Here is a 57,671-nt window from a genome sequence, read left to right on the forward strand (position 1 = left end):
CAACCAATGAACCAGTCAACCAAGTAACCAGCAACAAAGACCGGTTACCGTTGGCTCAATCGGTATAGCAAAGGGTTGACATTGGCGGGAGGAATCAGGAAATTCAGGTAAACCAATCGGGAATCTTTCCTTACCGCTATGAAAAAGGGCATCCTCTTTTTGCTATTGGCAGGCCTGCTTCCTTTGTCTGGCCTGCGTCTGGTTGGGGCACCGGATATCACCGGTTCCTGGCGAATGTCGTCTCATCGGGTTGACCCGGCTCGAAACGCAATAGCGGATATTTACGAACATTTCAAGAGTACGTACGGTGGCTGCCGCGAAGATATGGGAATGACCTTCAACGCCGATGGCAGCGTGAAAGTCATTCCGATCAAAGGCTGTCAGAATCCCCTGGGCGCGTTGATGATGAAAGCCGTAATGGGTTCGGCGGCCGCTACCACCTGGCAGGCCACTGACCAGAAGATCACCCTGAAAGACCGGAAAGGCAACCAGCAGGAATATGATCTGCAGGTAAACGGCAGCACCATGACGTGGGGTTTCGACACTAAAGACAAAGAGGGCGTTGTCCGCCACACAGTCGAGTTCCGGAAAGAATAACCAACTGAACCAATTAACCGATTAACCGATCAGCCAGTTTACCAATTACTCATACGCCAGCGCTTCCCGGGTGGTAATCTTATTGGCCCGGCGGGCGGGAAATACCGTGGCCAGATACGTACCAATCCCAATAATACCGATCCAGACACCCATAGCCAGTGGTGAAACCGTAAGCCCCAGCGGTGTGCGGAACGACATATTGCCGATAAAACGGCCCAGCCACACCGATAGGGCCAGCGAAAAAACCACGGCGAGTGCGATGCTCAGGGCCCCGATGACCAGCCCTTCCCACACAATCAGGTTGCGGATGGTGGTTGGTGTGGCACCGATGGCCCGCATCACGCCGATTTCGCGGGTCCGTTCCAAAATGCTCATGCTCATGGTGGATAGTAGTCCAAGCGTACCCACCAGCGCCATCAGTATGGCCATGGCCAGCAGGGAGTTGATCAGGATGCCCATGTGACCGGCAATGGCATTGCGCAGGAGCCAGACGGGTACACTCGCCCGCACCGAGATGCTTTGCTGCTCCAGGATCGTTTCTACCTCGCGGGTTTTGCCGGCAACATACGTTCGTGAGCGGTCGGTGAAGCCAATGCGCAGCAGATTAGCCTGTCCGGCTGATCCCACATACCGGGCGTACGCTTCTGCGGAAACATAAGCAGTGGCGGGTGAGCCCACATCTTCCGTAAAGCCGACGATGGTCCAGGCTGTTGCTTTTCCGTCTACCGAAAGGGTAATCGTATCCCCAAGCTCGAGATCTTTACTGCGGGCTAATTGGTTTAATACCACCTCTGCTGCTTCCGGCTTACTGAGCCAGCGTCCTTCGGTCAGATTAGCCTTCAACAGTTTGGTGTCAATGGATAGTGCCTGCATGGTAAAGCTGCCGTGCCCTTTATCGGGGTAGGTGTGGGTAATGTCGTAAGGACCGGCTTTCCGGACTGAAGCCGAAGCTGAGTTGCCGGATTCCACAACGTTTATCCCGGCGATTATTTTTAGTTTTGGTATAAGGACGTTTGGCTGAATAGGCTCGTTTAGCCGAATCTCCAGATCATACAACCGCTGGGTGTAGATCCGGCGCAGGTTGTTGTTCCAGGCTTCCGATACATTCAGGGCGGTCATAAACAGGGCACCGCCGGCTGCCAGCAAGCCGAGCGTCAGCGTTAGGCGGGCGGGCTGGCGAAAGACATTACGGAGCGACAGCCTGACCGTATCGCCCAGCCACTGACCCCGGCTTAGGGAGACAAGCCAGGCCGAACGGATGGGTTTGGTTTGCGATACGCCGTAATTATCCAGCGCCTGCCGCACCGACCGGCGACTCCCCCGGATGACCGGAACCGACACCGCCAGCAGGGGAACGAGAATACCGGCTCCGGCCTGCACCAGCATTACCCAGAACGGAATGGCGCTATCCGTCAGTTCGAGGTTGAGCATCACTGCAATGCGGTTATAAAGCACCGAGGCCGCCAGCCGACTGAGCGGAATGCCGATGACCAGCGCCGTTACACACAGCAGGAGCAGCATAAACAGGTACAGTCTGGCAATCTGCCGGGAGTTGGCCCCGATAGCTTTCATCACCCCAATCTGGCGGACCTGCTTCACCATCAACGTGGCCATCGATGTAGCCACTAGCAGCGAACCCAGAAGCAGAATCAGGAAGCTGAAGACAATGAAAATTGACATCACGGCGTTCATCTGCCCCTGGTGCGGGTGCTTGTTTGGCGGTGGCACCTGGATCTCATGAATGGTATACCCCCGCTTTTCCAGCCAGGCCGACACCATACCGGCCTGCCGGGTTATGTGCGGAGCGGAATTTGAGTTGGTACTTACCTGCATTTTGAGTTGATCGAAGCCCTGGGTTTCGCCCAGCCAGCGGAGGGTTTCCAGAGTAATGTACCCATAGCCGGCCTGTTCCTGCCAGGCGGGTGCCAGCCCAGGATCGTGGACGATACCGCTAATGCGCATTGTCCTGGGCGCACCATGCCGCGTTTTAACAGTAATGTTGGCACCTTCGGCGGCCTCCATCATGTCCAGCGCCGTGCGTTCAACCAGTATGGTTCCTGCAGGCGGTTCCGTAGCGCCGGACACCCAGTGGAATGTACTGATGCGGAGGTTGCTGAAATCATCCATCACAAACAGCAACAGCGGGTACCACTTATCGCCGACCTTCATGCGGGCTACCAGCGTAGCGCGTCGGGCAGCTTCCCGGATGCCGGGCATCGTTTTTACACGATCGACTAACTCCTGCGAAATAGCCTGTTCCAGTTCAATGGTGGCCGAAGCCGGCCGGGTACCCAGGTAATTCGTAGTCATCTCCCGTTTGACAACGGCGTAACCACCTAAGATGCAGCCGATGCCGAACACACCGATGGCAATCGCCAGCACCAGCATAAAATTCATGGTATAGTCGGACGTAACGTCCCGCAAAACTTTAAGGTATCTGATCTTCATGGCATTGTCTGGTTCAGGCAGTTACGGCCGGTGCGTTGACAATTTCTCCGTCGGCCAGGGCAATGGTATGCTCAAACCAGGCAGAGAACTCTTTCTCGTGGGTGACCACAATGACCGTTTTACCGGCCTGCGCCAGCGACGCAAACAGCTGGAAAATAGACGAGGCCGTTTGTGAATCCAGGTTGCCGGTGGGTTCGTCGGCCACGATGACCGGTGGGTCGTTGGCCAGAGCGCGGGCGATGGCGGCCCGCTGCTGCTGACCACCCGACAGCGCCGACGGAAACTTATCGGCCTGGTCGCCGATGCCCACCTGATGCAGCAGCTGGAGCGCCCGCTCGTTGCGTTCTTTTTTCGGGTAGGTGTCGCAGAAATCCATTGGCAGCATCACGTTCTCCAGAATGGTCAGCGTGGGCAGCAACTGAAAGAATTGGAACACCACGCCGATGTTGCGGCCGCGCCAGGAGGCCAGCGCACTTTCCGGTAGTTTGTCGATGCGTATACCGTTGATCGTGATACTTCCTTCGGAGGGTTTGTCGATGCCGGTAATCAGGTTAAGCAGGGTTGATTTGCCGCTGCCCGATTTGCCGGTTACGGCCACTAATTGCCCGGCCTCAATGCGGAGGTTCACTTGTTTCAGTGCCTGAAAGGCACCAGCGGCTAACGTAAACGATTTGCTGACGTTGACCAGTTCGATGACATGTTTGGGTTGCACCTTGTTCGTTGTTTTTGAGGCAATATTGGCGAACAAAGGCCGGTGAGTCGTCTGGCGGAATCCACCTGGACGTCTTATATGCCGTTGGGCGTGTTACTTCGACAGGGTTTGCAGGTATTCGCTTGGCGTGAGGCCGGTAAAGCGTTTGAAGATGAGGTTGAAGGTGGATTTGGATTTGAAGCCGGCTTCCAGCGCCAGTCCCAGCAGATTGTAGTGTTTCATGGCCGGGTTGTTCATGAACGCCTTCACCTGCTCGACTCGGTACTTGTTGACAAAATTGTAGAAGTTATTGCCCACACCTTCGTTGATGAGCTGCGACAACTCACTCCGGCTGAGGTTAAGCCGCTTGGCCAGGCTGCTGAGCGTCAGTTCGGGATCGAGGTAGGGCTTTTCGTCGGCCATAAACCGGAGCAGGCGGTCGATCAGTTGCTGATCCGGCTTTCGGATTTCCGGCTCCGGGGTAGGAACGGATACGGATGGAGGTACTACATCGGTCTGGGTTTGGTCAAGATGGAAAATTTCTTTCTGCAGGATGCCCTTGTAGCCGAGCGCAAAGACCGATAGCGAGAAAACCACCGCAATTGTGCGACCGACCCACACCGAGTTGCCATGGTGAATCAGATTAAGCAGCACGAGCAGGAAAAAGAGCAGGATACCCAGGAACACCCCCATGAAAAACTGCACCCAGGCCAGGCTTACGTTTTCTGTATTGGAGACCTCCTGCTCCACCAACTGCCGGTACGCCTGCCACCGCTTGTTGATAAGGTACAAATACCCCGAAAACTGGATGACCATGAATACCCAGAACGAAATGGCCAACCAGCCGCGATGCCCGTTCAGAAAGGCCACAGCCGTGCTGTCGGAGAAATATCGGTTCAGCGTCGTCGACAGAAGAATAACCGTCAGGAACGGAATGAAATGCAGCATCAGGCGAAATGACCAACGGGTACGGTGGCCAGTCAGTTCCTGCATGTACAGCCATAGCAGTGGCCCAATCAGCAGAAACGTAGGGTCGCCCAGCGAAAACACGTTGGCCGAGAAATGATTGATAACCCGGCCGGCATACTGGATGTGCAGGATGCTGAACGACATCGCTAGCAGCAGAATAGACAGAAACAGGTTGGCCCGGCTCTCCCGCACCGACTTGCTGGTAAGCAGTAAGGTCACAAACACGCCGAGGACAACACCCGCGTTGGTGATAATGAGTGAAAGCTGTTCGAAAAATGCCGCCAAAGGAATCTGGGTACGCAGAGTGAAACACGAATTATCCCTGTAAAAATAGGCATTGTGGCTATAACTCGCGTCCAACGGGATGCTGGTGGACTAGTTGAGTAGCTACCATCTAGCTAATCAACCCAAGCAACGCGTCCTTCCGGCTGAGGGACACGTTAACCGACGAGTTGTCACTCATGATGAGGTAGCCTCCTTCGCCCCGGACATAGCGCTCAATCTCGTTCAGGTTGACCAGGTAGGAGTGGTGAACCCGCATGAAGGAGTGGCCTTCCAGCAGTTCCTCTACATCTTTAGATTACGGGAGACCAGGATTTTCCGGCCGTTCTTCAGGAAGAAATACGTGTAATTACCGTCCGACTCGCAGCGGATAATAGCCTCTAGCGGTACCATCTCGAAACCCTAAAAGCACTATCCAACTTAAAGCTATCGCTGCCGGGATGCTATTCAGATTGTGTACCTGCACGGGAAGGTCGTATAACTGACGAAATACCTGTATACTGTACAAAGCTGATGTATCAATCTATTGTGTAAATAAGGCGTTGTCCGGCATACGAATGCGTTCCGACGTGAATGACAAACGGGTTGTTCCAGTTACCTGCTCAGTACTGGGACAACCCGTTTGCTGGTTATTAGCCTTTATTTGGTCCTTTTGATGCGGAAAAATCCTTCAATTCGGACTGTGCTCTCTGACATTTCTTTGCCGGGGTACAGAACGCCGGCCTTCTCCAGTTCAAACTTACCAATCACATAATCCCCAACCGGGCCGAAGCGGTAGAAGGATAGGGCACCGGGACTGGCGTAGAGAACCCGGCCTACCCGGTATTGGTGCAGGTACATCAACTCGCCGGCCTTATCGGACAGGTTAAAGGAGGGAAAGCCTTCTAACCGCCAGGGTTGTACGAATGTCTTATAGGTGAGCAGGTTGTCTGTCCCCACTTCAGATTCCACTAGTGGTGGGTATGCCTGAATATTAACCCCCGATAGATTACCGCTGTCGGTTCCGCCTGTGTTGATCGACACAAAGGCTCCGCCGGCGGTTGACAGCAGTTGCGCACCGGCTCCGGACAGGGTGTGTACCCATTTGCCGCCGTTGATCCGGTAGGTCAGCCCTTCGGCTCCGATGTATACATTCGACACCAGCCACAGCTCTTTGTAGGGTTTGCCGTCAATGACCGTGGGGCCATTCAGTTTAATGCTGATGGCTACCGGGTTGCGGGCCGGTGGAACGGAAGGCGCCGTGTACGAAGCCTTAAAGGCGGCCGGAACCAGTTTGCCTTCACCCGCCAGTTTCCAGGTGCTGTAATCAACTACCGTACTGGGCGATTCAAACGGCTCCGGCACGTCGGTATCCTGAACAATAGGCACCAGTAAATCCTCCGTCAGCAGATTCACTGACAATACCAGGTTACCTCCTGGTTTTACAAACCCTACCTCCGGCATCAGCACAGCCCGTTGCAGGACACTCCAGTCGCTGAAATGGGTCGTTTCGACGCTGAGGGTGTGGGCGTCTGTATTGACCTTGCTGGTGGCGGCCAGTACCCACACGCCCTTGCTGTTCTGGTACGCCAGACTAAGCGCTTCGGCTACGGTGCCCAGCAGCAACGCCGGATCGTAGCGAACGGTGATGGTAACCGGTTTTTTGAAGGTTGTGCCGTGGGGAGCCAGCCGGAAGCCCGCTCCCAGCGACTGCGGACCCGTGCTGCTGATCGGCTGAATACTGAACGTCTGGGCCGTTTCAACCGCTCCGGCCGGTACGGTAATGGTCAGCCGCTCGTCGGCCGAAGTTAGTTTGCCGCCTTGCGGACCAATGGTGGTTGTAGTAGCGTTGCCCAGGGGTTTACCTACGGTATATACTTTACCCGGTCGGGCGGTAGGCTTGTCGGTGGATGGCTTGCCTGATCCGCCGGGGTTAACCACCTCAGTGGGCTCTTTGCAGGATAGCGTCACGAGGGTGAGCGTTACGCCCAGCAGTAAGGAGAATAGCTTGTTCATTGGTGTGGTTGTTTACTTTATGCCCCAAAGTTGCCACCCTAACCCAGCCTGACCAGTGGACAAATTGCCGAAACGGAAAAAGCCGCTCATGAAGCGACTTTTCGGTGAGGTAATAAGCCCCGGTTCCATCGGGCGGGGCATTGATTTTCAAGGATTAATAAGGATATGGTTTGATCTGCCCCCGGCCGGCTGCCAGCTGCAATACCTGCGTAACACAACGGGGAATATCATCGGCGTAGTGGGAGACGTAAAGCAAGGTCCGGTCGGATGTCTGGCAAAGCTCATCGACCAGATCTCGGAACTGGAGGGTGTGCTCCGGGTCAAGGCCCTGGCAGGGTTCGTCCAGGATCAGCAGGGGCGGGTTCTTGACCAGCGCTCTTGCCAGCAGGACCCACCGCTGCTGACCGGTCGACAACTGGGCAAAGCGTTTGTCGCGCAGGTCTTCTATATTCAGGAGGTTCAGCACAAAGCTGACATGTTCGGTCTGCGCATCGGTCAGCTTCCGGAACAACCCCGCCGTGTCGAACAGGCCAGACGCCACAGCTTTCCAGACGGTGAGGTCACGGGGGAAGTAAAGGTGGACCTCCGGTGAGACGAAGCCGATTTTCTGTTTAATATCCCAGATGCTTTCGCCGGTGCCGCGCCGGCGGTCGAATAGGCTAAAGGAATTGCGGTAGCCCTGCGGGTTATCGGCGGTAATCAGGCTCAGCAAAGTAGACTTGCCGGAGCCGTTTGGGCCCAGCACCGCCCATTTCTCTCCTCGCCGAACCGTCCAGTCGATGTTGTCCAGTACTTTCTGTCCGTTATACTGCACCGATACGCCCTGCATCTTCACGGCATTTATGAAGGTGGCCTTATTGGCCGTATGCCACTGCCTTAGCCGGTCGGCATTGGTGAGCGCGTGAACGGGTGCCTGCGGTTGTTGCAGCGCCTGAGCGGTTCTGGGACCGGATTCGATGATGGCACCCTCTGCCAGTGAGAGAATATGCGTCATACACGCTGGGATTTCCTGTAACGATGTCGCCAATACCAGTGAGATCCCTTCGGCCGCAACGGTATTGAGTACCTGGTGCAGCCGCTGGCGGCTCTCTGCATCCAAGCCGGCAAACGGATTGTCGAGGAGTAAGATACGCGGGCGACGCAGCAGCGACCGGGCCAGCAGCGTCCGCCGGGTTTCGCCGTTCGATAAGGAGGTCAGTTTCCGCTGCAATAAATGGGCAATGTTGACCTGATTCGCTACTTCGCTCAGCCAGTCTTCCGGATAAGCCGGCGGGGGCAGCGGCACCGATTTAGGGTCATGCGTACCCACGGGCCACACCTGGTTCTGGAGCACTTCCCAAACGGTGGGCGATTCCTCAGAAGTATCAGCGTTAAAGCGCTGCTGGTAAAACTGAGCCGCCGACGCCACCCGCCGGTCGAACCGGTAGTCGTTGGCTACCCGCTCAACGGTATCGCGCAGCGGACCTACAGGGTGATGAAAGTGACCGGATAGTACGGGTAACTGGCCAGCCACGGTATCCAGCAGCGACGATTTGCCGGAGCCAGTAGGACCCACAATGGCCCATTGTTCGCCTACGTTCAGCGTCCAGTGGATGTTTTTGAGTACAATCCCTTCCGGTCGCCGTACGGTGGCGTTGTCAAGGTGAAGGAGTAGTTCAGATGGCATTACGAAATAATTGTGGCCCCATGCTTTAAAGGATGCTGAAGCAGTTGGTTTACTTGCTGCATCAACGGTTGCAGGTACTGATGCTGGTTCTTTGGGGCTATCAGCACAAAAACGATAATTGGGTACTTTTCAAAATTTTGTTGATGCTGAAGGTTTTTGTCAAATGTTAGCAAAACATCAAAGCCATCCGCCAGCATAGCCTGTAACAATTCCCCATTCTTCTTGCTGTTCCAATGCTTATCGCTGACGTGGTACACTTCGTGATTAGGCAAATCGTTTTTTAGCTGCTTCGGCAGGTTCTCATCAAGCAGCAGTTTCATTCAGCAAATGCAGCAATGTTGGGGATGATACGGCTTTTTGGGCTAATTCTAGCAAAGCAACCGCCTGTTCACGCTGTACAGACGGGAAATCATTCAGGAAGTCATCCAACGACACACCTTCTTCCAGGTGCCAGAAAAGGCTCTCAATAGGTACTCTGGTTCCGGTAAAGACCGGAGTACCAAATTGAATATCAGGATCAATGGTGATGATATTGTTAATATCCATCAGGTTCAAATTGGTTTACTGACAAAGAAACTAAAAAAGCTGCTAACTGTCTGTTAAAACGCGTACTCCACTACAATTAACATAAATAGCCACCGAAGCTTGGCAATAAAAAACCGTCCCGATTGCAATCGGGACGGCAGGAAGTGGAGTAGACAGAAGGCGGAAAGTTTAGAAAATGCGTTGGGTAAATTCTTTATCGGCTTTCGACCAGCCTTTTATGGCCAGTTCGCGTTGCTGACTGGCGGTTTTCTGGTCACCGTTGAGCTTAGCCAGTTTCGCCTGCAGGTAATGCGTACCCGGATACGCGGGATCATGTTCCGCCAGCACCCCTACGGCTTCTTTGGCAAAATTGGTATCTGGTCCTTTTAACGCTGCGTCGGCAATCATTTCCAGTTGGTAGAGGGCTTCAACCCAGCCGTCGGGTCCGAACTGGCCACGCGCCATCTTCTGAAATTCGCGGATTTCTTGTAAACCGGCTTCGTTCGTGGACTTATCCTGTAGGCGAATCAGGACTGCCAGGAATTTAGGGTAATGTTTTACAAAACCATGTAAACGGGTAGTGGGGTAGGCCGGCCGGATCATGGCCAGTTGCGCTTCAGCTGCTTTCAGACTTTTGCGGGTACCTGCCAGATTTCCCTCGTGCAACTGAAGAAGCCCCAGAAAGTAGTGGCCCAACAGTCGTTCGGCGGGGGTGCTGGCTTTTACCAAACTCTGGGCAATGGGTAAAACCTCCGGATAGCGTTCTTGGTCAAACAGCAGTTCGGGCAGACTTTTTTTGCGGTAGTAACGGAAGTTAGTATCCGTTGGGAAACCCATGGCGTAACTCTCTCTGGAAAGCTCTTCGGCTTCTTTCATCCGGCCCTGGTATTGGTAGCATAGCGCAAGCAAGGCGATATTATGCCCGTGGTGCCAATCGTATTCGGCTTTATACTGGTCGGCAGCATACAGGTCCCGCTCAATGGCATCGGCTTCTTTCATCTGCGCAATGGCTTCATCTACGTTGCCGGTTTTCATCAGGTCGTGGGCGTACATATGCAGCGCATGAGGCAAACGGGGAGAGAGCCGGGCGTATGCCGCACCATGGTAAATGGCTTTCTCGTAGTCAGTCATTCCCTCATAGGCGTGAATCAGGTAATGATGAGCCGCCGGGTGATTGGGTGCGAGCTGAAGTACTTTTTCGTAAATGGCAATACTGGCCGGCGAACTGCCCTGACCCCGGCCGAGCGCTGACTCTTCGTAAGAATTACCGGATAGCAGCCACAGTTCGGCATCATTGGGAAAGCGCTTGATGGCTGTTTTCAGGCGCAGGCGGTACTCGTCCAGGGCTTTTAGGTCGCTGACAGACACCAGGGCTTTTAGCTGGGCAAAGCGCAGCTCAATGTGTTCCCTCTCCCGGTCAGAAACCCGGTTAGCAAGGGCTTTAGCCTGTTCGGCAGCTTTGCGGGCGGCTGCGTACGGCTGAAATTCCATCTGCACATACGCCCGGCTTATCCCTGCATAAGCCATAGCCATGGTGGAATCATGCCGGAGGGCTTCTACCAACTGGTAGCCGTGCAGGTGGACCATGCCCTGCTCGAAAAACGCCTGCGCCTTTGGTGATTTGGTTGAGGTTGGAAAGGGGAAAGTGCCTATTTTGGCGCGAAGCGTTACTGGCTGGTTCAGCAGGTTTTGGGGGATACCACCGGTTTGGGTAGAACCACAAATGGGTATGGTGGAGGCAATGGAGAACGTTGCCTTGGCGGATACGACCGGCTCAACGGGACGAATACCGAATTTGAACAGAAATGCCGTCAGCAGGGGCAGCAGCATCGTGTAAAAATAGAGCCGTATCATAGCAAGGCCTTTTGATTATCAGTTAAATTACGGCTTACGCAGGTTACTTCCAAGAAGTTTATTCAGCACTGGGTGTTCGGTAAAACGAAAAAGCCGGATACATGACCCGGCTTTTTCAAAATTTGTTAAGCTAGCAAATCCCGTCCCTTTGCCAGCGCCCGGTCCAGGCCGCTCGCGTCGGAGCCACCGGCAGTGGCGAAAAATGGCTGACCACCGCCACCACCCCGGATTTCTTTGGCCAGTTCTTTGACCATATTCCCGGCGTGAAGGTTCTTTTCCTTGATAATCTCGTCGGCCAGCATCACCGCCAGCTGGGGTTTGCCATTGATGTCGGCCCCTAGCACCAGGGCCAGGTTATTCACTTTTGCTTTCAGGTCGTAGGCGAGTTGTTTCAAAGCATCGGCGGAGGGGACGTCGACCCGCTGAATCAGAACGGTGTAGCCGTTGACCGCTTCAGCTTTCTGGAGTAGTTGCTCTTTTACCTGCTGCAGTTTCTCGTTCTCCAGCGCTTCAATTTTCTTCTGCAGCTGGTTTCGCTCTTCCATCAGGCTTTGCACCGCTTTAACGATGTCCTTCGGCGCTTTCAGCAGTTCTTTTAATTCGTCGAGCGTAGCCTGCTGTTCGCGCATCAGAGCCAGCGCTTTGTCGGCTGTGATGGCTTCAACCCGGCGAACACCAGTAGAAACGGAGCCTTCCGACAAGAATTTGAACAGGCCGATCTGGCCGGTAGCCGATACGTGCGTACCTCCGCATAATTCTACGGAGTAGCCGGGATCAAAGGTAATTACCCGCACAAAATCGCCGTACTTCTCGCCGAACAGAGCCGTGGCACCCATCTGTTTCGCCTGATCGATGGGGACGTTGCGCTTCTCATCCAGCGGAATATTCTCGCGGATTTTCTGATTCACGATATGCTCTACCTGCTCCAGTTCTTCGTCGGTCACTTTGGCGAAGTGCGAGAAGTCGAAACGAAGGGTATCCGGACCTACGTACGAACCTTTCTGGGCTACGTGCGGCCCCAGCACCTCCCGCAGGGCGGCATGGAGCAGGTGGGTAGCCGTGTGGTTGTTCATGATCAGATCCCGCCGGTCGGAGCTGACCACCGCCTTTACGGCAATGGCCGCGTTCAGGGCTTCGTCAACATCTTTATCGTCAGAGACATGGATGATCAAATCATTTTCTTTCCGGGTGTCAATGATTTTGACCAGTACCGAATCCGCTCTGTCCATGTCCAGAATCAGGTGGCCGGTATCGCCGATCTGTCCGCCCGATTCGGCGTAGAACGGTGTGCGGTCCAGCACAATATGGTACTGCGTGCCCTGTTTGTTCTGTACTTTGCGGTATTTCACCAGGTGGGAATCGGCTTCGACAAAATCATAACCGACAAACTCGACCCGGTCAGCGTCCATCAGGTCAACCCAATCACTGGCCGAAGAGGCTGCATCTTTGCGGGAGCGCGTTTTCTGCTGCGCTAGCGCGTTCTGAAAGCCTTCTTCGTCAATTTTGAGTCGCTGTTCGCGGGCGATGAGAGCCGTCAGATCGGCGGGGAAACCGAACGTATCGTTAAGTTCAAAAACGGTTTCTCCGTCAATGGTGTCTTTGCCGGTATCCGTTAGCTGACCAATAATCTGGTCGAGACGGCGCAGCCCCTGGCCGAGGGTACGCAGGAACGAGATCTCTTCTTCCCGAATCACGGTTGCCACAAAATCGCGCTGGGCGTTAAGTTCGGGGAAAACAGCCGCAAACTGGAGGGCCAGCGTGGGCACCAGTTTGGTCATAAACGGCTCGGTAAAGCCCAAATACGAATAACCGTAGCGAATGGCCCGGCGCAGAATCCGGCGGATCACGTAACCGGCCCGGACATTGGACGGCACCAGCCCATCGGCAATGGCGAAGGATACCGCCCGGATGTGGTCGGCAATCACGCGCATGGCCACGTCTGACTTTTCCATGGTGCCCTGATAGGTCTGCCCCGATAGCTCTTCGATAACCCGGATGGTACCAGTGAACACGTCGGTATCATAATTTGATTTCTTACCCTGAATGGCCATGCACAACCGCTCAAACCCCATACCAGTGTCCACATGGCGGGCGGGCAGCGGCTCCAGCGAACTATCGGCTTTCCGGTTGAATTGCATGAATACTAGATTCCAGATCTCCACGACCTGCGGGTGATCGGCGTTGACCAGTTCCTTGCCGGGCTTCTGGTCTACCTCTTCCTGCGGGCGCAGGTCGACGTGAATCTCTGAACAAGGACCACATGGACCCGTATCGCCCATCTCCCAGAAGTTGTCTTTCTTGTTGCCGAGAATGATCCGGTCTTCGCCGACGATCGGTTTCCAGAGATCCCAGGCCTCCTGATCGAAGGGTACATTATCTTTTTCGTCGCCCTGAAATACCGACACATACAGCCGGTCTTTCGGCAGCTTATAAACTCCGGTCAGCAACTCCCACGCCCACTCGATGGCTTCTTTCTTGAAATAATCACCAAACGACCAGTTGCCCAGCATCTCGAACATGGTATGGTGGTAGGTGTCGAAGCCGACATCTTCGAGGTCGTTGTGCTTCCCCGACACCCGCAGGCATTTCTGCGTATCGGCGACGCGTTTGGCCGGTGGTGTTCCGTTGCCCAGGAAGAAGTCCTTGAACTGTGCCATGCCCGAGTTGTTGAACATCAGCGTCGGGTCATTTTTAGCCACCAGCGGGGCCGAAGACACAATCAGGTGCTGCTTGCTCCGGAAAAAGTCTAAGTAATGTTGTCGGATCTCAGAAGAAGTCATCATCGTAGTCAATAGTCGGGAAACGACTTTCCCGCAAATTTACGCCAAATCTTGTGTTTTACCGTGACAGAACGGAAGTTTGTCGTATGGAGGAGTTGAACAAGCGATACTACGGCATCCGGGAGGTGGCCGATCTGTTTGGCGTTAATATTTCGCGGCTGCGGTTCTACGAAAAGGAGTTTCCGTCGCTGAAACCGCGCAAAAACCGTGCGGGTGATCGGATCTATACGAAAGAGGACATCGAGCACCTGAAAGAAATCTTGAGTTTGGTTGAGGAGAAAGGATATACCCTGCAGGGTGCACGCGAGTACCTCAAAAATCGATCGGCCACACAGAGCGAAAATGCCAAAATGATTGCCAAATTGCAGGAAATAAAAGGGTTTCTGGAGAACCTGCGGGACGGTATTGGTGCCAGTCAGGATTAAATTGCTTACGGTTAGTGGGAGAGACAGCGATGCCGACAGTTCCTTCATTTATAACGTATCTGTACCTGGCCGGAGCCGTTCAAGGCTTTTTTCTGGCTTTACTGATTGGCTTGAAGAAGAGCGAAAATCAGTTGGCTAACCGACTGCTGGCTATACTGGTATTTGTCTTCAGCTACAACACCCTGTATTATTACCTGACCTATAACCACCTGCTGGATCAGTTTCCGCACCTGCTAAAAACCTCCAGCGGAGCATTTCTCCTGTTCGGGCCGCTCATCTACCTGTACGTCTATTACTTCTCCAATCCCCAGCCGGCATTCCAGCGCCGGCATCTCGTGCATTTCATTCCCTGGGCGCTGCTGATCCTTTACGCGCTGCCGGTGCTGTTGCGCTCAGCCGAAGGCAAGCGGGTATTTATTCGCCACGAAGAACAGATAAACGGTGTGTATCCGTTCGATCCGGTTATGTTGGGAACGGATGTGCTCATGACGGCGCTCCTGATCTATTACGGACTTGCTATTTACCGGTTGAGCCAGCAGGCTCCCTCAGAGGCTGCTGGTTATCTGCGCCGGATCTGGGTATTTTACCTGCTGTTTGCTATCGGAGCCTGGGTATACCGGGTAGGGGTTTCGCTGGGGTTAGGGTATTTTACGCTGGCCGGTCATGGCGTTCGCCTGTTTATTGCGGTGGCTATCTATGCACTGGCCTATACGGCCTTCAATCATCCGGATACCCTTTACCGCAAGTCCCGAAAACCCAAGTACCAGAAATCGCCCCTGACGTCCAATGACCTCGACCTGTTGGTGAATCGCCTGACCGGCTATATTCAGCAGGAAAAACCATACCTGTCTCCCGAGTTTAATCTCGATCAACTCGCTTCGGCTTTGAACGTGCCCCCACAATATGCTTCGCAGGTAATCAACAACCGTATGGGACAGACGTTTTCGGACTACGTGAACGGCCTCCGGGTGGAAGAAGCAAAGCGGCTGCTGGCCGGTGATGATAAAGTGCTGGCTGTGGCGTTCGATTCAGGTTTCAATAATAAAGTGTCTTTCAACAATGCGTTTAAGAAAGCAACCGGCCTGACGCCCTCCGAATATCGCCAGCAACTTAAAAAAATGTCGGAAAAAGAGGTAAAACCTGACCAGAATTGACGATTTACGTTTTTACAGGTGCTTGATTTGGGGCAGTATTTACCTTTTAACTATCTGCACCATGACCTGTTTATTCAGAATCACATTGCCCAGCCTGTTGATGGCCCTGCTCTTTTTCGCCCCTTTTCACCTGCACGCCCAGCCGCTGCCGGGCATTCCGCTGACGGTAACCAACAGCGGTCACCTGGAAATTGAAGCCACCGTTGGGGGCGTAAAAGGAAAATTCCTGCTCGATACCGGAGCGGGCATGCACGTCTTCTCTAAATCGTTCTTCGATAAAATTGCGTCTGGTACCTCGTTCGCCGGCCGCTACACAGGCTTCCGGGCGTCGGGTGAGCCGCTCTGGGGGCAACACTACCATATTCCGGAAGTGGTAATCGGGCCCGTAAAAGAAACTGGAGCCGTGGGCGGATACACTACCGCATTGGACGGTATGGGAATCGACGGTATCATTTCGCTGACGGCTTTTCGCAACCAGCCGTTTACCCTGGATTATGCCAGCAAACAAGTGGTGTTTGAAACGGCTGCATCACTTTCCCAGCGGGCCAAAACCGGTAAAACCTGGCCCGTTACCATCCGCAGCGACCGGGACAAGATCCTCGAGATATTTGCCAACGTGCAGGTGAACGACACAACTGTCCTGGAGACACTGCTGGATACCGGGGGTGGTCATTACGTCCGCGTCGACGCTCGTCTGATGCCGAACCTGGGGGTGAGCAAAAGCGACGAAACGGTGCGGAAGAATCAGCGGGAAAGTCCGTTCACCAAAGGCTTTACCGAAACGGCTTACATCACTCCGGTTAATGTGTCCTTTAGGCCAGCGGGTATAACCGATGTGGCGTTAGTTAGTCCAAGGGTCATCTTCGGTGAGCCTCTGATTTACGATGCCGTCATGGGCCTAAACTGGCTGGGTAAGCAGGTAACCATTGATGTGCCCGGAAAGCGGATAGTCATTCAACGATGAGGTATTTATAGGCTCACCTATCTATACGTGTGCCCTGGTCAGGTAGCTTTAACCTGCCAGGGCACTACCTCATAACTTGCTTTTATTGCGGCTAACCAGAAAATTTAAGTAAAATTTAACGGCTTCATATGACGAATTCTGGGGAATTTAGCCGCTGTGAACAATTCCATCGAAACTCTCCATCAAATTGCGCTGACGCTGGTGCCGGGCGTGGGCGACATTCTGATCCGGCAGCTGGTTAGTTATTGCGGCTCGGCTACCGGTGTTTTTCAGGCGTCGTTACCTGCCTTGCGGAAGGTACCAGGTATCGGCGAGGTTACCGCCCGTGCCATTCGTCACCCCGATGTGCTGAACGAAGCCGGCAAGGTGCTGGACCGGCTGGAGAAGCTCGGGGCCAGCGCACTGTTTTATACCAGCAAGGAGTATCCAGTCCGGCTGAAAGGGCTGTATGATGCGCCGGCCCTACTGTATGTAAAAGGTACTATCGACCTCAATGTGGCCCGCACCGTCGGGCTGGTAGGAACACGGCAGGCAACCGAGTACGGTCGCCGGATCACGGAGGAACTGGTTCAGGCGTTGCAGCCCTACGGAGCCATCGTCATCAGCGGACTGGCCTACGGCATCGATATTGCCGCACACCGGGCTAGTCTGGCGCACCAACTGCCAACCATTGGCGTAATGGCCAGCGGACTGGACATCATTTACCCGACTGTGCACCAGAAAACTGCTCACGAAATGCTTGCCAACGGCGGGCTGGTGACTGAAAACCGGCCGGGCGTAAAGCCGGATGCCCACCTGTTTCCGGCCCGTAACCGGATTATTGCCGGGCTGAGCGATGCGGTGGTAGTGGTCGAAGCGGCTGCCAAAGGCGGAGCCATCATCACGGCGACCTACGCCAATAATTACCACCGGGAAGTATTTGCCGTGCCCGGCCACCTGAACCAGACCTTTTCGCAGGGCTGCAACAAACTGATCCGGGAGAATCGGGCGCAGATCTATACCCGGCCCGCTGACATTATTGAAGCCCTGAACTGGGATCAATCCCAGACAGCCAGGACACCAGCAACAGAAGCAATGGTCCTGCCGGTTGACTTTACCGAAGAAGAAAGCCAGGTAATAGCCTTGCTGCGACAGCAGACGGATATGCACATCGACGACCTGAGCTGGCGTACCCAGATTCCCATGGGACGACTGGCCTCCCTCTTACTGAACCTCGAATTCCGCAACTTCATCCGCACCCTCCCCGGTAAAAAATACCAGGTGGTGTACGTATGAGGAGTTTGCTGACGGTCCTGTTAACCCTTAATTCCCTGCCATTCCGCTGGGTTTTGCCGCCAGGCCGCCAGGGAGGCCAGACTGTTGGGGGCGATGTAGTTAAGCTGTTGCGCTTCCTGAAGCAGTGCTTCGTAATCGCTCAGGCAGAGGAGGGGTACACCGGCCTTCTGGAAGTTTTCGGCGGCAACGGAAAAGCCATAAGTGAAAATAGCCGCCATACCGATTACCTCAGCGCCTGCCTGCCGGAGCACGTCGACCACCTTTAGCGAACTGCCGCCGGTCGAGATCAGGTCTTCAACGACAACAACGTTCCGGCCGGCTTCAAGGCGACCTTCAATCTGGTTACCCATGCCATGCTTTTTGGGCTCCGGGCGCACGTAACAGTAAGGAAGGTTCAGCACCTCGGCGACCAGGGCTCCCTGGGCAATGCCTGCCGTAGCCACACCGGCGATTACCTCGGCAGAGGCATAGTGCTCCCGAATGGTGTCGGCGAGTGCATTTTTAATAAAAGTGCGCACCTCCGGGTAGGAGAGTGTAACCCGATTATCACAATAAATCGGCGATTTCCACCCTGAACTCCAGGTGAACGGCTCATCCGGCCGCAACTGTACCGCTTTGACATCGAGTAACCGACGGGCAATTTCTTGTTTCATTGTTTCAGTGTTTCAACCGGGCGACCGGTGCCATTTCAGGTTTTACGCTTCCTCGAACCCTTCTGGAACATGAAACGTGAAACCTTAAACAAATTTCTACTCTTCTATCACCTTCCTTACCAGAATTTTGTCGATTCTGCTTTTATCCATATCGATAATCTCGAACTGGTAGGACTGCCACATAAAGGTTTCGCCAGCCTTAGGAATATCTTTCAGGATATGCAAAGCGAAGCCGCCAAGGGTGTCAAATCCGGTCAGGTCGCGTCGGTTCTGGGCGGAAATGGTGATATCAAAGTAGTTTATGAACTCATCGAAGGGCAACTGGGCGTCAATGAGGTAACTGCCGTCTTCCCGCTCCACGATCTCATAATCCGTGTCATCGTCTTCGGAGATATCGCCGACCAGCGCATCCACAATGTCATTCAGGGTAACCATGCCAAGTACCCCACCGTATTCATCCACGATTATTCCGACGTACTGCCGCCGTTCGCGGAAACGCTCCAGCACCTGATAGGCGCGGTTGTTTTCAGGAATGTAGAGTACATCGCGTTTAAAATCGTTTAGTTGATGCAATTCTTCATCGAGGTCTTTGCCCAGCAGGTCTTTGCTGTAGATCAGGCCAACGACCTCATCGACGCCATCGTTGCACAGCGGGTACACCGAGTGTTTGTACTCCAGAATCTTCTGTTTATTCTCGTCCGGGTCAGCGTCCAGGTCCAGGTAAATAATTTCCTGGCGGTTGGTCATCAGAGACGTAATTTTGCGGTCGCCGAGGTGAAAAACATTCTGGACAATCTCCTGTTCAATTTCCTCAATGACACCCCCGGTGGTGCCTTCCTGAATCAGGCTTTTGATTTCTTCTTCCGTAACCGCATTTTCGTTGGGCTTGATCCGCAGAATTTTGATCAGTAAATCGCTGGATGTGCCCAGCAGGCTGATAAACGGGGACGTGAGCCGCGATAGCAGATTCATCGGAGCCGCCATGGTTTTGGCAATGCCTTCCGGGTTCGATAGGCCTATACGTTTCGGCACCAGCTCGCCCAGCACAAGCGATGTATACGTCAGGATAATCAGGACCAGTACGACGGCAATAGACCTGGAGTATGGGGCCAGCGGCTCAATCTGGGCCACATACGCCTGCATATCGCTGGTAATTTTGTCACCGCTGAAAATACCCAGCAAAATACCGATCAGGGTAATGCCAATCTGAACCGTTGAGAGAAAGCGATTGGGCGCATTGGCCAGATCCAGCGCAGACTGGGCTTTTTTATCGCCATTTTTGGCTGCGGTTTCGAGTCGTGATTTGCGCGAGGAAACCAGCGCGATCTCCGACATTGAAAAAATTCCGTTTAATATGGTAAGCAGCAAAATTATGGCAATTTCCACAAAGGAGTAAGGTTGGCGTACCGCAAAAATATCAAAACTTTTATCGTGTCAAAAAATCCGGCTTTTGCTAATTTTGTTCCTCTAACTGTTCTCGCTCTGCATGATTGTTTTCATTGACGACCGGCCTGTTCGCCTGACCGGTCCGAAAGTTGCCTCGCGTCACCGTGATACCCGTCATGGTGGTAACCACCTGGAACCGTTTTCCGACTTTGACCAAATTGTGGATGCCCGGCTGGAAGTCCTGAAAGCTGATGCGCTGCAAGGTCATCTGCTTGTTTTGAATGCTGCACCCCCGACGGTTGAGAAACTGGTGAGTCTGCTTCAGAGTTCAGACATCAGCCATCTGTCGTCGGTTACCTTGTTTTGCATCGATAAGAAAGCCGCTGAAGAGCGGATGAAGAGCCTTTTTAAAGTGGTAAAAGCGGCTGGGGGCGTGGTATTTAAAGGAGATCAGATGCTGCTGATGTTCCGCCGGGGTGTCTGGGATTTGCCGAAAGGCAAGCTCGACGACGGTGAATCATCCAAAGCCGGCGCCATTCGTGAAGTGGAAGAAGAAACCGGGGCGGTAGTCGATTTAGATGATAAAATTTGTACCACCTGGCATACCTATACGTTTAACGACAACCGAATTCTGAAACGTACCAAATGGTACCGCATGACGTGCCTGGACGAAAGCCATATGGCACCGCAGGAAGAGGAGGATATTGAGCAGCTGGCGTGGATGGACCGCAAACAGGCGCAACTGGCCCTGACCAACTCGTACAGTTCTATCCGGTACGTGATCGAATCGGTGTTTGAGAAGGAGCCGAAGGAGGACGATTAATGACAACTTGTTTCTGAACTCAACGAAAATAGTTGCCCGTACCGAAAAAGGACGGGCCTATTTGTTTAAATGGCCTAAGACTCAGTATCAGAGAAATTTACCCGAAAATCGGTAGTGAAGCTCTGAATTAATTAGTACATTGCTTCTTGGTATCTGGCGCAGTTCACTTTCTGGATTAGATAAACGCTTGTTGGACATTTAGAAAATACTAGTAACTCCTCTTGATTAACGACTCAATTTCGATGAAGTGTCATTCAACGAGAATAAGCTCAATCCACATCTGGAGCATTCTTTGCCTGTTGCTGGCAAGTAGTTTGAGTTGTCTTGGACAGAGCAACAAGGCAGCTATTGACAGTATACAGGCGCTGCTGAAAAATAATCCGCAGGCCGATACTAATCGTGTTAAATTACTCTTCGAATTGGGGAATCTCTACCGGACTCAGCCTAAACAACGACGTGCTGTAGCAGAAGATGCGCTGAAATTATCCCGAAAGCTTCGGTACCGGGCAGGGGAGGGTAAGGCTTTATCAATTATTGCCCATACCTATAGAGATGAAAGCAATTTTAAACAGGCCCTGGCGGCCGGGAAGCAGGCGCTTCAGATGGCTACTTTGCTGAACGATCAAACCCAACTGGCAACGGTTTATGAATTAATCGGCGGTATTTATTACCTACAGGGAAACTATGCTCAGGGAATGGAGTTTTTGCTTCAGGCGCTCAAACCCGCCGAAAAAAGTAATGACGAGAAACTATTAGGTAATATCCTTGGAGATATTGGGCTGGTTTATCTATCACTTGGGGATCATGATCAGGCACTTTTTTATTTTTTACGTTCACTAAAGCTGACAGAACGTTCTGGGTCGAGAAACAGCCTAATTAAAGCGATAAATAATACTGCAGAAGCGTATCGGTTGCTCGGCAATAATGCGAAAGCCATCGACATGTACAGCAGAGCCCTGGCGGTTGCCCGAGAAATCAATAACGACTTCTTTCTCAGTTTAATGGAAAGCAATCTGGCCAACCTGTACGAAAAACAGGGAAAGTATGCAGAGGTTTTTCCGTTTGCCTTCCGGGCTTTGGCGATTGCCCGAAATATCGATGACCAGGAAGGGGTAGCCTTTTGCTCAGACATTCTGGCCAGGGCGTACCTGCACACCAACCGCCTTGATAGTGCCCGCTGGTATGGTCTGCGTGCTTTGAAAGTGGCTCAGCAAACGGGGTTGAAAGAATACAGCCGGGATGCCAGTCAGGTTTTGGCCGAAGTCTACGCCCGGTCAAAGGATTTTGGCAATGCCTTCCAGTATCAGCAACTATACATGATTTATAAGGATAGTCTGATCAATGAAAATACCACCAAAAAGGTTGCATTGCAGCAGTATAATTACGATCTGGCCAAGAAAGAATCCCGAATCGCCCTGTTGATAAAAGATAAAAACCTACAGGCCCAGGAAGCAAAACGGCAGCGTCAGCTCCTCTATACAATTATTGTCGGACTGATTATTGTTATTGGTTTTGCCGTTATGGTGTGGCGGAACAGCCGTATCATTCAACGGGCCAATGCACTCCTGAAGCGGCAAAAGCAGGAAATTGACAGCCAGGCCCAGCGCTTACAGGTGTTGAATCTGGAGCTTAGCGAACAGAAAGAGGAGGTTGAGGCCCAGCGGGATGAACTGGAAGATACCCTGACTAAGCTGAAAGCTACCCAGGCGCAACTGATTCAGGCAGAGAAAATGGCTTCGTTAGGCGAACTGACCGCCGGTATTGCGCACGAAATTCAGAATCCACTGAACTTTGTGAATAACTTCTCGTCCTTATCAGTTCAACTGCTTAAAGAACTGGAAGATCCGCTTAAGGCTTTGCCCGAATCGGAAAGAGAATATGCCGATGAAATTCTGCATGATCTAACCCAGAACCTGCAGCGGATTAATCACCACGGAGGCCGGGCCGACGCTATCGTCAAAGGAATGCTTCAACACAGCCGGACCAGTGCCGGAAAGAAAGAACTGACCGACATCAACGCGCTGGCCAATGAGTACCTACACCTGTCGTACCACGGCCTACAAGCGAAGAATGATCAGTTCAGTGCCGATCTCCGGCTGCATCTTGATCCAAATCTGAACAAAGTTGAAGTAATTCCTCAGGACATCGGGCGGGTGCTGCTCAATCTGTACAACAATGCATTTTATGCTGTCCAGCATAAACAGGAACAGCAGTTGAATGGGTATCACCCAAAAGTTGAGGTCTACACCCAGGCTGAAAAAGGTAGAATTGAGATAAAAGTGAAGGATAACGGGACAGGTATTCCAAAAGAGATAATCAACAAGATTTATCAACCATTCTTTACGACCAAACCCACTGGAGAAGGAACCGGCCTCGGTTTATCGCTCAGTTATGACATTATCACCAAAGGGCACGGGGGCGAAATGCTGGTGGAGTCGGAAGCAGGTGAGTATACGGAGATGATTATTCGACTGCCGATGGAAGTCTGATCATTGAATTTGTAGGCAAGAAAAAAGCAACGCAGGTACGGCGTTGCTTTTTTCTTAGATTATTAAAAGGCACTAAGTCGATCAGAAATAGGCACAGTCAGGGCCACCACTGAATCCATCTTCGTAACATTTATCATCTTTTCCACTAGTACCCTGGCGTCCGGTTTTAATCCATATCAGGTTATCATAGTCTGCATAATAGCGTTTATCCAGGACGTATGTAAAACCGACGATATTAGCCGGCAAATTCTCGAATTTTATGAAATGGCCTGTTGCATCGCAGCGGGTTCCCTTCCCATCAGAACCTGAGGCACCACCAGTGCCACTACTAGAGCCATTGCTAAACGTCGCGATATAGTAAGGCCCTTCGGTAATAGAGCCATAGATCCTTTGTTTATATAGAGACCCTTGATCCTCTACAATAATGTAGGCTCGTAATACATTCGAAAACGTCGGGCATTCGCTATTAGCCATTACTTCAGCCGTGGTAGATAACTGGACGATCACATTGCCTATACCGGTAGTAATGGTCTTACTGGCTGGTTTTGACGCCTTACTGTTCTGGGTGGTTTGGTAGTAGGGGTCAGTCGACGTATTACTGGTAATTGAATAATACCATTCACTGGGACCGCCATCCGGTTCGAAGCCATATATGTATGTATAGGGAGACGTTACCATGGCCTGTGCCTGAAGGGATTCATTACCCCCACAACTGCCATCGTAACAGGGAACGCCTTCTAAATTAACATCGTAGGGTTCGGACCTGACAACAACCCGGCTGTTGGCATTGGTTTTCTCGCTGTCCGGCAGCAGATTATCGGCAGCGGGCTGGCAACCTTCAAACGCAACGACGCTGCCCAGCAGCAGTAAACTAAGTAGTGTATTAATTCTTTGCATGTGAGTAAGGATTTAAAGGTTCAGTTGTGATAAAAAATGAATAGCTAAAAAGGTCAGGTGTTTCATAGGATTTTGGTGTTGAATTGAGATGAGAAAGGTAGGGGGAAAGCGCATAGAAGGCAAGAGGCTGCCTTTGGAAATTATTTGACAGCGCCTGTATAATTTGGGCTTCTATTTACTTATTTGCTTTCTTTCATCTATAAACGCTTTGCCAATATACATATCACCAGCAAAACGTCTCTCAGATATTGCAGAAAGTAGGTATTAGTAACAACTTTAAGGTGAAAAAACTGTGGTCAGCCCCTATATTTTAATGTCTGTTGTCGTGTCTGTATGAGCAAACGGTATCTATACCAATCAGGTTAACGCATACGGCAGAAAATCATCAACCGGCTGGCCGTATCGGTGCAGGTCGCGGATGATGCTTGAACTAATCGGTGCCAGGTGTGGGGAGGTAATTAGAAACACCGTTTCTACTTCAGCGTAGATATGCCGGTTTACCTGTGCGATGCTGTTTTCGTATTCGAAATCGGTGGTGTTGCGCAGGCCGCGTAGCAGAAAGCGGGCACCCAGTTCGCGGGCCACATTGGCCGTCAGGTCCTCGTAGGTTACTACCCGAATGGCCGGATACGCCTGAAAGGTTTCTTCAATCCAGCCCACCATCTGTTCCAGCGGAAAATACCGTTGTTTGTTTGCGTTTCTTCCAATACCAATAACGATCTCGTCGAATAGCTGAAGTCCTCGCAGCACTATATCTTCGTGGCCCTTGGTAAACGGGTCGAAGGAGCCGGGGAAGAGGGCGATTTTTTTCATGGTGGGCTACAATGCGCTCCCGAAATAATAACCGAAAATTGGATTCTGCAAACGCAGCCAATCAGCGCCCGGCGTTAAAGGGTAACAGCGCCAGCCCGTACAGGCTGATATAGCGGTGGTCGGGCAGGTCGTCGAAACCCGCAGTGAGTGTCAGGCCGGGGGGGGTATGGCCAAATGACAAATGGGGCAGAAACCGGGTCAGTTCGGTGTAAATGTCAGCAAAAGGCGTAATCTCGCCGTACAGCAGTGCATTAACGGAATACGGTTCCAGGTTCAGTTCGGCAATGACGTACAGTATGTAATAAGCGAGATCCTGCGCCTGCTTGTAACCAAACCGGTTGCAGTATATCAGCCGGCGGTTCGAGTGCAGAATAATCGTGATAAACTCATTTTCGAAATACAGCAGCAGGTTCTGCGTGCTGGGCAGTTCCCGATCTACGGCCGTGGCGGCCCGGATGAGGGCGCTCGTCTGGTGAACAAACGTTAGTTGCTGCAGGGGGTAGGTCGCCGAAAAATAATCGGCCAGCGGGTGCTCGGCATTAAAGACAGAATAGAAGCCTTCTTCGTGTTCGTATGCCTGGGCAAATTCGTGGGCGGGTAGGGCATTACCCCGCATCAGCGACAGGTAGCTGTTGGCGTACTCCCTGCGGAACAGGTTGCCGGGAACCAGCGTAAACGAACCAGAATTGATGGCAATCCGGATTTCCTGCCATTGGCTGATCTGTAATATCGGATTGCCCTGAAACAACGCAGGCAGGGCTTCGGAAGCCGGCCGCTCGGTAAGGAGCGACGGAAAAGCGTAGTCTTCCAGCCAGCAGCAGTGCCGGTTTTGGTCAAGTAAGGCAAACCGGAACCGATCTTTGCTGACTTCCAGACACAGCACAGACTTTTCGGCCTGCGAAGCGTCAAATTGATCCTGACGGACGGCAACAGTCGGGGAAATAGCAATTTCGGTTTGCACAGATAAGGAAGTAAAAGCTCTGAACTACTAAATTATACACCGACAGGTTGTAAACCTACTATTGTTTCAAATAACCCGTCAATTCAAATACATCTTTGATTGAACGGCATCGCTGAAAGAGCGTGTGGACTTCTTCGGGCGGGTAGCTTTTGATTTCCTCAAAGGACATTAGCCGTACTTCTTCAATGATCTGGCCGTCGAGGCTCATCTCGGGGTCGGAGCCTTGCCGGATCTGGCCGCCCGTTGCTTTGACCGCAAAGAACAGTTCCAGGGCGTGAAGGGGAGGCTGCATAAACTCGTTGACAAAGAGCAGTTCGCCAACGGCAATATCCAGTCCTGTTTCCTCCTTAAACTCGCGAACAAGGGCTTCATGCGCATTTTCGCCAAACTGGGCTCCTCCACCGGGTGGGCACCAGAACGTATCCGTGGGGCCTATACCCCGGTGGCGTACCATCAGTAACCGGTCCTTTTCACTGTATATACCACATACCCGCAACCGCAGCCGGTTGCCATATAACTTTGTGACTTCTTCGCGCGCTTTATCCAACGTCTGATTCTGTAAATTGACGTACAAATATACGAAGAAGCCACTATACGCAGTCAGTTACCGGGCGGTTCGGGCGTGCATACCCGAACCGCTGATCGTATATGGCCAGAGGGGTGGGGTGCCAAAGGTCAGTAGGGGCTACCCGAAATGTAACTTTCCAGAGAGTCGATGTGATTTTTTTGGTCCCTGATGATAGCCGCCACGACATCGTTGATGGAGATGATACCTGTAAGTTGTTCGGCCTCGATAACCGGAAGGTGACGGATGTGTTTGCTGGACATCAGGAGCATGGCCTCATCCAGCCGCTGGTCGGGGTCAACGGTTATTAGTTTTTCGGTCATAACCTCCCGAATGTACGTGTCTTTGGAGGCCCGGCCGAGCAGAATGCCTTTGCGGGCGTAATCTCGCTCCGAAAAAATGCCCGAGAGCTGACCGTCGTCAATAACGAGAACAGCGCCAATATTTTTTTCGGCCATCAGTTGCAGGGCTTCGTAAACGGTAGCGTCGGAGGTAACGGAGTAAATGGTGTCAATGGGTTTAGATTTAAGGACATGCCGTATCTTCATATTGTTTAGGGGGTTAAAGTACCTGCTAAAAATAGTTCGCAGAAAAGTTAAAAGCAATCTTGCTTCCTTTATACATATAAACTTCTCCAGCCTGTTTGGGTTACTTTGCGAAATGAAACCGGTTATTACTATAGGATATTGCCCGAAATGCGGCTGGCTGCTGCGGTCGGCCTGGATGGCCCAGGAGTTGCTCACTACCTTCACCGATGATATTCACGGAGTATTGCTGCACCCCTCCGAAATTAGCGGCCGATTCTGGGTCAACATCGACGACCAGACGATCTTTGACCGTAAGGAAGCCGGCCGCTTTCCCGACATTAAAGAGCTAAAGCAACTGGTGCGGGATATCGTGAACCCCGAAAAGGGTCTGGGTCACTCAGATCGGAAATGAGTAGGGAAACGTCCCTAAACCGCACTGTCAGAATTGGTTGACGGTGCGGTTTAGGGACGTTCCCCTTGAAATATACCAGCGAAAAAATAATGGATGAACTGTGCTCAATCGTGCATAAAAAGGTATTTGCTTAATTTGCCGTATCTGCAATTATCAAGGTATCAACCGTTCCCTGGTAGCGGTCGTCGATGTTGCCTGATCCATCCCGTAACAGGAGCGAAACCCGATAACTAACCGAATTACCGTTTATGGTAGGGTCGCTTATATCTACAATCTGCCGCAATATGTGATGGTCGCCATCCGAATAACGCACATCAAAACCATTCAACGCAATTTGTGCTGAGCGCACCTGACTGGGAAAACTTACCGTTCTGGGTTCATTTTGAATCTGCCCCTTGGTCGGATCGAATACAACCCGATCCCTGATAAATCGTATTGCCATTTTTTTAGAATGTTTACTGATGTACAATTAGTAAATAGAGATTTTAGATGCATATTTTTTCCGTTATTCATTCGCTGATACACTTTTAGTCGCCGGAATCTGGCTTTAAGGAAACACGTTTGCAAAAATATTTTGAAATTCAGTTAGGGATGAAACTGCATCTGCTCCCGGAAGCAAGTTCACATAAATCTTGCCGATACCAGCTTGGTATCGGCCCATTTCCAGGCTTCATTAAACTGCGTCTGAGTCGCCTGAGCACGGGCGTTGGCACCTTGTCCTTCCAATGCCTTTTGTAAGCCAAATAAGGCCCACCCGTTGCGGGGAAATATGGCCAGGTCTTCCCTAAACACCTGTTCCGCTTCTTTCCAGCGTTTGGCTTCCAGCAGCACCGCACCCAGATGATGGCGGACAGAGAACAGCCAGTCGGGCGGCTCGTTGTAGTTCAGCTTATCTTCCAGCGCTACCGCTTCCCGCAGCAACAATAGGCTCTGGTTGAAGTTTTTCTCTTTGGCGGCAATCTCACCCTGTAGTACCCGGCGGGCAATCTGCAGCAAATCGTAGGTCGAGTTGATGTTCCAGACGGTCAGTGCCTTCAGCGCCGTGTCGTTGGCCAGTTTGGTGAGCTGAGCAAGTTCTGCTTTACTGTTGGCCAGGTTATTTTTGCCGAGAAAGGCCATTCCCCTGGCGTAGTGGCGGATCGCTTTCGGATAAGGCAGGGTAGGCTCCTCATCCTTCATTTGCAGAATATCGTCCCATAACCCAAATTTAATCGCTACGTAATAGGGTTGGGTATAATAGTGCTGTAGCGTGCCCCAGCCCGGTTCTTTCATGATCGTCCGGTCGGTTTCGGCAGCCATCTGCCGGGCTGCTTCCATAGCCGTTTTGCGGTTTCCTTCCAGTGTAGCCAGCGTAGCGATAAAATGGATGTTGTGCGGATAATAAGCCAGCGGATACGCTCCCTGCGCGTGAAGCTCGTCTAAGTAAGTGCGGTCGGCCTGGACGGCCCGCTGGTTAGCTACGGTGCCGTCGTGGTAGTTACCCGTCCGGATATAGATATGCGACGGCATATGCTCCAGGTGGCCTGCACCGGGAACGCGCTTTTCAAGGAACCGGGCGCTGTTCATGCCCCGCTCCGGCTGCCGCGATGCTTCCACCGCGTGAATATAAAAATGGTGCATACCCAGGTGATTAGGGTACTTCCTAAGCAGTCGTTCCAGCGTGGCGACAATCTCCGGTGTCCAGGGTTGAGGTTTGCCGTCTTTTTTCCAGAGGTCCCACGGGTGCAGATCCATAATGGATTCGGCGTACAGCGCCCCAATGTCGGCATCGTCCGGGAACTGCTGGTACACTTCTTTCATGGCTGCGGAGTAGGCCTTGTCGTAAGGGCCCCGGTCGGCCACGGGTTGGGCCGGGTAGCGTTTGGTGAGGGCGTCGATGAGCGCCTGTTCTTTGGGCGTTGTTTTGGCGGCCAGTTGGCGGGCTTGCTGCACGGCCTGGTAAGCACGGTCATAATTATCATCCTCCATACCGGCATTGTAGTTTGGGCCCAGCACGTAGCTGTAGCCCCAGTAGCAGGCGGCACAGGACGAGTCGAGCCGGGTGGCTTCAAAGAAGGAGCGGGCCGCTTCGGCGTGGTTGAAACCGTAGGCCAGCATCAGCCCCTGATCGAAATAACGTTGCGCTTCGGGGTTTTGGGTGGTAATGGGGAAGTGGATACCGTCGAGACCTTTGAGCAACGGCGCTTTCCGGGATGATGCATACCAAGCCTTGTCGGTGGTTTGCGTGCCGCAGACCGGGACCTTGTTCGATACGGCAGCGGCCGTATTGCCTGCTTCAGTGTTTGTGGAGTTGGCATCCGTCTGGCTGGCTTTTCGCTCACAGCCAGCCAGCAGGAGGAGGGCTACCAGTGGCCCGGTCAATGCCTTTTTCATAACAGTGGTATCGGGTATATGGTCCTGGTTGAAGGCACATTGTTAAGAGAAAGGTAAGAAACTGGCTGACTATGAGCAAGAAGTAAATTTTTCCAGGAAGGCTTTTTGTGTAAACGGCACTTCCGGGAACCCACTGGCAGGGTAATAGTGTTTTCTATTTGCAAGGGAAATTATATCTTTGCAACTCTTATACGCCCACCACGGCAGACAATCTGGGGACGACCGGAATTGACAGCTTGCTGAGGCCGCGTGTAAGCATGCCGGGAGTTGATGGTATTTCCTGTATAACAAACCGTCGAACAATAACAGGCGAGTCTAACTACGCCATGGCAGCCTAATCCTGATAGGATAGCATAGCCATTGTCTCCCCGGCCTACGTGCTGCCGGCCGGATCAGGAGGCACCGAAACGCAGCGCTGGCTTAGCTAATGGTGTTGACGCTAAGCGAGACCCTAACACCTACGGATGAGGCATGGTATGACCCACACCTGGCCGATTCCCGACAATCCCAAGCGGGTCTAAGCATGTAGAAAGCACGTCTGTTTCCTTGACTGGACGAGAGTTCGAATCTCTCCGTCTCCACCACTAAAAGCCCTGTTAGCTCCCGCTGGCTGGGCTTTTTTGTGCCAAAATACATTATTCCTTTATGTTTCCTCTAGAGAGTGTAGCTTTACTGGACGCGCCCATCCGGCGCGTTCTGCCGCTGTAGTGGTTCCATAGTATTGTGAAAAGTGTGGTCGAGAAGGGGTATAAACCGCAGGCCGTATAACTGGTAAGAAAACAGCGCAGCGACTTTCGGCTCAATTCGTTTTTGGGTTGGTCACTGGTAAGCTGACGGTAAATTCGGTGTACTGCCCTTCCTGCGTTTCAACGCTCAGGTCACCGCCATGCCCTTTGGTCACAATATCATACGTTAGAGACAAGCCGAGCCCGGTACCCTCGCCGGTGGGTTTGGTGGTAAAAAACGGCTGGTAAATCTTGTTAATAATGTCGGCCGGTATGCCCGTGCCGTTGTCTTTCACCCGAATCTCTATTTTTCCATTCCCCCGGTGGGTAGTCACCTCCAGCCGTGGCTGGTACTCTCCCGGCCCTCCGCTCCGCGCCCGTGTACGTACCGCATAAAGTGCATTGTTGTACAGGTTGAGCAAAATTCGGCCGATGTCCTGAGGTACCAGTTCTACCATGCCTAACTCCGGTTCGAAAGTAGTAATCAGTTTGCAGGTAAAGGTGTCGTCTTTAGCTAGCTGGCCCTGGTAGGCCAGTCGCAGGTATTCTTCCGCCAGGGCGTTGAGATTAGTGGGTTGTTTTTCGCCGGTGGAGGTGCGGGAGTGTTCGAGCATACCCTTTACGATGCCGTCAGCACGTTTACCATGGTGGTTAATCCTCGCCATATTCAGGCTGAGATCGTCGGCAATGTCCAGCGCATCCTGGGTGTGCCCGGCGCTGACTTCTTCCTTCAACTCCGCCACCAGCTTTACGGAAAGTTCAGAGAAGTTAGTAACGAAATTCAGGGGATTCTGGATTTCGTGGGCGATACCGGCAGTAAGTTCTCCCAGCGAGGCCATTTTTTCTTTCTGAATGAGCTGAGCCTGGGTAACCTTCAGTTCCTTGAGGGTCTGTTCCAACTGATTGCGCTGGGTCTCAATTTCTTCTTTTTGCGACCGGATCTGCCGGGTACGTTCGTCTACCTTCATTTCCAGCGTATCCGCGTAGTGGATGAGCTCATCTTTGAATTGTTTCAACGACGAGGTCATTTTGTTGAAGCTTTGGGCCAGGATCCCAAACTCATCCAGGAGCCCGACCGGAACCTGAACGGTCAGGTCGCCCTGGTCGGCACGCTCAATCCCGGTCAGGAGTTGCTGCAGGGGGCGTACCAGACTCACTTTAAGAATTATAGGGAATACCCATAACAAAAAGACAGCCGACCCGATCATCAGCAGGGCTAATGTACGGAGTGCATCCTGGTGTGCCATCCGGTCGGCTACTGTGTGGGTAAACGGCACCAGCAGCAGCGATACATACATCAGGATGGATACCCCGCTGGCGAAGACAAATCCGATCAGCTTATCCTGAAAACGAATCGGAAACGTGGAGTAAATAATGAAGAGGAAAACAAAAAACTGGAACAGGAGCCAGGTACCGAAAAAGTAGATGGGTAACCCTAACGGATGCGCCACCCCAGGGTACAACAAGGGGATCACCGACACCACAAAGCCTACATCGGTAAGGGCGAGTTTCAGGCAGGGGTCCACAAGCGATTTGTCCCGGTGGAGGAAATAATACGCTTTGCGCAGGTAAACGGTCATGCTCCAGAAACTGGGCAGGATGGCAAACAGCGCGATCAACGTATGCGCCCGGTTGAATGGCGACCAGTTTTGCGGGTGGTCCGAAAGGTTATACCGGGTCTGGATCAGGACAAAAACCAGGCTCATGACCAGCAGAATGCCCAGGACCCACTTGCGTTCCTGCCCGAATGAAGGAACCGGAAACAGGTAAGGTAACTGCGATTTAGCGATGTGGGCCAGATATAGACCGGCGCAGAAGAGTATGCTCGTTACCCTGACCACCGCAGCGGCAATGTCAGGCCGTAAGCCGGTATCAATAAAGCCCATGATCTGCCAGAAGACACTGGCCCAGATGCACCGCAGCAACCAGACCTTATAGGGGCTTTGGCCGGGGTTTCGTGTCAGGCCAATGATCGCCATACCGGCCAATGTTATGTGCAGCAGGGCCATCAAGGCGTAGGAGCTTAGCAAAAACGGGTTCATTCGGGGAGACGGGCAGGGTTTACGCTTGGGTTAAGATAGTACTTTTATTCCTTTTTTGCTACATCCGTAACCGCCGTAACCTGAGGGAATTAACCGTTCAGTAGGTCACAGGCTGGTTCCGCAAAGAAACAGGGGTCCACATTAGGCTTAGCAACCAACTTATTGTAATTTACCCTTGGTAATCAGCAGGGAAGGAGCCCGGTTGCTCTTTTGGTTGCTAATACCAGTCTGCATTCCTTAATCCTGATTTCCTGCATCAATGCTAAACGCCCATACAGCCGCTGCCGAAGGCGGTGCGACCACGCAACCCACCCGACTCTTTGCTTTGCTGATCGGTATTTGCCAGTACCAGCGTGTGAGACCGTTGCGTGGCCCCGTAGCCGATACCCTCGCCGTAGCCGATTACCTGAAAACCCTGCCGGATTTTGACCCCCGACTCTGTGTGTTGACCGACGAAAAAGCCACCAAAGAAGCCGTGGTGCAGGCGTTCCGGACCTTTCTCTCCCAGGCCGAAGCGTCGGATACCGTGCTGGTCTATTTTTCCGGCCACGGCGCACAGGAGGAGGCCGACCAGTCCGTCTGGACGACCGAAACGGACGGACAACTGGAGTGTCTGGTGTGTTATGATGGGGGTACGGGGCCGGTGTGGGAAAACCTGCTGGCGGATAAGGAGCTTCGGTACCTGCTCAACGGGGTAGCGGCCACCGGTGCCCATATCGCAACCATTTTTGACTGCTGCCATTCGGGTGACAACACGCGCAATTATGCCTGGCTGGAGTCGTCATTAGGTGAGCAGGATCTGCGGGAGCGCCGGCTGGGTGGGTCGGCTCCGCGCCGACCCTGGAACGGGTTTATCTTTCAGGATGCCATCTCCGAGGCTGACCTGCGGACCAAAGGAATCGAACAGATGCTGCCGCAAAAGACGCAGATCCAGTTGGCAGCCTGTGAGTCCGATGAGTCGGCCATCGAAATAAATGGCGAAGGGGTGTTTACCAAAAATCTGCTGCGGGTGCTGCGATCCTCCGGCGGAGCCATCTCGTACCGTACGCTGCATAATCGGGTTCGGCAGTACATGCGGTTCGGGTATGAGCAGCGTCCCCGGATTTATGCCGTTGGGGAGTCAGCCGATCAGCATCTCCAGGCCCTGTTTCTCAACCAGAGCGGTAAGGCCGGCAGCCAGACGGTCGAAGTGACCTGCAATCCGCGCCAGGGCTGGTTGCTCGATGTAGGCGCTATTCACGGGGTAGGCCAGACAACCGGCCTAATCCGTTTACTTGATGCAGATTCCCGGCAGGCTCATGTGGTACGCGCGGCTGTTATTGGCCCGGACTATACGGTGCTGGACCTGCCGGAAGCTATCCGGCAGACCCTGCACGAAGATCGTATTTATCAGGCGGAGGTCGAGGGTCTGATGAACCAGCCCATCCGGCTTCATTTCAACAACCAGAACGGTGCTCCGGCCGAGCTAGCCGAACTCCTGGCTACGCTGACCGAGCGGGCGGGGTCCTGTTTTGTGCCGGAAGAGGAAGAAACCGCTGCTGATTATACCGTGCATGCCAGCCACGGTCTGTATTACCTTACCCGCAGTCAGGACCCTTATCGCCCGCTGATCCGGCCGGTGCCGGTGGAAAACGGAGCAGCCGACCAGCTTGCCCAGCACGTGCGGCACCTGGCCCGCTGGCATTACCTCCGGGACCTGCGTAATGAGGAAGCTTCCGCCGATGTTTCCCGGCTGCAACTGGAGATAGAACCGGTCGGAGGAGCGGTTATTCGGGTAGACGATATGACCGGCCCGGTAACGGTACCCCTGGCCGTGACTAACAACCGGTGGAGCGCTACCATGGATATTCGGCTGACGAACACCGCCGACCAGCCGCTGTATTGCACCGCTCTGTATCTGTCCAGAGACTTTATGTCGTTTACCGGGCTGCTGTCGCCCAACACCCGTATGGAGCCGGGACAAACCATTCATTTGGGCCTGCCCGACCGCAAAAGCCTCTCGGGGCGGCAAACGACCGTAAAACTGCAACTGGAAGAAGTCGTACGGCAGTACAACTGGCCTGAGGTCACAGAGCATGTTCAGTTTATTCTGACCAAAGACCCGCTTTCGGAGACTACGCTGACATTTCTCACGCTGGAGTCACTGCCCTCACCCCCTACGGTGGAAGACCGGCAGCAGGAGATGGCTACCCGAGGGGCTATCTTTCTGGAAGAAGAAGCCGGTGTGCTGCCCGACTGGTGGACACAACGGGTCAGTATCCGAATGCCGAATCCGCTCTATAATACCATCACGGCTGAAGAACTGAACCAACGGCTGGAACCCTCCGCTGCCGACGGCGCAACCACCCTGGCCGGTGACGTACTGGCCGATTTTACCCTGCAACTTTATTATGGTGTGGTATCGGGTGAAGGCCTGCAGCCTGAATTAGTGCTGAAGCCGGAAATCCAACTTATTGAAGGTGATCCTGGGCAAAAGGGATTATGGTCGGATGTGAAGCTGGCCATTTCGAACGGGATTGCCAACCGCATCCGGCTCCGGCAGTACGAACAGAACCTGATACGGTATCCCGCCCGCCTGCGTATTGTGGCCGAGGGCGACTCGTGGTTCCAGTACCCGTTTCAGGTGCGCGATGTGGTCGATTATCTGGCGGGTGTGTACAACGTATACAGCGTTGCCGGTTCGGGCGACCGGCTGGTCAATTTCCTGGCTACCCCAAACCCTAAATTCCTCCAGGTGCTGGCGCAGGTCAGACCGGCTTTCTTTCTGCTGAGCGGGGGAGGCCGGGATCTGTTCGGTGACGCATTCCGGAGCTTTCTGCGCCAACAGCCGGATGACGCGCTTCCGTTCCCGCAGTGCTACCTGAACGAAACCTTACCGCCGGTACTGCACAAACTCCAGGAGGAACAGCGACGTATTTTTCGGCTGGTGACCATGGGCTACCCGGAGGTGAAAGTGCTGGTGCATGGGTACGACTATGCTATTCCGGTCGATCCGGATGCGTACCCGAGAAAAGACAGCTGGCTGGGTAAATGCATGGTCGGCTGTGGTATCCTGAGCCAGGCCGATCGGGAGGCTCTGATTCGATTTATGGTCGACGCGTTTAACCAGCGGCTGGAAGCGGTGGCTAATGAGTTTCCGCAGGTATCTTACCTGGATCTGCGCGGGGTAGTACGGCGCACCGACCGACTGGAGGATTACTGGTTCGATGAGTTTCACCCGAACGATAAAGGTTTTCTGAGTGTCACCTCCCGCTTTGTCAAGCGAATGAACGATATGCGGAATATCCCCGTCAAAACAGCCGTCCCGGTTCAAAGTAACTGGTAACCGACCTTTTCGTATGTACGGTCGTAATACCTGCAGAATTTGCTTTTTGTTGATTTTTAGTAAATTACGTTTATTCTGATGCGCTGATGAGCACCTATACCTGGACCGACGAATATCTCTGGAGGCAGCGGCTGGTTGGTGATCCGCCGGCCGATTCCGTCATTGCTACCCTGCTGGCCCGAAATCAGAAAGGAGAAATTGACCAGATTTTCCAGATGCTGGTCCGTAACCGCGACTTCCCGAATCCTGCCTTCGATGCCTTGCCGGATGACGTGAAGAACGTGGTGGAAGACTATTTTCTGGCTACCCGCACCCTGCCCGACTGGGCCGAGCCCTTTAAGCTGATGGTAGCCGCCGACGTATTCAGGCAATACGGTCCGAAAATCCTGCTGGTGCTGCTCTGCAAGTCGTTGCCGTTATGTTATACAGGCTGGCGCGGGGCCAAAGTACTGTACCAGACCGGCCGCATGCACGTCCACGATGGCTCACCCAACTCCTTTACGCGCCGGGTGATGGAAACCGCTCAGTTTGTGGTCAACATCATGCAACACAACAGCTTCGAACATGATGGCAAGGCGGTGCTGACCATTCAGAAGGTTCGCCTGATGCACGCAGCCATCCGCTATTTTGCCCAGGAGCGGGGGTGGGATACGCAGACGTACGGTGTGCCCATTAACCAGGAGGATCTGACCGGAACCCTGCTGTCGTTTACCGTCGTCATTGTCGATGGACTGAAACAGCTTGGCATTAACCTGACGCCGGAGGAAAGCGAAGCCTATTTCCACCTGTGGCGGGTAGTTGGTTACCTGATGGGGGTCGACGATGAGCTGAACTCCGAGGACGAAGCAGCGTGCCGGTTTCTGATGAATGCCATTATCGAGCAGCAGGCCGGCCCCTCAAAGGAAGGTACCGAACTGACCGCAGCCTGTATCGATATGATGGACAGCCGCCTGTCATTTGGCCGCCGTCGGAATATTTCGCACGTATTCGTCCGTTTTTTTATCGGCGACCATTTTGCCGATATGCTCGAGGTACCCCCCTACGAAGAAGAGTCGATTAATCTGGAAGCCGTTCAGTGGCTCGACAGGCAGATGCAGGGCATGACCGGACGCAACGGGCTGATAGCTGCCATGGGCCGGTCTTTCAGCAGCGGGATCATTAACATGGTGCTGAACTTCCATAATGCCAGCAAAAACGAACTGTTTCGCCTGCCCTCGGCTCTGGCCGACTCATGGCAGAACATTGAGCCCGACTTTCGGATACCGCCTGTGCTGGACATCAACGAAGCCCTGTTTTACTTCGATAAACTGACCCGGCATTTTAAGGCGCAGAACAACCCGATGGGCTTATTTACGGCGGTCTATCAGTTAGTGACCGAGCGCGTGGCGGAGGGTATCCGGCTGGGGCTGTTCGAACATTCAGACATGATGGAGGAGGTAGACGTCAGGTTCTGTAGCCTCTACTTCAACGCGGTAAATCACTATTTTGACGGAACGCCCGCGAAGGCTCCCTGGCAGGTATCATTTGATGCGGCCCGGCGGCCGCTCGTGGCAAATCAGCATATCTTTTCGGCCTGCAACGCGCATATCAGTTTCGACCTGCCGCAGGTTGTATCGGAATTGTTTCCCGGCGAAAAGGTCCACCTATTTTATAATGACTTCCTGAAAATGAACGAGTTGTTCGGCGATATGTACAACCAGATGAACGACAGCATGGCCAGGGTATTCCGGCCGTTCGGGACGGTACTGAAATACCTGGATGAGCAGGTCATTGCCACCGAGCACGCGCTTATGCGTCAGGGCCGGGACAATGCCTGGAAGGCCAGCGTACGACTGGCCGGCGCCGTCTCCGACGAGGAGCGCCGGCGGCTGATCGCCGAACTGGAACAGGAGTCGGCCGCCTTGGGGCGGAAACTGGTTAATCCCCCCTGGCCGTTGAACTGGACGCTCCAGCTCATTGCCCGGAACGAAGCAGGGACGGTGGCCCAGAAAATTGATGTCATGCTACGATCGGCGCTGTTGCCGGCGGTATCCTGATCCGACGAATCAGCTAATTATTATAAATAGCCTATGAGCCTGAAATTGTGGTTTTTTATCATCGGATTCCTGAGTGGCTATCTGGCTTCGGCACAGCCGATTCGGATGGTGGATGTCAATCAGCGGGCTGACGTATTTCATACCAGTCTCGTGCTAAGGGCCGATGAGTCGGTGTCTATCCGGACGCTTCTCCAGCAGCCGGAGCAGTATTCCTTTTCCCCAATCCATAAATATGCTATTCAACCCCGCTCCGGTGCGCATGGGTACTGGCTGAGGTTCGACCTTACCAATGAGACGGACGAGGAACTGTTTCTGCAGTTTATTTACAACGGTACAAAGATTATCGACGTGTATGAGACCAGCGGGGACACGGTTCTGGCCCGGCACCAGCTGGGTTCCATGCACGCAGAACGGGACAATCCGGTCCGTAAAAGTAATCCGTTCTGTGCGCTGAAGGTCTGGCGGGGACAGACGCATCGGTTTTACGTGTTTCAGCAGGGTATTTATACCAATGAATTACCCATATACTGCCTGACCGCCACCCGTTTGCTAAACCAGACTCACCGTGCCGATTTGTTCTTCGGTCTTTTTTACGGCATGGTCCTGTCGATTATCCTGTACGCTCTGCTGCTTTTTGTCCGAATGCGCGACCGGGATACCCTGCTGTATGCTATCTGGGTGTTTTTTGTCGGGGCGCAGGTGGCATTATTTCGTGGTCACCTGAATGAATTCTTATACGCAGCCAATCCGGCGATCGACGCCTACGGTGCGGCCCTGGCCGGCATAACGGGAATTGCCCATATTCCGCTGACGATCTCGTTTCTGCACCTGAAAAGGAAAGCCAGCTGGTTTTACCGGGCTGGCCTGTTAATGCTGGTACTATACGGGCTGGGAATTGCGTGGCTGTTTCTGCAGGCAGGAACGGGTATAAACCGGGAGCAGGAAATTGATTTTATTCCAATGGTGGCCCTGCTGGAAGGTGCGTTCAATCTGGCGGCTGGTGTGTACGTGTACCGGCGGGGTTTCCGGCCGGCCATCTATTACGTCTGGGGGAACCTCGCCTTTTTTGCCTCCATCTTTGTGTTCCTGCTTTATGCCTTTGGTCCGTTACCTCACAACTTCCTGACATATAACAGTCTATTGATTGGAACTGCTGTTGAGGTTACCCTGTTTGCCACTGCCCTTGCGTCGAAGATTAATCTGCTCAAGGAACAGCGTCGGCAGGCAGTCAGCGACAAAATTCATCTTCTGCAGGAAAACGAGCGGCTTGTCACCGGGCAAAACGCGATGCTGGAACAGAAGGTAGCGCAGCGCACCACCGAACTTGAAAAAGAGAAGCAGCGTTCGGAAGAGCTGCTGCTGAACATCCTGCCTGAGCAAGTGGTCGAGGAGCTAAAGAAAAGCGGCCTGACCACGCCCCGCCGGTACGAACAGGTTACGGTAATGTTTATGGACATCCAGAACTTTACGGATGCAGGAGAACGACTGGCTCCTGAGCAACTGGTCAGCGAACTCGACTTTTATTTCCGGGCCATTGACTCCATACTGAGTAAGTACCGGGTCGAAAAGATTAAAACCATTGGGGATGCTTACCTGTGTGCCGGCGGAGTGCCGATACCCTACCCGGAGCATGCCGACGAGGTTGTGCAGGCTGCGCTGGAAATACGTAACTTTCTGGAGATGAGTCAGCTGGAACGGCAGGTGAAAGGGCAGTTCTACTTTTCGTTCCGGATCGGTATCCACACCGGACCGCTCGTAGCCGGGGTGGTGGGAGCCCGTAAGTTTGCCTATGACATCTGGGGCGATACCGTCAACATGGCCGCCCGGATGGAACAGCATGGCGAAGCGGGTAAGGTGAATATTTCGGAGACGACGTTCCTGCTGATAAAAGACCGGTTCCGGTGCAGTTTCCGGGGCAAAATAGCCATCAAACATAAAGGTAACCTGAATATGTACTTTGCCGAATCCGTTACGCCGGAACTGAAACCGCAGCCGGTTTCCCCCTAAGCGACGGTAGGCGCTGCCCTTGACTTTAACGATCGTCCATTTGTCCACACAGTTCAATGAACACGCTGCTTTTCTGCTATGCTAACGACCGAAACCGTCCGCTGCCTTCGTTAGGAGAGGAGGACGCGCTGATAGACCGGTTGCTGGACCCCCGCAGCAGCCGCAATCATTTTCAGAAAATCCGCGATTCGTTTGCCACTGCCGAGTCGGTTACCAACAAAATCCTGACGTATCAGGATTCGCTATGTCTGTTTCACTTCAGCGGTCATGCCGGTAATACCATCCTTCAGTTTGAAGATACCACGGCCCGTGGTATGGGCATGGCGCAGTTGCTGGCCCGCTGCCCTAACCTGCGGCTGGTATTTCTGAACGGCTGCTCTACCCTGCATCACATTCAGCTGCTGAGGGCCCTGAACGTCAATGCGGCTGTCATCGCCACGGCGACTCCAATCGAAGACCAGACGGCTACCCGGTTCGCCCTGGGTGTTTACCGGGCGCTGAATAATCAGCATACACTGGTACAGGCGGTGGAAATGGCCCGGCTGGAAATTCAGGTTACGGCCTCCACCAGCATTCAGCAGGTCGAGCGGGCCATGCTCGTTGATTCGATGGAAGAGGTAAGCCGGAACCAGTGGTATTTTTTCTGCCCTGATTCGGAGCTGGCCCGCTGGGAACTGCCCACGGGAGAGGCCACCGGAGCGGCTGAATACAAGCCCAACACGGGCTTACGGACTACGTTGTTTCAGTCGCTCCGGGCTTTTGATCCTACGCTCACCGAATCGTTTAAGTCGAAACAGCAGCTGCCGCCCGAAGCGCTGAAAAGCTGGCTCAATGAAGAACTGCTCCGGCGGCTGCCGTATCCGATTGCCGAACCGCTGCGCCGGTTGCTTTGCCCACCGCTTTCTCCGGCGGGGAAGTTACTGCCAGTCACGCCGGACCGGGATCGGCTAATCAATTATGTTTCGTTGTTCGACGGGTCCGTTAGTCTGCTGGTGGGTACACTGCTATCCCAGATACGGGAATACCTGCAGCAGGCTGAAGAAGCCGGAAAGTCCGTTGAATTGGGACCGGAACTGGAAGCGCATCTGGGGCAATTGCTGACCGACGGATGGGCGGGTCTGGAGCCGCAACCCCTGCTGACAATGCTGCGGGCAATGGGACAGTTTCTGGTCAGCCGCCAGATTGATCTGTTCATCAACGAGATGCATGATCTGGCGCGGCTGTTTAGCGAACAGCCGGTATTTTTTGAGAGCCTCGCTTTCTTTCATGATCTTCGGCAGCGACTCAGCAGCCCGGCCCATACCATTAACATTGATTCCCTATGTCAGATTGGTGAGGATCATCTGGTTGACCTGTTAAAGAACATGGGTTTCTGGGCGCATTACCGGCTGGAGTCGGTCCGCAACATCCGCACCCTGCACTTCTTCAACCGAAAACCGGAATATGCCCACGAGAAGGCTGTTCTGCGGACAAGTCAGAGCTACCGGCTGGAGGATCTTTGTTTTCAGGAGGTTAAGATGGCCAACATCTGGGACAGTCAATCCGTAGTGCTGGTCAGGACCAGCCGGCAGCCTGGTGCCAATGGTCAAATGGAAGATGCGGTTGCGGTCGATTATTTGAGTTTATCGCCATTCTTCATCGACCGCAACGTCTTTCTGCGCAGTGATAACGCTGTTTTTGATCTGTATAGCTTCTATTCCATTACAGAGGGGCAGCTTCGGTTCAGTCACATCGCCCGTCCGGAAGACCTGCTGCTCAAAATTAGCCTGAGTGATTCGGATACCACCCACCAGCAGGATTACTCGATGCTGCGGGAGCAATTCCGGATCGTACAAAGTTTGTTTTCGCTGGTGCCTGCTACCGAGGTAGCCCAACAGGCTCAGGAGGACGATATTGACCTAAGCTTACTGGCCTGACTATGATTACGCATCCTCCTGCCGAAAGCCCTTTTAAGTTTCTGGACGCCTATACGGCCCAGGACAAAGACCGGTTTTTTGGTCGCGATGCCGAACAGAAACGGCTGGTGGAGCTGCTGTTTCGGTCCCGGCTGATTCTGGTCTACGGGCAGTCAGGCACCGGTAAAACCAGTCTGGTGCAATGCGGCCTGGCCAAAGCCCTGTCGGCTTCTGATTATTTTCCGATTCTGGTGCGCCGGCGGGGGCATATACTGACCAGCCTGCAAACCACGCTGACCGGCATTCTGGACGAGGATGATACCACCGACGTCGTAACGTCGCTCGATCGGCTGGGGTTGTACGCCATGCGGCCGGTATATCTCATTTTCGATCAGTTGGAAGAGCTGTTTGTCAGCGGAAGTTCCGACGAACAGCACCAATTTTTTGAGGTGCTCCGACGAATCTACCAGGTCTCATCGGGTTGTAAGCTACTGCTGGTCATGCGGGAAGACTATATCGCGTACCTGTATCCGTATGAGGAGATCCTGCCCGAACTTTTCGATTTTCGGTTGCGTATCGAGCCGATGAGTGAGCGGGCGCTGCAGGAGGTCATCACCGGCACTTGTCAGCAGACCGACCGAATCCGGCTGCTGGACGAAAAAGAAACCGTTCGCCAGATTATCCGCAACAACCAGGGGGCAGGCCATCCATTTCAGTTGCCGTATCTGCAGGTATACCTCGACCGGCTATGGCGGACGGCGCAGGCTACGCAGCCCGGCGAAACGGTTGTCTTTGATCCGGTACTGGTTGAGCAGGTCGGGGCGATCGATGATGTACTGGAACAGTTTCTGAATGAGCAGCTTCTGGCCGTCAGTGCCGATCTGCCGATGATTGATACCCCTACCGTCAGGCGGGTACTCGAGGCTTTTGTTACCTACGAAGGAACCCGCCGGGAGCACCGTATTCCCTCATTGGCGGCCGAGACCGGCCTGGAGCCTTCGCTGCTGAGCCTGCTGCTCTCCCAACTGGACCGGTCCCGGATTTTGTCCGGCGACGATGGCCTTTACGAATTAGCGCACGACAGCCTGGCCAAACTTATCGACAGAGGGCGGTCGGCCGAACAGCGGCAACTCAATGACATTATCCGTCGACTCAGGGAAGCCTACTCCGAGTTTATGGAGAAAGGCCAGGCACCTGATCTGCTGCTGCCGGCCCGCCGACTATCCGAAATACAGCTATACCCGGACGCTATTCACGCTGAACTGGCCCGGCTTGTGCCGAATAGTGAAGCGATCTGGCAGTATGTTTCCGACAGTCAGAAAGAACTACACCGGCGGCAGCGAAAAGAGATCAAACGGCTGCGCACCACCATTGGCATTGTCTCAGGCTTATTCCTCCTGGCGCTCGTTGCGGCTTTCCTGGCGGTACGGGAGTGGGAGAAGTCCAATGTGAAAAGTGTGGTGTTGCAACTGACCGACATGGACCCGCTCAGCGCGCAGGTCATGAGTATCTGGGCGCATGAAAAAGAACCCACTCCCACATCGGCCGGGGCTTTGTACAACAGCTTCTACAACCAGCGCCTGTTTGAGGCCGTGCTGGATAAGGGACCCACCAGGACGGCGGAATTTTCGCCGGACGGGCAGTTTGTCGTTTCCGTGACCGATCACCATCAAATTCAGGTATGGGATTGGCAGCGGCAACGGATTATTGATAGTCTGAACCTACCCGAACCAGTACGGTCGGTCAGTGTCGCTCCTCTGGCAGACCCTGTTGTGGTGGTTACCGAGTCGGGCGGGCTGTGGGTATGGAATCGCCGGAATCGCCAGCCGGTATCCATCGCCAAAGGATTCAGGGTCCGGGGAGCCGGTATGTCGCCGGACGGGACAATAATTATTGCCGTTACCGATGATCAGGTACATCGGTGGGTACGGCGGCCAACGGGCTGGACGGATCTTGGCGGTATTCCGGCCCGTTCGGCCGGTTTTGCACCGGACGGTAAAACCATGCTGACCCTCACTGCCGACGGAATCGCTACCCTGTGGAACACCGCCACCTGGCAGCCGCTCAGGCGGGTAATGGCCGGCGCAGGCTTTGAGTCAGAGGCCATTTCCCCAAATGCCAGACAGGTGCTGTTGACCACCAAAGACAGTAAGGTGTACCTGCTCGATGCCCTGACCGGTAGGCAGCGGTTACTGGCCCAGGCGGGTCCTGCGCTGGGCAGCGGCTTCGCGCCCGACGGCCAAACGCTATGGACCGCCACCGAAGACTCCCTGCACCTCTGGCCGGCTTCAGGGACGGCCAGTCTCCCCTCCCTGAAGCTTCTGGCACCGTTTCGCAGCATTAGCCTCTCGCCCGACGGACAAACGATTCTGGTGATGTACCAGAATAACGCCGGACACCTGCTGAACCGGGAAGGGGTTCGGCTCGATTATCTGTCCCACAACTCACCCGTCAGGGCGGCCCTGTTTGCTGCGGACGGCAAACACATTCTGACCACTGCGGAAGACGGAAATGCCTATGTGTGGGGCCAGAACGATAGACGGTTCTCAAAGCTGGAAACCAACGGCAGACCTTTAAACCTGGAACGCTCACGGGATGGCAGGCAGGTCCTGCAGGTCACTAACCAGGGGATTGTACAAACCCGGACCGGGGCGAAACCGGCCTGGGATTCTTTAACCGGGCGACTCCCGGTTCGGTGGGCTACCTTTTTACCGGATGGGCAGCAGATACTGGCCATTTCAAAACAGGATGGTAAAACCAGTCAGTGGCATGTACGGACAAAGCGCATCACCCGAACACTCGCCATACCACCTGCCCGGTTTATTGAGATCAGTCAGAATGGAGGTCGCCTGTTGAGTGTACTAGAGTCGGGCGAACTCTGGCTTGGCCGGCCAGACGGCACCGGGCGGCAGGCTGTTACGATTCCGTCACCCGTACAGACGGCCCACTTTTCGGCCAACGGGGACGCTATCGTGGTAACGGGCGAAAATGCCTGTTATGTCCTGAACAGGCAGGGGACGATTACGGATAGCCTGGTCACGCAGGAACCGATTCGCTCGGCGGAGTTTTCGCCGGACGGGAAAGCCGTTGTTATTGCAACCTTACAGCCGAAGGTTTACCTGTGGACACCGGTTACCAACGCCGTAGTGATCATGAACGACCAGGCGGTGGTGAAAACCGCCATTTTCTGCGACGGGGGGCGGCTGGTGCTTACCCTGACAACACGCGGCAACGTGACGTTCTGGTCAACCGATGGGCAGGCAATCGCCCGGATCAACGAATCATACACCGAGGTTTGGCCTTCGCCATCGGGCCGGCAACTGCTGTTTCAAAACAGGACTCATGTGCTGTTTGCACCCGATCCCGGAGCCATTGACAGCTGGTATCGTCAGACGTTCCCGACCGACGAGATAAACAAAATGACCCAGGAAGCAGCGAAAAAATATAGTATTACGACCTCGCTTTGGCAGGCGTTGATGAGCAATTCAAAGCACCAGTAAAAGGAGTATGTCTACACAAAATAGCTTCGGTTATGAAAACTGTTTTATTCTTTCTTCTCATCGGTGTATCGCAGGTTTTAACAATCGATCTGCTGGCCCAGCAAAAGCATCCGTTAGGCGATGGATATATTCCCCTTCCCTATGCGGATACCGCCGTAATTGATGGCGAATCCAAAAGCGCGGCCAAAGGCAAGAGAACCAACCGGATGATTTTTGCAATCGATTTAAAGAATGAAAAAGTTGAAGTTGGGGATACCATTGTTACATCCGTCGTGCCGATTTCCCCGAGTAGTGTTAAAAACATAACCATCATTACGCAACTCTGCTATGAGAATTGTTCGTATCTAAGAGATCCTTATACCGGTGGTTATAAAATAAACGGGTATGGCGTCGATACGGCCAGGTCCGGTCAATTGCCTGGAGGTACCTACTATTTTCCAATCAAAGAGCAGAATCTGATTACCAATGACCAGGGTAACCAGATTGTTTTAGACAATTCAACCCTAAGTACCATCTACGTGCTTTTTGTCAATAACTATATGTATGAAGCAACGGTCAGTTTTACCGTGACGGTCAGAAAGAAAGTTGAGAATAAACTTGAGCTGCCCTTTGCCAGGGAACGAATTGTTCCCAGCCTGGCGAATGCCCGGTATCACGCGCTGCTGATCGGCGTGAATGAGTATGACGACCCTAATCTAAGACTGAAACGACCGGCCGTTGATCTTGCCCGGCTGGATAGCGTTCTGACCAATAAATATGCGTTTGCTTCCATAACCACACTACTTGATCCCAGTAAAAAAAAGGTCATTGATGTCTTAACCAATCTGGCCTATAGCCTGGTGAATGACGATAATCTTTTAATTTATTACGCAGGGCACTCGGTAGCTAACAGTGGCAACGGCTTTTGGGCGCTGCGTGATTCAAAAATTGATGATTATGACAGCTTTCTGTCGATAACGGCTTTGTCGAACATCATTGCACAAATGCGAATGCAGCAGGTGCTGCTGGTCGCGGATGCCTGTTATGGCGCATCAATCATCCGATCGTTAACGAGTTTACCGGAAGACAGGGTGAAAACCTGGAAGGAGTTATATAACCAGCCGGGCCGTAAGGCAATCAGTAGTAGTGTTCACGAAAAGGTACCGGATAAGAGCACCTTTATTGACTATTTTGTGAAAGGTCTGTTGACCAATGAAGATTACCTATCTGCCGAGCAGTTATACGATGGTTTTAAATTTCAGGTTTATAACAAATCGTCGACTAACCAGAAGCCAGTTTACGGCGATATAGATGGGGTTACGAAAAGCAGTGGTGATTTTATATTTAAAGTTAAAAGTGTAGCGGATTCTGCTATTGCCTTAAAACGATATACGATTGCGAAAGATACGGTTGTGCAGCAACAATACGCGTTAGGGATGGACCCGGTGGAGTTGGTTCGCCTGGACCAGACGGCAGCCGGCGATACTACCCGGTCGGGCATCGAAAACTACGCGAACCGATCCGTCACGCTGGTCAATACGTACAAAGGAAATGTGACCGTGCAGGTTGCCTTAAAGGACTTGCCGGCCAGTCAGCGGACGATCTCCATTCCGCCCAATAAAACCAAAATACTTGATCTGGGAAAATACCCGGCGGCTACCGTCACGGTTAAGGCCGACGATAACCCGGACCTGAAATACCAGCTTCAGCAAGGTATGCGGTATCAGATCAAATGGCTGGCGGATAGCGGGCAACTGGACTTATTTCTTGTCCGCTAAGCACTCACGGAAACGACAGGCTTCCTTCCCGTACAACCTCCGGATAGACGCCCGGATCGAAGCGGTAGAGGTAAGGCGATTTGTAGGGCGTGCCTTTGCGCCGTTCGTCGGTGCGTTGCAGGATGCCGGAGGCCTGCACCTTTTTATAAAAGTTACGGGCATCCAGCGGTCGCCCCAGAATGGTTTCGTACAGCCGCTGGAGTTCGGGCATGGTAAAGGTTTCGGGCAGCAGGTGGCTGACCGGCTGGTAGGGTAGTTGCCGGCGCAGATTCTCCAGGGCTACGGCAATGATCCGGTTATGATCGAACAGCAGATTCGGTAAGTCTTCCAGACTCCACCAGTCACAGGCATCGGTCAGCAAGTCGGGCCGGGGGGTTACTTCGGCGTATTCCACCAGCGCATAGTACCCCAGCGAGATGGTGCGCTCCGACCACTTGCTTAAATCAACCGGCAGGCCAATCCGCTGCCAGGTGTCTTCCTGATTATAGCGTACCGCATCCCCAAAAATGTGAAACTGTTGCAGGAAGATTTGCTGAAGACCGGTCCGCTCCCGCAGGATCCGCACGGCGGCCGCGTCTACCGACTCGGCTTTCCGGATAAAGCCGCCGGGCAGACTCCATTCACTGGTGCCTTTCCAGCGTAACAGCAACACCCGAATCCGGCCTTCGTGAAAACCAAAGACAACACAATCGATGGATAAGTAATGAATGGATTGCTCCGCTTCCTGTTTAAAGTAGTGGGTGACCGAATGGTTAAAATCTTTCATAGGGCAAGGAAAAAGATGTTCAGGGGCTTGTAGGGTAGCGATGCTTTATGTATTTTTGACGTAAAGATAGTACTATTCCGCTCCATCTGTTGCAAAGTAAGGGAATAGTGGCTGTTTTGATTCTCTACCCTGACTTACATGATGACTTTACGAACCCTGGTTCTTCCGGCGCTGCTGATGACGATGACCACTCACCTGCTTGTAGCGCAGCAGGCGCACGTCAATCTGGACTGGAATCCTCAGAAAAATGAACGTAATCTGACACCCTACGGTGCCAGTGTGATCTCACCTGAAGTCCACAACGATCAGCGCGTGACGTTCCGGTTAAAAGCCCCCGAGGCCCAGTCGGTAGCGCTGACGGGTGGCCCGATGCTGCTGGCTCTTAATACGAAAGAACCTATTCCATTCCAGAAAGGAGCTGATGGCGTCTGGACGCTGACCGTCGGGCCGGTGAAGCCGGATATCTATGTGTACCGGTTTGTTATCAATGGCGTAACCGTTCCCGACCCGAACAACACCCTCACCGGCTTTGCCGATCAGCCGGGCTACAGCAACCTGGTGGTACACGGCAGCGGACCGGCTTATTACGACGCCCGCAACGTACCCCATGGAGCAATTACCCGCCACATCTACCACTCCGACGTGCTGAACGGCGAACGCGAAATCTACGTGTACACGCCCCCCGGCTATGATCCGAAAAAGAAATACCCGGTGCTGTATCTGGTAGGCGGCAGTGGTGAACTGGCTTCCGGCTGGAGTATCGATGGGCGGGCGAATTTCATTACGGATAATTTACTGGCGGAGGGTAAAGCCGTGCCCATGATTATTGCCATGCCCAACAACCAGGTAGTTCATCGCAGCGACCCGAACCATACCGACCTTACGTTTAACCTGTTTGAGCAGGAGTTGCGGAAGCACATTGTGACCTTCGTAGACAAACACTACAGCACCCGCACCGACCGCCGGAGCCGCGCCCTGGCCGGTCTGTCGATGGGTGGGCGGCATACGCAGTTTGTGGGTATCAATAAGTGCCTGGACCTGTTTAGTTCATTCGGTATCCTGAGTGCCGGCGATCTGGAGCCGGAGAAAACAAGCGCGGCTTTCCTGAACGACCCCGACGCCAATAAGAAGGTAGACTACCTGTTCATCGGGCAGGGTACCGGCGAAGTAACGACAATTGGCAAGCGTACCGTGGTGCTGCACGAAGCCCTGCAGAAGCATTCTATCAAACACCAGTACTACGTTGGTGGCGACGGTGCTCATGACTGGGGCACCTGGCGGCACCTGCTCTACTACCAGTTTCTGCCGAATCTCTGGCGGAATAAGATGTAGTTGATGGTTCAAAAAAGTTAATCCTAATCACGTTTTACCATGTTCCTGAAAAAACAAACCCTGTTTATCCTGACCCTTGGTCTGGCAACTCTCATTATGCCGGATGTGTCGGCGCAGACGCAGCAAAGGCCGCCGACGCCGAATGACACCTTACGTTCCCCACACGTTCTGCCGGATAACCGGGTGGCTATTCGGATCTACGCCCCCAAAGCCAGTGAAGTTATCCTTTCAGGCGACTTCCTATCCGGTAAGCCACCGGTGTCGCTCACCAAAAATGAGCAGGGCGTCTGGTCCACCACGGTAGGTCCGCTGCGACCGGATTACTATACCTACACCTTGATGGTAGACGGCGTGCGGACCATGGACCCGAAGAATGCCGTGATTAAACAGGGTACCAACAGCCTGGAAAATGTGATGCTGGTGTCGGGCAGCGAAACGGCGTTTGAAGATAACCAGTCGGTGCCTCATGGCGAACTGCGGCAGGTCTGGTATCCTTCCAGTACGCTGGGTATGCTCCGCCGGATGCACGTATATACTCCTCCGGGTTATGAGAAAGGAACGACTAAGTACCCCGTGTTTTACCTGCTGCATGGCGGGGGTGACGATGACTCCGGCTGGCCAACCATTGGCCGCGCTAACTTCATTCTGGATAACCTGATCGCGGCCGGTAAAGCCAAACCCATGATTGTGGTCATGCCGAACGGCAGCATGCCCGCTTCTGTGATGGGGCAGGACCCGGCCCAGCGGATGAACAAAATGACCACGGCTTTTACCGATGAACTGCTGAAGAACGTGATTCCCCATGTGGAGAAGAACTATCGGGTGCTGCCGGGTCGCGAAAACCGGGCGCTGGCGGGCTTGTCGATGGGTGGTTTGCAAACGCTGGACCTGACCTTTTCTAACCCGGACCAGTTCAACTACGTAGGCGTATACAGTTCCGGCTTCTTCGGTCCGACTATCGAAGGTGCCGAAACCAAATATGCGAAGGTGCTGCAGGACCCGAATTTCAACAAGAACAAGAAACTCCTGCTGTTCCAGATCGGTAAAGACGATTTCCTGATGGATGCCAGCAAAAAAACGCTGTCGCTGCTCGATAAACACAACATCAAATACCAGTACAAGGAGACCGAGGGTGGCCATACCTGGATCAACTGGCGGCAATACCTCAACGAGTTTGCCCCGATGCTGTTTCGGTAAGACCTGTACCGGTCTGGCGGGACCCGGTCTGGTACAGACCAAACAACAATCCCGGCACGCTCAGCGTGCCGGGATTCGTACCCACCGTAATTTATAACTTAACCTGATAGCCAATACGCAGAAACGGGCCGTCTGGTTGCGTACCAGACTGGCGAAATAAAATTAATTAGCAGGCCGGTTAGTTGGGTGCTATAAACCGATTTGTACACCGACCGCCAGGGTATGGAAAATGCTGAAGTTATAGAAATTATTGGAATCGCCACCCCCTTCCAGGATTCGGTAACCGGCTTTTAGCTTTGTTTTTGGAGCAAGCGCATACGTGAGGCCGCCAAAGAAGTCTTCGGCCCGGCCATATGGCGAAACTAGTCCGTCACCTTCTAAGAGCAAGCCCAGGCGGCCCGGTTGGAAATTGGCGTAGACATTGAGTAAGGGTACAATACCGAGATCAGAAAACCGTCTGGTTTGTGTGCCGTCGCTTACCTCAATGTAGGCGTCTCTGATGTTACCGGTCAGCCCCACCGCCAACCGTAGTTTTTCCGTTCTGATGAAATTGTAACGGTACGTCAGTCGATACCCATTGAATTTGTAGCGGGTGGTCAGCGTCTGGCCAGCCGGAATGGTTAGGTCTTCAAAACGCACCGGTTCTGCCAACGGGGCTTTACTGACGGATTTGATGAGTAGGGGCGCAACCGTGACGAAGAAGGTATGCCGGTCATTGACCGTATAGCCAAGTCGGCCGCGCAGATTCAAAACGGGTTTTATCTGGAAATTAGATCCGAAGGCGTTATAGGGCGTCCCGCCCTGCGCCGGTTGCCGGATGTTGTTGTACGATCCGGGATAAACGATTCCGGTTTCGGCATCAACAAACAACTGAGCCTGAACGGCCAGCGCACTACAGGAGAAAAGCGCAACAAAGAATAATTGGCAGAACCGGCTTACACGGGGAGCCTTCATGATACATAGCGTTGGTTACCCATTGTAAAGCGATTATCAGAGCCGATTGTTGGAGGCTCTCTGCCAACAGGGTTCGTGTATTGACCAGAACGGTATTTTGCCGAATAATAAGATCATGTATTGTTCAAGTTTTTAAATGATACCTTTGGTTAACTACTCTCTACTTTTTTTCTCACCCATTCAGTTATGAGAACCTTTCTGTTAATTGGGCTGCTACCCTGGCTATTTGTTGCCTGTTCATCTATCCTGCAGGAGGATCACAACATTCCCGGTAATCAGCGGGTTCAGGCCGCCATCGATAAGGTACGGGCAGACCTGGAGGCTAATCTAAAAAATCAGGTTCCTTCCCTGAATGTATTGATCCAGACTCCGGCCGAACGCATTTTTGTGTCGTCGGTGCCGGCGGGTGGCACCCCCGTTACCGAAACGACTCATTTCCGGTTCGCCAGTAACACCAAAAACTTTACCTCCACCGCCATTCTGAATATGTACGAGGATGGCTGGCTGGACATTAAAGCCCGGATTACCGATCCGATTCCCGGCACGTCGGTACCCTATGTGCCTAATACGCCGAACTGGGACTTCCCCTTTAAATATGCCATTACCATCGAGCAACTGCTGCAGCATAGTGCCGGTGTTTTTGACGTAGACAATGACCCCGTCCCAGGGTTCAATGGCATGTCTTTTACGGAGGCTACCCAAAATGCCGATCCGACGCACCAGTTCAGTACCGACGAGATGGTGGCCCAATTGATTAAAAATAACCTGTTTTATTTTGAGCCGGGAACCGGGTACCATTACAGCAATACGGGCTATTCGATGCTGAGCAAGATCATCGAACGGGTCTATACCACCAAAAGCGGGAGCGCTAAAACCTACGGGGATTACCTGAAGGATTATGTGGTTGGCCCAACGGCACTGGTACCCGTAACCGTGCATTTTCCCATCCGGGCCGACGATACGGTGTTGCCCAGCCCCCGGGTAGAAGGGACAGTCCTATTGCCAGGCAAGGTCGAAAAATATGGGGATTACAACATGAGTGCGCAGGTAGGAGAGGGGAACGGCTATGGCACAATGGGCGCGCTGAATACCTATATACGGTCTCTGATGAAAGGGCAGAATGTATTGAAGCCGGAGACCGTCAAACTCATGCAGACCAACGTATCGACCGCAAATGCGGAATATGCCCTGGGGACAAACTTTAGGAAGAATCTGGGCTATGGGCATAACGGTGCCCGCATTGGCAATCTGGCCTTAATGGCCTACGATCCGCAAACGGATGTTTCGATAGTCGTTTATCTGCCCTTGTGGGATCTAACACAGGGTAACACGTCCTTTATAAAATGTTTTGAAGCCCTCTACGAGGCTGCTTATGCCGCCCGCACCACGCTGGGCTATCCGGGCAAACCCTAAAGAAGTCTTTACATCCGCATACTCAGTATAGATTGGGAGGAAGATTTGCCCGGCTATACTCGTCCATAAGGGCCGACGGCCACGAGCTTTATACCAATAGGGCCTGGCGTATTGCCTCTTCGACCGGCGAGTAGCCTGTTTCAGAATGCTCAAGGGTTAAAGCGTCGTGGAGCAATAATGGAGGCTGCGCCAGAAACCTTGGTTCGGTGCCAGTATGCGGTTGGGCCGAATGCACCAGGAAGGGGTGGCACAGGTACACCGTGCCGGCTGGTCCGGTAGCCAGTGTTTCGGTTTTGTGGGGTAAGTCCTCCAGTTTTCCGGCCAGATCCCTAAACGAAAGCCCCTCATCTCCCGCCGTACGGAGGATTCGGGCTACATCCCGGTGCGAACCGATCCGGATGCGGGTGGGGGCATCCCGCTCACCGACATCCGAAAACAAAAACAGCATCAGCAGCGCCCGGCCTCTGGACCGCACGTTGATCCGCCACTCGAAAAAGTCAGCGGGATCGGCACCGGGAAAACTGGCATCGACATGCCAGCCGGTATCACCTGGATTATCAGTCGAGGGGAAGCGAACCGGAAAGGTGCCCATATTCCGGCACGGTATCCACCGGCCCGGCCCCACCAACTGGTCAAAGGCGGCATGAAGCACAGGCGTGTTGGCCGCTTCCACAAACGGAGCCAGTGCGTACATACCCAGCCGGATAACGGGTTGTGTCCACGTCGCCGGGTCATCCCTGCGGCAAGGCAAATCCTGCCAGAGTATGTCCCTTACCTGCCGGGCCGTTTTGGTGGAAAATGCATTGTCTATGCGAACAAAGCCGTTGTGGATGAACTGCTCGATTTGCTCTTTGGACATACTTTGTTGCTTTTTTCTACTTACCGCCTTTACTGCTTATCTTGTCTATTGTCATTAAATATTGTCCTTATTTTTCAGCTAAGCTAGCACACTTTTTTAGGTTATGTCGCCTAAGTTCACTTTATAAATTCGGTAAAAGTTGGGCTATCTTTCGTAACGAAAACGCATTGCCGGTGTTAGTGTTCCGCCTGCCTGGTAAGTTACTATATTGTGGAGTAAATAATATATACCGGGTGATGGTTCGTCAGCCGGTATTTTGGCAATGCACTGTTAGCGGTTCGTTCAGCTTGAGTTTCTTCACCAACCTTAGTTTTTAGGCATTTGCTTGACGGGATCATACGGTTGTGCTTCTAGTACAATGTGAACGTTTTGGCCTGCATCCATTAACCATTTTCCATTTTGTTTCACATAGACAAGCGTAGCCAAATCAACATTGGGATTATCCTTAGTTCTGGGTGGTGTTCCATCGGGTAAAGGAGCACCGCCGTAAAAATGCCACACAAGGTGGGCGATGGCCACATCTTTGGTTACAAACCGGATTGCAACAGATTTCTTCTCACATACCGATCCTTTGAACATTGTGTTGTGATAGACCTGGTGTGCATATTGTGACTGCTCTCGCCCTTTCCACCACATGCCTACCACATTCACCCAATCGGTATTTTCTGTTGTGTAGTTTCTCAAATCGTCGTAATTGTGCTTGTTCCAGCTATTGATCATCGCATCAATCTGGCCATTTATGGCTGCTTCATCTTTGGTGCGGTTTTGCGCAAGAATGAACCCATATAAGAATAAGAAGACAGTTGTCGTAAGTGCTTTTTTCATGACTGTTTGTTTCCCGTAAAGCTATCTTTAGCACAAGGGTAAAGCATAGTACGAAACCGACATCTTAGCAAAAGAGTCGGGTGAAAAATTTCACCTGCGAGTTCAATAGCTCAGCCTCAATAGAAGAGGGATTAACCCCGGCAAATTCCTGGAAGTCACGAATAAGGTGCATCTGGTCAAAATACCCGCATTCATGTGCAATCTGTATCCAAGGAATGCGTGGCTGTTGTTCTTTCAGAATCCATGCTTGGGAAAACCTGACCAGACGGGAAAAATGTTTCGGCGGCAATCCGATGCGTTGCTGAAAGACGCGTTCAAATTGTCGGGTGCTTAAGCAGGCACGAGACGCTAGTTGGTCTATTTTGATTAACCCACGTTGTTGAATGAGTAGGGGGAGCACATGATCAATGGGTAAGGCTTGTTTTACTCTGTAGGTATGTTTAAGCAGAAAACGTTCAATGATCATTATCATTTCACCATACGAAGCGGCTATCCGTAATTGGTCAGCGACTTCATTTAATTGATTGCCCAGCAATTCTACCCCATCAAATGCCTCTTGGCAAAATAGCTCACTCATGGGTATGCCTAAAAAGCGGTACAATCCGCCCGGTTGAAACCCCACCTTTATCATCAAATGATCACGACCCAGTGTAATCTTATGTCTATTGATCTGAGGTCCAATGACGAGGGAAGAAGAAAGTGTTTTCTTTTTTTTCGTGGATATAGTTTCTACATCCACACTGTCTCTTACATAAAAGATCAAAGAGTGTTCGGGAAGCGGTGGGATAGAGAACGTGCAGGCGTTTCCCGTTGCCTCAGAGGTCAACTCGTGTACCATGATGTTGTTGACAAACCCTTTTAAGGCCGAATGAGGCACGTAGAGTTGTTGAAACATGGTGCTTCTTTTAATATAATTTGCAATTGGCTCTGGTACGGTCGTACGACCGCTAGCACATAAATATGCGAAAGTTTTGTCGTACTTTTTGTATTTATTTAGACTCTACCAGGAATTTGTAGCATTTTCAATGTCGTACTTATTTGGCGAGTCTCCTCAACTTTTTGAGTCAGATGCTCCTGGAAAATTACTCCTTTTTAAGGTGGATGGGCCAAATGAACTCTCCTGATCAAATTCCGTTATTCTAAGCGATTAATCAAGTGTTACAAACTATTCAACATGGACTTAGCCGCCTGCAACTGTTCCCCCGCTGGTGTGGCCTTCAGATTTGCAATCTCAAACCCCTTTAATACCTGCTCTAATTGCTGCAACTTGTCGGTCTGGTTGTTCTTCTGAAATTGCTCTTTCAGGATGCGGATCTTTTCGTAATCCTGAATGCCTTCGATCAGGCGCTCGAAGCGGAGGGAGGTGCGGGGGCCGGGGTATACAAAGTAGGTATCGCCGGCGGCCCAGCTCCGGAAGCGGGAGTCGCGGAGCGGGTCTTTTACCCAGGAGTTGTAGGCCCAGCGCAGGTAGCCATCGTAGCCTTTGTGCGCCGAGTGCCAGGCCAGCCAGGTGGCTTCGGCGGGCGGGGAGAAGGTAAAGGTGTTGGGGTAGCCTTCCGGGCAGGCGGTGTAAAAGGTCGTTTTCTGGCCGCGCTCCTTGCGCTGCTGTAGCGTCGCCGGCTCTATCACCTGGTTGGAGGCTATGCTGTAGTCGGCGAGGTCCTGCTGGATTTCGGGGTGGTAATTGCCGGCCAGTACTACCTTGAAATTTTTATCCACGTTTTTGATGACCTGGAGGGCCTGCTGCATGGCGGCCATTGGGCGCTCGTCCATGGCGATGGTGGTCTTGCCAAACCAGCCTTTCTGCTTCAGGTGCCGGGCAAAGTCGGTCAGCATCGGCCGCCAGTGGTTGTCGTATTCGGACGTGCCGGTTTTGGCGATCAGGAAGGTGTCTTTGCGGGCGGCTTCGTCGTAATACGCAAATTTCAGGTCCCACGGAATCATACTGTAGCAGTTTATCTGCTGGTCAATGCCCAATGCCATCATGTAATTCACCCACTGGTCGAAGATGGCGTAATCGTACGTCCAGCTTCCGTCTCTTTTCTTTACCCAGCGCACCATGGAGCCGTACACATCTTCGGTCTGGCTGCGCCAGGGGTCGTGGATGATGGTGGCCGTAATTACTTTCTGCCCCGCATTCGCCAGCATCTGCATGTACGGCTTCATCGCGGCCATGTGCTCCGGCGACCAGGGTTTTACGTTATGCATCCGTGCTACGGCGTAGGGGCTTTGCCAAAGATCGAGGTGAAAGCGCCAGTCCTTCGGCGCGGGCAGGGTGTGGTTTAGCACCTCAATGGTGTATTCTAACGGTGTTAACTGGCTGTTTTGGCCCGTTTTTATCGTAACAGTGCCCTTGTACATGCCCGGCGGGGTATTGGCCGGCACGGATACGCTGAGCCAGACGGGCTGCGTTGTCTGCTGCGGAATGGCCAGCGGCTGCACCATGTCAATGGCGTCGGCTACCAGTGACGAATCAAAATCGACGACTTTGCGGTTGCCGCAGCCGGTACCGTCGGGGTTCAGCGCGTCGGTCATTACGTAGCGCACAAAGCCGGCCTTCACCTGACCGGCGGGAATGGTATTGCCCTTGTTGTTGCGTAAGTCGCTCCATACCAGACTGACCGGGTCCAGGGGCTTGGTGGTCCAGATCAGCAGTTGCGTATGCACTTTTTCCCCCCGCCAGGCTTTGGTGCTCCATTGCGGTGTAAGCGCAGCCGTGGGAGCCGTGTGTTTTTCGTAGCGGACGTCGGGCGAGGCAAAGCTGACGTAGGTGCCTGCTTTTACGGCCTGCCAACTAGCCTGGTTTATGGGTTTCGGGTTTGGGAGTTCGGTGTACGATTGGGCGAGTGGTTGCGCCGAAAGGTACTGGCCGGTTAGTAACAGACCGGCGAGCAGCAGATATTTCATAGAAGGCAGGGTAAGGATTACACGGAGTATTAATTCTAGGTACTTTCGGCAAAGAAAGCAAAAGGGAAACAGTATTTGTCCGTAATTCCCGGCTTTTTTACGCATAAAACTAACCATCAACAGGAGCAAACGACATCTCCCTACCCCTACATGCGTTTAAATTCACGTTCTGCTGCTTTCTGGTTGGGACTGACGGGAATGGCTGCGGCCGGTGCCGGCCTGAATTCCTGCCAGGCTACCCGCCAGCCAATCGTTCAGGCTACTACCCAAACCACCCCGGCACCGGCCCCCGCTGCGCCGGTCAAACCAGCCCGTGTGCTGGTCTTTTCCAGGACCAAAGGCTGGGTGCATACATCCATTCCGTTTGCCATTGCGGCAATTCAGAAGCTGGGCCGCGAAAACGGTTTCCGGGTCGATACCACCAAAAATGCCGCTTACTTCACCGACGACAGCCTGCGGAACTACCAGGCCGTGGTGTTCAACTGCACCACAGGCAACGTGCTAAACCCCGAGCAGCAGGCGGCTTTTGAGCGCTACATCCAGGCCGGCGGTGGCTACATGGGCATTCACTCGGCGGCCGATACCGAATACGAATGGCCGTGGTACG

The 57,671-nt window shown here is 53.1% G+C and carries 44 protein-coding genes and 1 other RNA gene (1 of these 45 only partly in view); 19 read left to right on the top strand and 26 right to left on the bottom strand.

What is annotated here, in order from left to right; translation table 11 throughout:
• Positions 1-138: 138 nt before the first annotated feature.
• Positions 139-597, top strand: coding sequence for a lipocalin-like domain-containing protein (locus tag ABD949_RS30455; protein WP_345250310.1), 459 nt, complete (start codon positions 139-141; stop codon positions 595-597).
• 45 nt (positions 598-642) lie between these two features.
• Here ABD949_RS30455 and ABD949_RS30460 read toward each other — a convergent pair whose 3' ends face one another.
• The 10 genes from ABD949_RS30460 to alaS all read right to left on the bottom strand — a co-directional run bounded on the left by ABD949_RS30460 (position 643) and on the right by alaS (position 13,807).
• A complete protein-coding gene (locus tag ABD949_RS30460) occupies positions 643-3,045 on the bottom strand; it encodes an ABC transporter permease (RefSeq protein ID WP_345250312.1) in 2,403 nt (800 codons plus the stop codon).
• 13 nt (positions 3,046-3,058) lie between these two features.
• Positions 3,059-3,757, bottom strand: coding sequence for an ABC transporter ATP-binding protein (locus ABD949_RS30465; RefSeq protein ID WP_345250314.1), 699 nt, complete (start codon positions 3,755-3,757; stop codon positions 3,059-3,061).
• 93 nt (positions 3,758-3,850) lie between these two features.
• Positions 3,851-4,990 (bottom strand): helix-turn-helix domain-containing protein, encoded by a 1,140-nt coding sequence (locus tag ABD949_RS30470; protein ID WP_345250316.1) that lies wholly within the window; start codon positions 4,988-4,990, stop codon positions 3,851-3,853.
• 109 nt (positions 4,991-5,099) lie between these two features.
• Positions 5,100-5,246: a LytTR family transcriptional regulator DNA-binding domain-containing protein gene (locus ABD949_RS30475; protein WP_345250318.1), complete on the bottom strand. Its 147-nt coding sequence runs from the start codon at positions 5,244-5,246 to the stop codon at positions 5,100-5,102.
• Between the two features lie 380 nt (positions 5,247-5,626).
• Positions 5,627-6,982: a hypothetical protein gene (locus ABD949_RS30480; protein ID WP_345250320.1), complete on the bottom strand. Its 1,356-nt coding sequence runs from the start codon at positions 6,980-6,982 to the stop codon at positions 5,627-5,629.
• A gap of 154 nt (positions 6,983-7,136) precedes the next feature.
• A complete protein-coding gene (locus ABD949_RS30485) occupies positions 7,137-8,648 on the bottom strand; it encodes an ATP-binding cassette domain-containing protein (protein WP_345250322.1) in 1,512 nt (503 codons plus the stop codon).
• Positions 8,648-8,968 (bottom strand): DUF5615 family PIN-like protein, encoded by a 321-nt coding sequence (locus tag ABD949_RS30490; RefSeq protein ID WP_345250324.1) that lies wholly within the window; start codon positions 8,966-8,968, stop codon positions 8,648-8,650. Before ABD949_RS30490 ends, ABD949_RS30485 begins: the two co-directional genes overlap by 1 nt.
• A complete protein-coding gene (locus tag ABD949_RS30495) occupies positions 8,952-9,194 on the bottom strand; it encodes a DUF433 domain-containing protein (RefSeq protein WP_345250326.1) in 243 nt (80 codons plus the stop codon). Before ABD949_RS30495 ends, ABD949_RS30490 begins: the two co-directional genes overlap by 17 nt.
• A 168-nt stretch (positions 9,195-9,362) precedes the next feature.
• A complete protein-coding gene (locus ABD949_RS30500; RefSeq protein ID WP_345250328.1) occupies positions 9,363-11,027 on the bottom strand; it encodes a tetratricopeptide repeat protein in 1,665 nt (554 codons plus the stop codon).
• 125 nt (positions 11,028-11,152) lie between these two features.
• Entirely contained in the window at positions 11,153-13,807 is a 2,655-nt protein-coding gene (alaS, locus tag ABD949_RS30505) for an alanine--tRNA ligase (RefSeq protein ID WP_345250443.1), read from the bottom strand.
• A gap of 86 nt (positions 13,808-13,893) precedes the next feature.
• Here alaS and ABD949_RS30510 point away from each other — a divergent pair, with 86 nt between their 5' ends.
• The 4 genes from ABD949_RS30510 to dprA all read left to right on the top strand — a co-directional run bounded on the left by ABD949_RS30510 (position 13,894) and on the right by dprA (position 17,625).
• Complete coding sequence (locus ABD949_RS30510) at positions 13,894-14,232, top strand: MerR family transcriptional regulator (protein WP_345250330.1); 339 nt, start codon at positions 13,894-13,896, stop codon at positions 14,230-14,232.
• Between the two features lie 29 nt (positions 14,233-14,261).
• On the top strand, positions 14,262-15,386 hold the full coding sequence (locus ABD949_RS30515) for a helix-turn-helix domain-containing protein (RefSeq protein WP_345250332.1): 1,125 nt from the start codon (positions 14,262-14,264) through the stop codon (positions 15,384-15,386).
• Between the two features lie 61 nt (positions 15,387-15,447).
• A complete protein-coding gene (locus ABD949_RS30520) occupies positions 15,448-16,350 on the top strand; it encodes a pepsin/retropepsin-like aspartic protease family protein (protein WP_345250334.1) in 903 nt (300 codons plus the stop codon).
• Between the two features lie 156 nt (positions 16,351-16,506).
• Positions 16,507-17,625, top strand: coding sequence for a DNA-processing protein DprA (gene dprA, locus ABD949_RS30525; protein WP_345250336.1), 1,119 nt, complete (start codon positions 16,507-16,509; stop codon positions 17,623-17,625).
• Between the two features lie 20 nt (positions 17,626-17,645).
• Here the strand turns inward: dprA and pyrE are convergent, their stop codons facing one another.
• Positions 17,646-18,278 (bottom strand): orotate phosphoribosyltransferase, encoded by a 633-nt coding sequence (gene pyrE / locus ABD949_RS30530; protein WP_345250338.1) that lies wholly within the window; start codon positions 18,276-18,278, stop codon positions 17,646-17,648.
• Between the two features lie 96 nt (positions 18,279-18,374).
• Positions 18,375-19,664 (bottom strand): hemolysin family protein, encoded by a 1,290-nt coding sequence (locus ABD949_RS30535; protein WP_345250339.1) that lies wholly within the window; start codon positions 19,662-19,664, stop codon positions 18,375-18,377.
• Between the two features lie 100 nt (positions 19,665-19,764).
• Here ABD949_RS30535 and ABD949_RS30540 point away from each other — a divergent pair, with 100 nt between their 5' ends.
• Together ABD949_RS30540 and ABD949_RS30545 are read left to right on the top strand one after the other, a co-directional pair.
• Positions 19,765-20,487, top strand: coding sequence for an NUDIX hydrolase (locus ABD949_RS30540; protein ID WP_345250341.1), 723 nt, complete (start codon positions 19,765-19,767; stop codon positions 20,485-20,487).
• Between the two features lie 314 nt (positions 20,488-20,801).
• The gene (locus ABD949_RS30545) at positions 20,802-22,976 is read left to right on the top strand and encodes a tetratricopeptide repeat-containing sensor histidine kinase (RefSeq protein WP_345250343.1); all 2,175 of its coding nucleotides are present in this window, start codon (positions 20,802-20,804) and stop codon (positions 22,974-22,976) included.
• Between the two features lie 81 nt (positions 22,977-23,057).
• On the opposite strand, the gene ABD949_RS30550 is transcribed toward ABD949_RS30545, so the two are convergent.
• The 5 genes from ABD949_RS30550 to ABD949_RS30570 form a co-directional block, all read right to left on the bottom strand.
• Complete coding sequence (locus tag ABD949_RS30550; protein ID WP_345250345.1) at positions 23,058-23,873, bottom strand: hypothetical protein; 816 nt, start codon at positions 23,871-23,873, stop codon at positions 23,058-23,060.
• Positions 23,874-24,230: 357 nt separating this feature from the next.
• Positions 24,231-24,686: a pantetheine-phosphate adenylyltransferase gene (coaD, locus tag ABD949_RS30555; RefSeq protein WP_345250347.1), complete on the bottom strand. Its 456-nt coding sequence runs from the start codon at positions 24,684-24,686 to the stop codon at positions 24,231-24,233.
• A gap of 61 nt (positions 24,687-24,747) precedes the next feature.
• Positions 24,748-25,647, bottom strand: a complete 900-nt coding sequence (locus ABD949_RS30560; RefSeq protein ID WP_345250349.1) for a DUF3822 family protein — start codon at positions 25,645-25,647, stop codon at positions 24,748-24,750.
• A gap of 58 nt (positions 25,648-25,705) precedes the next feature.
• The gene (locus ABD949_RS30565; RefSeq protein ID WP_345250351.1) at positions 25,706-26,194 is read right to left on the bottom strand and encodes an NUDIX domain-containing protein; all 489 of its coding nucleotides are present in this window, start codon (positions 26,192-26,194) and stop codon (positions 25,706-25,708) included.
• Between the two features lie 128 nt (positions 26,195-26,322).
• A complete protein-coding gene (locus tag ABD949_RS30570) occupies positions 26,323-26,760 on the bottom strand; it encodes a CBS domain-containing protein (protein ID WP_345250353.1) in 438 nt (145 codons plus the stop codon).
• A gap of 112 nt (positions 26,761-26,872) precedes the next feature.
• On the opposite strand from ABD949_RS30570, the gene ABD949_RS30575 reads away from it, so the two are divergent.
• On the top strand, positions 26,873-27,151 hold the full coding sequence (locus ABD949_RS30575; RefSeq protein ID WP_345250355.1) for an Rdx family protein: 279 nt from the start codon (positions 26,873-26,875) through the stop codon (positions 27,149-27,151).
• A gap of 130 nt (positions 27,152-27,281) precedes the next feature.
• Here the strand turns inward: ABD949_RS30575 and ABD949_RS30580 are convergent, their stop codons facing one another.
• Both ABD949_RS30580 and ABD949_RS30585 read right to left on the bottom strand, forming a co-directional pair.
• Positions 27,282-27,593: a hypothetical protein gene (locus ABD949_RS30580; RefSeq protein WP_345250357.1), complete on the bottom strand. Its 312-nt coding sequence runs from the start codon at positions 27,591-27,593 to the stop codon at positions 27,282-27,284.
• A gap of 179 nt (positions 27,594-27,772) precedes the next feature.
• Positions 27,773-29,524, bottom strand: coding sequence for a tetratricopeptide repeat protein (locus ABD949_RS30585; RefSeq protein WP_345250359.1), 1,752 nt, complete (start codon positions 29,522-29,524; stop codon positions 27,773-27,775).
• A gap of 214 nt (positions 29,525-29,738) precedes the next feature.
• On the opposite strand from ABD949_RS30585, the gene ssrA reads away from it, so the two are divergent.
• Positions 29,739-30,108: a transfer-messenger RNA gene (gene ssrA, locus ABD949_RS30590) on the top strand.
• Between the two features lie 215 nt (positions 30,109-30,323).
• Here the strand turns inward: ssrA and ABD949_RS30595 are convergent.
• Positions 30,324-32,291 (bottom strand): sensor histidine kinase, encoded by a 1,968-nt coding sequence (locus tag ABD949_RS30595; RefSeq protein WP_345250361.1) that lies wholly within the window; start codon positions 32,289-32,291, stop codon positions 30,324-30,326.
• Between the two features lie 259 nt (positions 32,292-32,550).
• Between ABD949_RS30595 and ABD949_RS30600 the strand changes: the two genes are divergently transcribed.
• The 6 genes from ABD949_RS30600 (at position 32,551) to ABD949_RS30625 (ending at position 46,811) form a co-directional block, all read left to right on the top strand.
• Positions 32,551-35,616, top strand: coding sequence for a caspase family protein (locus ABD949_RS30600; protein ID WP_345250363.1), 3,066 nt, complete (start codon positions 32,551-32,553; stop codon positions 35,614-35,616).
• Positions 35,617-35,702: 86 nt separating this feature from the next.
• Positions 35,703-37,652, top strand: a complete 1,950-nt coding sequence (locus tag ABD949_RS30605; protein WP_345250365.1) for a DUF5995 family protein — start codon at positions 35,703-35,705, stop codon at positions 37,650-37,652.
• 33 nt (positions 37,653-37,685) lie between these two features.
• Positions 37,686-39,659: an adenylate/guanylate cyclase domain-containing protein gene (locus ABD949_RS30610; RefSeq protein ID WP_345250367.1), complete on the top strand. Its 1,974-nt coding sequence runs from the start codon at positions 37,686-37,688 to the stop codon at positions 39,657-39,659.
• A 56-nt stretch (positions 39,660-39,715) separates the two neighbouring features.
• Entirely contained in the window at positions 39,716-41,575 is a 1,860-nt protein-coding gene (locus ABD949_RS30615; RefSeq protein WP_345250369.1) for a CHAT domain-containing protein, read from the top strand.
• Between the two features lie 2 nt (positions 41,576-41,577).
• Positions 41,578-45,054, top strand: a complete 3,477-nt coding sequence (locus ABD949_RS30620; protein WP_345250371.1) for an nSTAND1 domain-containing NTPase — start codon at positions 41,578-41,580, stop codon at positions 45,052-45,054.
• A 32-nt stretch (positions 45,055-45,086) separates the two neighbouring features.
• On the top strand, positions 45,087-46,811 hold the full coding sequence (locus ABD949_RS30625) for a caspase family protein (RefSeq protein ID WP_345250373.1): 1,725 nt from the start codon (positions 45,087-45,089) through the stop codon (positions 46,809-46,811).
• 4 nt (positions 46,812-46,815) lie between these two features.
• Here the strand turns inward: ABD949_RS30625 and ABD949_RS30630 are convergent, their stop codons facing one another.
• Positions 46,816-47,577 (bottom strand): NUDIX hydrolase, encoded by a 762-nt coding sequence (locus ABD949_RS30630; RefSeq protein WP_345250375.1) that lies wholly within the window; start codon positions 47,575-47,577, stop codon positions 46,816-46,818.
• Between the two features lie 138 nt (positions 47,578-47,715).
• Between ABD949_RS30630 and ABD949_RS30635 the strand changes: the two genes are divergently transcribed.
• Both ABD949_RS30635 and ABD949_RS30640 read left to right on the top strand, forming a co-directional pair.
• On the top strand, positions 47,716-48,909 hold the full coding sequence (locus tag ABD949_RS30635; RefSeq protein ID WP_345250377.1) for an alpha/beta hydrolase-fold protein: 1,194 nt from the start codon (positions 47,716-47,718) through the stop codon (positions 48,907-48,909).
• 39 nt (positions 48,910-48,948) lie between these two features.
• A complete protein-coding gene (locus ABD949_RS30640; RefSeq protein ID WP_345250379.1) occupies positions 48,949-50,106 on the top strand; it encodes an esterase in 1,158 nt (385 codons plus the stop codon).
• Positions 50,107-50,295: 189 nt separating this feature from the next.
• Here ABD949_RS30640 and ABD949_RS30645 read toward each other — a convergent pair whose 3' ends face one another.
• Positions 50,296-51,060 (bottom strand): hypothetical protein, encoded by a 765-nt coding sequence (locus ABD949_RS30645; RefSeq protein ID WP_345250381.1) that lies wholly within the window; start codon positions 51,058-51,060, stop codon positions 50,296-50,298.
• A gap of 186 nt (positions 51,061-51,246) precedes the next feature.
• On the opposite strand from ABD949_RS30645, the gene ABD949_RS30650 reads away from it, so the two are divergent.
• Positions 51,247-52,473 (top strand): serine hydrolase domain-containing protein, encoded by a 1,227-nt coding sequence (locus ABD949_RS30650; protein WP_345250383.1) that lies wholly within the window; start codon positions 51,247-51,249, stop codon positions 52,471-52,473.
• Between the two features lie 88 nt (positions 52,474-52,561).
• Here the strand turns inward: ABD949_RS30650 and ABD949_RS30655 are convergent, their stop codons facing one another.
• From ABD949_RS30655 to ABD949_RS30670, 4 genes are all read right to left on the bottom strand, one after another.
• Positions 52,562-53,332 carry a phytanoyl-CoA dioxygenase family protein gene (locus ABD949_RS30655; RefSeq protein WP_345250385.1) on the bottom strand — a complete coding sequence of 257 codons (771 nt, stop codon included), beginning with the start codon at positions 53,330-53,332 and terminating at the stop codon, positions 52,562-52,564.
• A gap of 306 nt (positions 53,333-53,638) precedes the next feature.
• Complete coding sequence (locus ABD949_RS30660) at positions 53,639-54,157, bottom strand: SgcJ/EcaC family oxidoreductase (protein ID WP_345250387.1); 519 nt, start codon at positions 54,155-54,157, stop codon at positions 53,639-53,641.
• Positions 54,158-54,221: 64 nt separating this feature from the next.
• Positions 54,222-55,052, bottom strand: coding sequence for a helix-turn-helix domain-containing protein (locus ABD949_RS30665; RefSeq protein WP_345250389.1), 831 nt, complete (start codon positions 55,050-55,052; stop codon positions 54,222-54,224).
• A 263-nt stretch (positions 55,053-55,315) separates the two neighbouring features.
• On the bottom strand, positions 55,316-57,064 hold the full coding sequence (locus ABD949_RS30670) for a DUF4091 domain-containing protein (protein WP_345250391.1): 1,749 nt from the start codon (positions 57,062-57,064) through the stop codon (positions 55,316-55,318).
• 150 nt (positions 57,065-57,214) lie between these two features.
• Between ABD949_RS30670 and ABD949_RS30675 the strand changes: the two genes are divergently transcribed.
• On the top strand, positions 57,215-57,671 hold the 5' end (the start) of the coding sequence (locus ABD949_RS30675; protein WP_345250393.1) for a ThuA domain-containing protein. The gene runs 3,068 nt beyond the window's last position; the window shows 457 of its 3,525 coding nt (coding positions 1-457); the start codon lies at positions 57,215-57,217; the stop codon falls past the right edge of the window.

Origin of the sequence: Nibrella saemangeumensis (genome assembly GCF_039541915.1) — a bacterium.
Taxonomy (GTDB): domain Bacteria; phylum Bacteroidota; class Bacteroidia; order Cytophagales; family Spirosomataceae; genus Nibrella; species Nibrella saemangeumensis.

Bases quoted from the DNA above. Each gene is read 5' to 3' on its own strand.
- ABD949_RS30455 (WP_345250310.1), top strand. From the start codon at position 139: ATGAAAAAGGGCATCCTCTTTTTGCTATTGGCAGGCCTGCTTCCTTTG.
- ABD949_RS30655 (WP_345250385.1), bottom strand. From the start codon at position 53,332: ATGTCCAAAGAGCAAATCGAGCAGTTCATCCACAACGGCTTTGTTCGC.
- ABD949_RS30495 (WP_345250326.1), bottom strand. From the start codon at position 9,194: ATGGATATTAACAATATCATCACCATTGATCCTGATATTCAATTTGGT.
- ABD949_RS30575 (WP_345250355.1), top strand. From the start codon at position 26,873: ATGAAACCGGTTATTACTATAGGATATTGCCCGAAATGCGGCTGGCTG.
- ABD949_RS30660 (WP_345250387.1), bottom strand. From the start codon at position 54,157: ATGAAAAAAGCACTTACGACAACTGTCTTCTTATTCTTATATGGGTTC.
- ABD949_RS30480 (WP_345250320.1), bottom strand. From the start codon at position 6,982: ATGAACAAGCTATTCTCCTTACTGCTGGGCGTAACGCTCACCCTCGTG.
- ABD949_RS30645 (WP_345250381.1), bottom strand. From the start codon at position 51,060: ATGAAGGCTCCCCGTGTAAGCCGGTTCTGCCAATTATTCTTTGTTGCG.
- pyrE (WP_345250338.1), bottom strand. From the start codon at position 18,278: ATGAAACAAGAAATTGCCCGTCGGTTACTCGATGTCAAAGCGGTACAG.
- ABD949_RS30460 (WP_345250312.1), bottom strand. From the start codon at position 3,045: ATGAAGATCAGATACCTTAAAGTTTTGCGGGACGTTACGTCCGACTAT.
- ABD949_RS30550 (WP_345250345.1), bottom strand. From the start codon at position 23,873: ATGCAAAGAATTAATACACTACTTAGTTTACTGCTGCTGGGCAGCGTC.
- ABD949_RS30585 (WP_345250359.1), bottom strand. From the start codon at position 29,524: ATGAAAAAGGCATTGACCGGGCCACTGGTAGCCCTCCTCCTGCTGGCT.
- ABD949_RS30620 (WP_345250371.1), top strand. From the start codon at position 41,578: ATGATTACGCATCCTCCTGCCGAAAGCCCTTTTAAGTTTCTGGACGCC.
- ABD949_RS30610 (WP_345250367.1), top strand. From the start codon at position 37,686: ATGAGCCTGAAATTGTGGTTTTTTATCATCGGATTCCTGAGTGGCTAT.
- ABD949_RS30640 (WP_345250379.1), top strand. From the start codon at position 48,949: ATGTTCCTGAAAAAACAAACCCTGTTTATCCTGACCCTTGGTCTGGCA.
- ABD949_RS30635 (WP_345250377.1), top strand. From the start codon at position 47,716: ATGATGACTTTACGAACCCTGGTTCTTCCGGCGCTGCTGATGACGATG.
- ABD949_RS30615 (WP_345250369.1), top strand. From the start codon at position 39,716: ATGAACACGCTGCTTTTCTGCTATGCTAACGACCGAAACCGTCCGCTG.
- ABD949_RS30665 (WP_345250389.1), bottom strand. From the start codon at position 55,052: ATGTTTCAACAACTCTACGTGCCTCATTCGGCCTTAAAAGGGTTTGTC.
- ABD949_RS30510 (WP_345250330.1), top strand. From the start codon at position 13,894: ATGGAGGAGTTGAACAAGCGATACTACGGCATCCGGGAGGTGGCCGAT.
- ABD949_RS30485 (WP_345250322.1), bottom strand. From the start codon at position 8,648: ATGCCATCTGAACTACTCCTTCACCTTGACAACGCCACCGTACGGCGA.
- ABD949_RS30520 (WP_345250334.1), top strand. From the start codon at position 15,448: ATGACCTGTTTATTCAGAATCACATTGCCCAGCCTGTTGATGGCCCTG.
- ABD949_RS30600 (WP_345250363.1), top strand. From the start codon at position 32,551: ATGCTAAACGCCCATACAGCCGCTGCCGAAGGCGGTGCGACCACGCAA.
- coaD (WP_345250347.1), bottom strand. From the start codon at position 24,686: ATGAAAAAAATCGCCCTCTTCCCCGGCTCCTTCGACCCGTTTACCAAG.
- ABD949_RS30580 (WP_345250357.1), bottom strand. From the start codon at position 27,593: ATGGCAATACGATTTATCAGGGATCGGGTTGTATTCGATCCGACCAAG.
- ABD949_RS30670 (WP_345250391.1), bottom strand. From the start codon at position 57,064: ATGAAATATCTGCTGCTCGCCGGTCTGTTACTAACCGGCCAGTACCTT.
- ABD949_RS30595 (WP_345250361.1), bottom strand. From the start codon at position 32,291: ATGAACCCGTTTTTGCTAAGCTCCTACGCCTTGATGGCCCTGCTGCAC.
- alaS (WP_345250443.1), bottom strand. From the start codon at position 13,807: ATGACTTCTTCTGAGATCCGACAACATTACTTAGACTTTTTCCGGAGC.
- ABD949_RS30515 (WP_345250332.1), top strand. From the start codon at position 14,262: ATGCCGACAGTTCCTTCATTTATAACGTATCTGTACCTGGCCGGAGCC.
- ABD949_RS30475 (WP_345250318.1), bottom strand. From the start codon at position 5,246: ATGCGGGTTCACCACTCCTACCTGGTCAACCTGAACGAGATTGAGCGC.
- ABD949_RS30605 (WP_345250365.1), top strand. From the start codon at position 35,703: ATGAGCACCTATACCTGGACCGACGAATATCTCTGGAGGCAGCGGCTG.
- ABD949_RS30490 (WP_345250324.1), bottom strand. From the start codon at position 8,968: ATGAAACTGCTGCTTGATGAGAACCTGCCGAAGCAGCTAAAAAACGAT.
- ABD949_RS30650 (WP_345250383.1), top strand. From the start codon at position 51,247: ATGAGAACCTTTCTGTTAATTGGGCTGCTACCCTGGCTATTTGTTGCC.
- ABD949_RS30500 (WP_345250328.1), bottom strand. From the start codon at position 11,027: ATGATACGGCTCTATTTTTACACGATGCTGCTGCCCCTGCTGACGGCA.
- ABD949_RS30630 (WP_345250375.1), bottom strand. From the start codon at position 47,577: ATGAAAGATTTTAACCATTCGGTCACCCACTACTTTAAACAGGAAGCG.
- ABD949_RS30625 (WP_345250373.1), top strand. From the start codon at position 45,087: ATGAAAACTGTTTTATTCTTTCTTCTCATCGGTGTATCGCAGGTTTTA.
- ABD949_RS30570 (WP_345250353.1), bottom strand. From the start codon at position 26,760: ATGAAGATACGGCATGTCCTTAAATCTAAACCCATTGACACCATTTAC.
- ABD949_RS30540 (WP_345250341.1), top strand. From the start codon at position 19,765: ATGATTGTTTTCATTGACGACCGGCCTGTTCGCCTGACCGGTCCGAAA.